A 57,671-nucleotide genomic window follows, 5' to 3' on the forward strand; every position below is an offset into this window, starting at 1 on the left:
CGCGCCCGGCAGTTCGTCCAGCCCGATCAACCTACTGCCCGCGAACCAGCGCTGCACCCACGCGTGGAAGGCGGTGCCGCGCCGCGCCAACGGATTCGGCGGGAACGGCAGCGGCCTGCGCAACCGGCGCGCCAATTTCGTCGGGTCCGCCCGCATCTCCACCAGCGCCGTCGCCGGAATCCGCCCCGGCAGTTCCACCTCACGCGCCGCCGCCCGGACCGCCTCGAACTCCGCGAGCAGCGCGTCCACATCCGACGCCCACCCATCGGGGTCGTTCGGATCGGTCGCGAACTCCGCCGGGGGGACGTGGTCGTCCGGGGGCGGGAGGAAATCCTCCGGCAGGGGGGCGTGGGTGTCATCGAGCAGGTACGGGTCCTCCTCCGCGAACGCCACCAGGCCGGGAGCGGAATCGTCGGCGGACGGTTCGACGTCCGGGAGGGGGACGACCGTCTCCGGCCGCGCGGAGTCCACGGGTGACGGGGTGCGGAGGGCTTCGAGGGCGGCGCGGACCAGGGCGGCCCCCTCCTCGACGGGGGCGCGGCGGGGGCCGAGGGGGTCGCGGGGCCAGGGGGCGGAGGCGGGGTTGTCGGTGAAGGGGTTGACGGCTTCGGGGTCGGGGGCGGGGTCCCAGCGGACGACGTCGACGGCGGCGTGGACAGGACTGTCCGTGGATTCGGCGGCAGCTTTCAGGTCGAGCAGGAAATCGGAGGGGCCCTTGGGTTTCGCGCCGGTCTCGGCCCAGTGGTGCGCCGAGAGCAGCAGGGCGTGTTCGGTGCGGGTGACGGCGACGTAGAACAGGCGGCGCTCCTCGTCGACGCGGCGGTCCTCGAGGGCTTGTTTGTGGGCTTTGATGGCGCGATCGAGGTCGGCGCGGTCGGACAGGTCGCTCAGGTCCAGGACGGGGACGCCTTCGGCGGAGTCGGCGCGCACACGGTCGCCGCGCAGCGTGGTGGGGAGTTCGGCCAGCGCGCCGAGCCAGGTGCCCGAGGCGGCGCCGGAAGGGAATACGCCGTCGACCACGTGCGGGACCGCGACCACTTCCCATTCGAGACCCTTCGCCGCGTGCACGGTGAGCACCTGGACGCGGTCGCGCGCCACCTCCACCTCGCCCGGTTCCAATCCGTTCTCGACGGATTCCGCGGCGGCGAGGAAGGCGAGCAGCCCGCTCAGCGACGCGCCGGTGTCGGCGGCGTAGCCCGCGACGACCTCGGCGAAGGCGTCGAGGTGTTCGCGGCCCGCGCCCGTCCCCGCCATCGCCCGGCGCGCCTGGGTCTCGACGCCGACACCGATGGTGCGCTCGACGTCGGCGACCAGTTCGGCCAGCGGTTGGCCGCCGCGTTCCCGCAGCGCGGCGAGTTCGGCCGCGAGGTTCTCGATGCGCTCGTAGCCCGACTCCGAATAGCGCTGCGACGGCCCGGGATCGGCGATGGCGTCGGCGAGGCCGGCCTGCTCGGCGGGTTCGGGAGCCACCTCGCGCAGGGCGGCGGCGAGGGCGGCGGGGTCGGTGATCTCGGCGGTCCCCTCCCGCGCGAGGCGGCTGATGGACAGTTCCCTGGCCCGGTCGGCCAGCGCCGCGATATCGGTCAGCCCGATGCGCCAGCGCGCTCCCGTCAGGATGCGCATGGCCGCGCTGCCCGCCGCGGGTTCGGCGATCAAGCGCAGGGTGGCGACGATGTCCGCGACCTCGGGTGTCGCCAGCAGACCCCCGAGACCGACGATCTCGACCGGCAGTCCCCGGTCGCGCAGCGCTTCGGCCAACGGCGCGGCGTCGGCGTTGCGGCGCACCAGCACCGCGGAGGTCGGCGGCGGCTTCCCTTCGGCGCGATGCTCGGCCCAGTGCGCGGCGATCCGCTCGGCGACCCAGTCGCGTTCCTGGGCGACGGTCTCGAGCAGCGCGAAGGTGACCGGACCGGATTCGGCGTGCGGCGCGGCGCGCAGGGCGTCCACGGTGACGCCGCCGCGGTCGGCGGCCTGGCGGCGCAGCGGATCGGCGACCAGATTCGCCAACGCGAGCGCTTCGGGCGGGTTGCGCCAACTGGTCAACAGCGGCAGCGTCGGCGCGGGAACCCCCGGGGCACAGGGGAAGTCGGCGGCGAAACGCGGCAGGTTGGCGGCCGACGCGCCACGCCAACCGTAGATGGACTGCATCGGATCGCCCACCGCCGTCACCGCCAGACCTTCCTCGCGCGCGGTCGCGTCGCCGCCGAACAGGGCGGCCAGCAGGATGCGCTGGGCGTGACCGGTGTCCTGGTACTCGTCGAGCAGGACCAGACGGAAACGGTCGCGTTCGGCGAGGCCGACCTCGGGATGTTCGGCGGCCAACCGCGCGGCCAACGACATCTGCGCGCCGAAATCCAACGCGCCGCGTCGACGCAACGCCGCGTGCAGTTCCCGGACCAGCGGCAGCAACGCGACCCGCTCCCGCTGGACCTGCACCGGGGCGAGCAGCGTCCGACTGGGGCCGCCGCGCTGCCGCGGCCCCGGCGGCAGGGTGTGGACCAGCTTCTCCAGTTCGGTGTGCGCCTCGGCCAACTGTTCCGGCTCCACCAGATGTTCGGCGAGCTGCCCCGACAGCGCCAGCACCGCCTCGGTCACCGAGACCGGCGTGCGATCGGTCTCGAGGTCGCCGTCCCAGTTCCGCACGACCTGGTGGGCCAACTGCCACAGCTGGGTCTGGGTGAGCAGCACCGACGACGGCTCCACCGGCAGCAGCAACCCGTGCTGGGTCAGCAGCCTGCCCGCGTAGGAGTGATAGGTGCTGATCTCCGGTTCGGCCCCGGCCAATCGCGTGCGCAACTCCCCCGTCGGGTCGAGTCTGCGCAGCAGCGGCGCACCGGCCAACCGCGCCAGTCGCGTGCGGATCCGGGAAGTCAACTGCTGGGCGGCCTTGCGGGTGAAGGTCAGCCCGAGCACCTGATCCGGCGCGACCAACCGATTGGCGACCATCCACACCACGCGGGCGGCCATCGTCTCGGTCTTGCCCGCGCCCGCACCCGCGACCACCAGCGTCGGCTCCGACGGCGCCGCGATCACCGCGGCCTGTTCCTCGGTCGGCGGCGGCAACCCGAGCGCCTCCGCCAACCGGTGCGGCGTCACGCGCGCCATCGCCGCTCCCGGAACCGCCCCACCCCCGATGCGCCGCGCGCGGCAGACCAGCGAAGCGAGCGCCACGCGGGGGTAGCCGGGGCCGGCAGCGCTCGATTCATCACCACACTCTCCCAGATGTCCGGTCGGCGGTGACCGTGACCTGGGGTCGAGTGGCGGCGGTCATTCGTCGGTGACTTGTCGTCCGGTGTCCTGGACGGGGCAACTGCCCGAGACGGGGCAATGGCGGCAGCCGTCGTTGCGCATGGCCAGATAGCTGGGACCGCGGGTCGAGGCGGCCGCGTCGTGGATGGTGTCGCGCCAAGCGTCGAGCGCTTCGGCGTCGAGCGGGTCCTGGGTGCGCTCCGTCGCGCCGTCACGGCTGGGCTTGGCGACATAGACCAGGCGCGCGCCACCCGGTTCGCCCGGGGTGGGCGCGGTGTCGGGGGTCTCCTCGCCGGGTTCGTCGAGCGCGCCGAACGCCGCCGCGACCTGATAGGTGGCGAGCTGGGCGTGTTCGGCGGCGGCCTGTTTGGTGACCGGGGTCTTGCCGGTCTTGACGTCCACGATGACGAAACGCCCCTCGGCATCGCGTTCGAGGCGGTCGACGCGGCCCTTGATCCGCACGGGCGGTTCGCCTTCGCCGCGGGCGGGCAGTTCGCAGTCGACCGGCACCTCCACCCCCGCCTGCGTCAATTCACCCCTGGTGTTGCGGACCCAGGCGAGGAAGGTCTCCAACATCGCCTCGGTGCGGCGCAGTTCCTGCCGCGAATGCCACCCGGTGCCCGGGTCGACCGCCCGCCACGCCCGGTCCAGCGCGGCACGCACCTCCGACTCCGGCACCCGGCCCGCCAGGGCCTGCACGAGCGTGTGCACGAGATTGCCCTTGACCGCGTGCGGGTTGTCGCCGTCGGAGCCGCCGTTGCGTTCCAGCGCCCAGCGCAACGGACAGGTGCGCAACTGCTCGACCGTCGAGGGCGACAGCGAGACCGGCGCGCCGTCGTCCTCCCACAGCGGACGCTCCGAACTGAGCTCCCCGGTGCCGTACCAGTCCTCGGGATGGGTGCCGGGAACGCCCGCGTCGGCGAGCCGGGCGAGTTGGTGGGCGGCGCGCCGACGGCGGTCGGGATCGGCCGCGCTGTCGCACACCACCCCGCGCAACTCCGCCACCAGGGCGTGCATCACCAAGGCCCGGCCCGGATCGACCACGGGCAGCGCGCCCGGTTCCCGCTCGTCGTCGTGGCCGAGCAGTTCGCCGAGGAAGCGCGACGGGACCAGATCGCGGTCACCCGTGACCGATTCGACGGCGGTGACCAGCAGCGAGCGCCGCGCCCGACCGCACGCGACCAGCAGCAGCCTGCGCTCCTCGGCCAGGATCGGCGCGGCCCGGCCGACCTGCTCGTCCACGAGGTCGATACCGGCGGTGAGGTCGACCAGGTCCTCGGTGTGCAGCAGGGTGCCGCGCGGGCGCGGATTCGGCCAGATGCCCTCCTGGACCGCCGCCACCGCCACCACCTCCCACTCCCGGCCCGCGGCGGCGTGCGCGCTGAGCAGGGCCACCGCCTCGCCGGGCGCGGTCAGCGGCGCGGTGTCCTGCGGAATCTCCTGCTGGACCAGGTATTCCACGAACCCCTCGACACTCGCGCGCGGAAGCCGGTCGACATAGGCCGCCGCGGCGTCGAACAACCCGACGGCGGCGTCGAGATCGCGATCGGCCTGCATCCCCACCGCGCCGCCGCGTTCGGACTGCGCGACCCAGCGGCGCTCCAACCGCGACGCCGTCCACAGCGCCCACAGCACGTCCTCGAGCCCCGCCCCGGACCGCCTGGCCTTGCGGGCGCGCTCGAGCGCGGTCAGGACGCGGCGCAACGGGGCCGCCTCCACCTCGGTCAGCCCGTCGAGCAAGGTGCGCTCCCCCGTGCCGACCAGCAGGTCGCGCAGGATGCGCGCGGACGGCTGATCGATCAGGTCCGGCGCCGCGTCGTCCGGCGGGGTCGGCGTCGCCGGGCGGTCGGCTTCGGTTCGGGCACGCGTGGTTTCGGTATCGGCGGGGTTCACGACCTCCAGGCCCCAGTCCGCCTCGTCGTCGTGCCACTGCGCCTCGGTCGGCTCGAAGGCCGACCATTCCTCCGGCGCGGGCAGGTCCTCCGGATCGATATCCCAGGGCTCCTCCGGACCGGGCTCCGTATCGACGGGTGGCGGCGGGGGCGCGCTTGCGTCGGCTTCGGCGGTATCCGGATCGGCGGTTCCGATTTCCTTCGACGCACCCCACTCGTCGTAATCGCCTTGTCCTCGAACGTTCTTCCCTTGTGCGCGGGCCAGTTCGACCACGCTGCGGCGGATTCCGCGACGCAGGCGGCGCAGGGTGATCTGATCCGCGCCGCCGAGTGGGCCGCCGAGCAGGTCGAGGGCGTCCTCGGCCGAGAAGAGGTCCTCGTCGGGGGCGCGTTCGCCGGCGAGCAGGGCGCGCAGGGCCGAGAGCATCCAGGACGCGCCGCGGCGGCGGGCCAACGGGACGTCGAGGGCCGGTTGCTGGACGGGGACGCCCGCCGCGAGCAGGGCGCGGCGCAGGGGGGCGAGCGAGAGCGGGACCGAGCGGACGACGACCGCCATCTCCGACCACGGGACGCCCGCGGTGAGATGGGCGCGACGCAGGTGGTCGGCGATGAGGGCGGCTTCCTTGGCGGGCGTGGCCAGGACGCGCACCCGCACGGCGGCGCGATGGTCGGTGGGCTCGGCTTCGCGGTCGGGCGGAGTGAAACGGTGCGGCGCGCTGCCGGGGAGACGGGCGGCGATGCGGGCCAGCGTGGCGTGGATCGGCGGACTCGCGCGATGACTCTCGCGCAGCACGATGCGCTGCCCGTCGGGGACCTCGAGGTCGGTCAGGAAGCGCGAATCCGCGCCGCGGAAGGTGAACACGGCCTGATCGGGATCGCCCGCGACGACCGTGACGTGCGAGGCGGCGCCGATGACCCGCACCAGCAACGCCGCCTGGGGGTCGAGGTGCTGCGCGTCGTCCACCAGCAGATAGCGGATGCGGGCGCGTTCGGCGGCGAGCAGGTCGGCGTCGCTCGCGAGCGCGTCCAGGGCCGCGCCGACCAGTTCGGCGGCGTCGAGCGCGGGCGCGCTGGCCTCGGGCGCTTCCACGCCGACCGACCAGCGCAGCAGCATGGCCTGTTCGTAGCGCATGGCGAAGCGGCCCGCGGCCACCCATTCCTCGCGGTCGTGGGCGCGACCCCAGCGCATCAGGTCCTCGGGGCCGAGGCCGCGTTCGGTGGCGCGCAGCATGAGATCGCGCAACTGCTCGGCGAATCCGGCCAGGGTGAGGGCGGGTTGCAGCCGTTGCGGCCAGAGGTATTCGCCGCCCGCGGCGATGTCGAGCAGGTCGCCGCGCAGCATCTCGCGCAGCACCGCGTCCTGTTCCGCGCCGGTCAGCAGTCGCGGCGGCGGGTTGCCGTGGGCCGTGGCGTGGCGGCGCAGGACCGCGAAGGCGTAGGAGTGCACGGTGCGCACCAGCGGTTCGGTGGTGGCGCCCGGTACGCCGCCTTCGGCCCCGTCGATCCCCGCCAGACGTACGGTGATCGCGTCGCGCACGGCTGCCGCCGCCTGTTTCGAATGGGTCAGGACCAGCACCGATTCCGGGTCGGCTCCCTCGGCGATCCGGGCGGCGGCCACGTCGACGAGCAGCGCCGTCTTCCCCGTGCCCGGCCCGCCGAGCACCTGCCAGGGGCGGAACCCGGGGCGCACCGGCCCCATCTGCCGATGGGCCTCGAACAGCGCGCGCACCTCGGCGCCCCAGAGCCGCGCTCCGGGCGTCCGCGCGTGCCTGCGAACAAGTCGCACCGCCCCATCCGATCGCACCACGCGCGCTATTCCAGCAGACACCCCCGACAAGATCAGGTCCTCCCCCGGCCGGAGTGACGCACATCGGTGCGGCGCTGCAGAGGCGCACCCGGTGACGGCGAGCACATTCGCGGCATCGCCCCCGCCGCCCACCGACACAGCACCACCCCCGACAGCCGCGGACACAGCGCCACCCGTCGGCCGGATCGACGCGATGCTCGTATTCGGGCGCTGCGGCACAATGTCCACCGTGTCGCCGCTTCATGTGCATCGTTTCGGTCCCGCCGACGGCCCGCTCCTGCTCGCCCTGCACGGTCTGACCGGTCACGGCGGCCGGTGGGCGGCCCTGTCTCGCGACCACCTGCCGCAGATGCGGATCGTCGCGCCGGATCTGCGCGGTCACGGGCGCTCCACCGGGCTGCCGCCGTGGGATTTCGAGCGGGTGGTGGCCGATCTGGTGGAGCTGCTGGCCGAGGAGACCGACGGGCCGGTGCCGGTGGTGGGGCATTCCTTCGGCGGCGCGGCGGCGCTGCATCTGGCGGCGACGCACCCGGAACTGGTCTCCTCGCTGATCCTGCTCGACCCGGCGATCGGCATCGATCCGGCCCGTCTGGCCGAGATCGCCGCGCAGACCCTCGCGAACCCCGATTACGCCGATGTCGAGCACGCGCGCTCCGACAAGCTCGCCAGTTCCTGGGACGAGGTCGACCCGGCGGTGCTGGAGGCCGAACTGGCCGAACATCTGGTGCCCACCGCGAACGGCAGGGTCGGGTGGCGGATGAGCCTGCCCGCGATCACCTCCTACTGGGGTCAGCTGGCCCGCGACGCGGTGTTCCCGCCCGCCGACCTGCCGACGGTGCTGGTGCGCGCGGAGAAGGTGCGACCGCCGTTCACCACCGACGAGTTCCGCGCGGAGTTGGCGCGACGACTGGGTTCGAACCTGGACTCGCGCGTCTTCGACTGCGACCACATGGTCGCCCAGGCCCGGCCCGCGGAGGTGGCCGAGCTGATCCGGGCCGCGTCACGGTGACGACCTCCGAGGAGCAGATCGAACACGTCCGGGACTTGGTCGCGCGCATTCCGGCGGGCGCGGTGGTCACCTACGGCGACATCGCCGCGGCGGCCGGGCTGTCCACCCCGCGCACGGTGGGTTGGATCATGCGCACCGATTCCGCCGACCTGCCCTGGCACCGGGTGATCGGCGCGGCGGGCAGACCCGCGGCGCATCTGGCGCAGCGCCAACTGCGTCTGCTGGCCGAGGAGGGTGTGCCGATCCGCGACGGACGGGTGGATCTGCGCGCGGCGCGTTTCCGGTTTCCCGAACTTCCGTAGCCGCGCCCCGGAGGCGGGTTACCGTTAGGTATGTCCACCCGCTTGGCGTGTGTCGTTTTCGACGCGGACCGGCCGCGGTCGGTGGCGGGATTCTGGGCCGAACTGCTCGGCTGGACGGTGACCTTGGATCGACCCGACGAGGTCGACGTGGCCGCCCACGACCCCGACGGCCTGGAGATCGCGCTGATGTTCCTGCCCTCCGACGACGGCAAGCGCGGCAAGAATCGCATCCATCTGGATCTGGCCAGTCGTTCGCTGGATCATCAACGGGTGCAGGTCGATCGCGCGATGGCGTTGGGCGCGCGGCCGGTCGACATCGGGCAGGGCGCGGTGCCGTGGGTGGTGCTGGCCGATCCGGAGGGCAACGAGTTCTGCGTGCTGGAGCCGCGTGAGCAGTACGTGGACACGGGGGCGATCGCGGCGATCGTGATCGACACCCACGATCCGATGCGCCTGGCGGCGTTCTGGTCGGCCGCCTCGGGCTGGCCGGTGGGCTACGACGCCGCCGATGTGACGGGTCTGCGCTCGGCCACCGGGCTGGGGTGCTGGCTGGAATTCGTGCGCACCGCCGAGGCGAAGTCCGGGCGCAATCGCCTGCACCTGGATCTGACCTCCTTCCCGGCCGACGATCAGGTGCGCGAGGTGGCCCGGTTGCGGGCCGCCGGGGCGACGCCGCTGGCCGAGGGCAGTCTGGGGCCCGCGCCCGGTCTGCCGCTGGCCGACCCCGAGACCAACGAGTTCTGCCTGCTGCGTCCGGCCACGGACCTGTCGACGGTCTGAGACGGTGTTCCGCGGCTCGGAACCGACGAATTAGCATGTGGCCCATGCCGCACCTACCGCACGGACTACCGTCGTGACGCGCGCCGACGCCATCGTGTTGGCGGGTGGCCGGGCCAGCCGGATGGGCGGGATCGACAAGCCGGGGCTGGTCATCGGGGGTCGGTCACTGCTCGCGACGGCGCTCGAGGCGGTCACGGTCTGCGCGCGCACGGTGGTCGTCGGTCCGCACCGTCCCGAAGTGGACGTCGCGGTGCGGCAGGTTCGGGAGGAGCCGGCGGGGTCGGGTCCGGTCGCGGCGATCGAGGCGGGTCTGCGCGGTCTGGCCGACGACCCCGCGCCGCTGGTGGTGGTGCTGGCCGCCGACATGCCGTTCCTGACGGGGGCGGCGGTCGACGAACTGCTGCGGGTGCAGGCCGAGTCGGGGGCCGACGCGGTCTTCGCCGCCGACGACGTGGGCCGTCCGCAGTATCTGGTGGGTCTATGGCGACGCGCGGCGCTGACGGCCGCGCTGACCGAACTGGACACGGTGGTCAACCAGCCGATGAAGGCCCTGGTACCCGCCGACACGGTGATCGTGGAGATCGCGGGCGTGGCCGATGTGGACACCGACGAGCAGGTGCGCGGGGCCAGGGCGGCGGCGGGTGAGTCGATCGCGGCGCAACCGCTGGACCCGGAGCAGGCGCGGCGGGTCCTGCGCGCCCGTCTGGCGCGCTTGGTCCCGCGTCGCGCGGAGTTGCGCCGGGCGCGGGGGGCGACGCTGGCCGAGACGGTGGTCGCGGCGGAACCGCTGCCGCGCTTCGACGTGTCCGCGATGGACGGGTACGCGGTCGCGGGTCCGGGGCCGTGGCAGGTGCGCGCCGATATCGGTTTCGCGGGCGGTTCGCGACCGGCGGGGCTGCTGCCGGGCGAGGCGGTGCGGATCGCGACCGGCGCGCACGTACCCGACGGGGCGAGCGGCGTGCTGCGCGACGAGTTCGTGATCCTCGAGCCGGCCGGCACGCTGTCCCGCAGGCCCGACACCCCGGATCGCGTCGACATCCGCGAGCGTGGCGAGGAACGCGAGCGCGGTGAGGAGGTTGCGGCGGCGGGCCGTCCGGTGACGCCGGTGCTGATCTCGGCGGCGGCCAGCGTGGAGGTCACCGAGGCATTGGTGCGCGGGCCTGTCCGGGCGCGAATCGTGATGACCGGCGACGAGATCCGCGCCGAGGGACCGCTGCTCAGCGGTCAGACCCGCGACTCGATCGGGCCGATCCTGCCGGATGTGCTGGCGCACCACCGCATTCACACCGTCGACCGGGTGCATCTGCGCGACACCGCGAGCGGGTTCGACGAGATCCTCTCCGCCGCGGCGGATGTGGATCTGCTGGTGGTGGTCGGCGCGACGGGCGGCGGCGCGGCCGATCAGTTGCGCGGCGCGGTGGCGCGGGCGGGCGCGGGCGTACTGGTGCACCGATTGCGCATGCGGCCGGGCGGCTCCACACTGATCGCCGAACTGTCCTCCGGAACAACCCTTCTGGGGTTGCCCGGGAACCCGTTCGCGGCCTTGGCGACGCTCGCGGTGCTGGCCGACTCGGTGGTGGCGGGCCGCACCGACGGTGTGCTCGCGCGCCCCCTGACCGGGCCGCTGCACAACGCGGCGGAGGTCTCGGCGGCGGTGCCGCGCATCGCGCCCGCGCGGGCGGTCCCGACGGGCGGTTGGGTGGCCGACGCCCGGATTCACACCTCTCACCTGGGCGGATTGGTCGATCGCGACGGCGTGGTGCTGGTTCCGGCCGACGCGGGCGACGGCGCGATCGTGGAATTCCTGCCCCTACCGGCCGCGATGACGACACTCGCGGAATATCGCTAATTCTGCTTCCGATCGCCGTGCGGGATCGCTATCGTATGGGGTGTTAGGCGAAAACTCACATCACTTCGGAAAGGACCGAGTGGAGATGGCTGAAAAGTCGAAGAAAACGCCTAAGAAAATGCCCAAGCAGATGCCGAGGCAGCAGCAACAGCAGCGCCAGGAGCAGGGCATGGGCCGCGAGGGCGCGCGCGAGAACCAGGATATGGACGGCCGTTCGTCCATGCAGCGCGATGCGGAGCGCCGCGGCCACAACTGAGTGAGCGATATATCGCGACCGCCGGTTTCGGTGCCGGCGGTCGCGGTATGTCTCGCCATTCTTTTCGAACTCTTCCACGAATTCCGAATACTCGCGACGTCGCAATTCGGTCTCGCTGCGGCGTAATTCCGTATGCCTGTTCTCGAATTCACGCGCCGCACTGGGAACGACATGATTCGGGACCGGATACGACCATGCGGGCACGGCGGTTTCGCACAGCGGGCATTACCCGCGAGGTAATCGACGCGCCGCACGGGCGCGCCTACGGTCGGGTGACCGCCATCGCGGCGGACCAGCACCGGAGGAGATCCCATGCCCGCCTACGGCTTCGCCCATCTGCACACCCGCCGCCACCACCAGGACGTGCTCGACTACCTCGCGCGCATCCAGGACACCCTGACCCCCTTCGACGGCCGATTCCTCGTCCACGGACAGCCGACGGAGGTGATGGAAGGCCGGTGGCCCGGCAGCATGGTGCTGATCGAGTTCCCCGACCTCGACCGGGCGCGCGCCTGGTACCGCAGCCCCGCCTACCAGGAGATCCTGCCGCTGCGCACCGACCACATCGACGGTGACGTCGTCCTGGCCGACGGGGTGGGGCCGGACTACGACCCGCTGCAGCGGGCGCAGGCCCTGATCGCGGACGCGCTGCGCGCCGCGGGCGAACCGACGCACTGACCGCGCGGGCGTTGTCCGCCGACTTTCGGGCAATACGCCCGGTCGGATACCGTTCACCAGGCACAACGCCCTCGAACCGCGGTAAGGATGCACCTGATGGACGACAGTTCCCTGATCTGGGACGACGGTGCGCTGCTCACCATCGACCAGCGCGGACTGCCCCACGAGGTGCGGGAACTGCGCCTGAGCACGGTCGAGCAGATCATCGACGCGATCACCACGCTGGCCATCCGCGGCGCGCCCGCCATCGGGATCGCGGGCGCTTTCGGCGTGGTGATCGCCGCCAACCGGCACACCGTCGACGGGGTGCTCGATCTCGCGGCCGTCGAGGCCGAGGCCGACCGGATCGTCGCCGCGCGTCCCACCGCCGTCAACCTGGCGTGGGCGGTGCGCAGGGTGACCGCCGTCGCGTCACGTGGCGCCGCGGCGGTGCTGGCCGAAACCCTCGACATGCTCGCCGAGGACGGCCGGGTCAACCGGGCCGCCGCCACCAACGCCGCCGATCTGGTGCAGGAACTGCTCGGCGAACGTCGCCTGCGGGTGCTGACGCACTGCAATACCGGCAGGCTCGCGACCAGCGCGTTCGGCACGGCCATCGGCACACTGCGGGTGCTGGCCGACCGCGGGGCGATCGAGGAAGTGCTCGTCGACGAGACCCGCCCGCTGTTGCAGGGCGCGCGCCTGACCACCTGGGAGTTGGCCGAGGCGGGCATCCCGCACCGGCTGACCGTCGATTCCGCCGCGGCCTGGGCCATGGCGTGCGGACAGGTCGACTGCGTGCTGGTCGGCGCGGACCGCGTCACCGCCAACGGCGACGTCGCCAACAAGATCGGCACCTACATGCTGGCGTTGGCGGCGCGGCACCACGGCATCCCGTTCATCGTGGTGGCCCCGGAGTCCTCGCGCGATCCGGCGATGGCCACCGGCGGGGAGATCGTGGTCGAGCAGCGTCGCGCCGAGGAGGTCACCGGGTTCGGCGGCGTCGCGACGGCCCCCGAAGGGACCGAGGTGTTCAACCCGGCCTTCGATGTCACGCCCGCGGCGCTGGTGACGGCGGTGGTCACCGAATCGGGCGCGGTGTACCGCGAGGGGAGCGACGCGCCGGGCGAGCCGATCGCGCGGATCGCACGGGAACTGTACGGGCGCGGGTGGATGCCGGGCACGGCCGGGAACATCTCGGTGCGCGTGCGGGATTCGGCGGTGATCACCGGAAGCGGCCTGTCCAAGGGCGAACTCACCGCCGCCGACATGGTGACGGTGCGGGTCGAGGATTCGACCCCGGTGGGCGGGTGGCGGCGGAAACCCTCGGCGGAGACCACCATTCACACCGCCGTGTACCGGCGCACCGACGCGGCGGCGGTCGTGCACGTCCATCCGCCGTTCGCGACCACGCTGTCCACCCGCGCGGGCGACCCCGAACGGATCACCACCGTCCGGATCACCGATTTCGAGTTGCTCAAGGGGTTCGGCCTGGCCGATCCGAGCGCGCTGGACCTGCCGCTGTTCCCGAACTGGCGCGAGGTCGCGCGCATCGGCGACGACGTCGACCGATACCTGCGCGAGAATCCGGACGCGCCACCGGTTTTCGGTATCGTCGGGCACGGGATCACCACCTGGGGCGACACTGTTTCCCAAGCGCGCGACCGCGCCGAATGCCTCGAGGCGCTGTGCGAACTGGTGCTGCGCACCGGCAGCGCGCGGGCCCACGAACCCGATCCGATCCAGGGAGGACAGCGATGACACTGCTGCAAGTGATGGCCGCCGACGACGCGAGTCAGGTCCGGGTGCGCACCACCGACGACGCGGTGATCACCGCGGAGTTGGCCCGCTACGACATCGTTTTCGACCGGTGGCCGGTGGTGGACAACGCCGCGGCCGTCGATTCGGCGGACCTGCTCGCGCGCTACACCGAGCAGGTGGCCGCGCTCAACGAGTCGGGCCGCTACCGGCACATCGACATCGCGCGCATCCATCCCGACGACGCCGATCCGAACTGGCCCGAGACGGCGAAGGGCGCGCGGGAGAAGTTCCTCGACGAGCACCGCCACGCCGAGGACGAGGTGCGCTACTTCGCGGCCGGTCGCGGCTGCTTCTACCTGCACCTGGGCACCGAGGTGTTGGCCGTGGTGTGCGAGGGCGGCGATCTGCTGTCGGTGCCCGCGGGCACGCTGCACTGGTTCGACATGGGCGAGCGCCCGGACTTCATCGCGATCCGCTTCTTCGAGGAGGCCGACGGCTGGGTCGGCGATTTCACCGGCGACACCATCAGCCGCGGCTTCCCCTCGCTGGACGAGTTGCTGACCGCCTCGTGATCACCGCCGTCGTCCTCGACATCGAGGGCACCACGAGTCCGACCAGCGCCGTACGCGAGGACCTGTACGGCTACACGCGCGAACGACTGCCGCGGTGGTTGGCCGAGGGGGGCGATGCGGCGGATGAGGTGCTGGCCGACACCCGGCGGTTGGCCGGTCGTCCCGACGCCGATCCCGCCGAGGTGGCCGAGATCCTGCGCGGGTGGCTGGGTTCGGACGTCAAGGCCGCGCCGTTGAAGGCGGCCCAGGGCGTCATCTGCGCGCAGGGGTTCCGCAGCGGCGCGTTGCACGGCGAGTTCTTCCCGGATGTCGAACCCGCGCTGCGGGCGTGGCACGCGGCGGGGCTGCGACTCTACGTGTACTCGTCGGGGTCCGAACGCAATCAGCGGGATTGGTTCGAGTTCGCGCGCGGCGGCGAGTTGGGGTCGCTGATCCGCGGCTATTTCGATCTCGCGTCGGCGGGTCCGAAGCGCGAGCGCGGCTCCTACGAGGTGATCGCGAAGGCGATCGACGTGCCCGGCCCGCAGATCCTGTTCCTGTCCGACCACGCCGACGAACTCGACGCGGCGGTGGCGGCGGGCTGGTCGGCGGTGGGTGTGCGGCGCGAAGGCGAGCCGAATCCGGCGCGGCCGCCGCACCGGTGGGTGGAGTCGTTCGCGGCGGTCGCGCCGCGTTAGGTCAGCGCGGCGTCGCGCCGACCCGGCCGCGGCGGACGCCGGCGAAGATGTGCCGGGCGTGCAGCGCGCCGGGGCTGGTGGACCAAGGGGCCAGCGCGGTGGTGAACATCAATTCGCACCACGACAGCGCGGGCACGTCGCCCGCGGCCAGGGTCGCGATGAGCGACATCTCGGTGTCGTGACCGCCCCAGGCGGCCAGCAGCCAGGCGGCGTCGAGGCGGCCGAGGAATTCCTCGGCGTCCTCGGGCGGCCCGTGGGGGGTGTCCACGGCCAGGTGCACGGCGGCCGCGATGGCGTGCCGCATGCGGGCGTCGAGTCCGATCGCGTCGTGCAACAGCAGCGCCTCCAGCGCCGCGCGTAGCTCGTCGTCCGGGTCCACCTGGGATAGCGGCCCGTTCGGGCCTGCGTTGCGGGTCATCAGGATCTTCTCCTTCATCTCGTGGAACGAGGCCACCGAGCGCGGGTGACGACGCGGTGCGGGCTCGGACGCCTCAGCGTCGAGCAGACTGATCAGCGAGCCCGGATTCCAGTCGAGCCTGCCGAAGACGTGGCACCACTCGAGGGCCGGATTGTCGTCGGAGACCTCGAGATCGAGGGCGAGCCCGGACAGCGAGGCGGTGCACGCGAGGGTGACCGGGTCGACGTCGGGTTCGGTGACGGTGAGGTGCAGGGTGGCCTCGGGCAGTCCCGAATCGGCTCTGGCCCGGCCCGCCAGCCAGACGGCCCTGGCCGCCGCGGCCATCGCGCCGGCGAAGCGGTCGCCGTGCGGGTGGTCGCCGTCGTTGTCGAGGAACGGGCCGTACCAGAGAGCGCGTCCTTCGTCGCCGCACACGGCGAACGTGCCGTTGCCGTGGTCGGCCGCGGCCGCCAAGGTGATGTGCGGTACCACCGATTCGAGCTCATCGATCATGCGCATTCACTCCCCGCAATGTCTCCGCAATCCGAGTGTGTCCGGTTCGATCGATCACCGTGATTTCGTTCGACGCCGAACCTGTGATAAATGGATCAAATACCGTCGCCGGATGGTTGTCCACACAATCCGGACGCCGGTCCGCGCCCTGTGAAGTACGTACACCGGTCAGGGCACCCCCTTGTCCGCCGTGTCCGCGCCGCTCACCAGGACATTCGCGGCAAAATGCGGTGCGGCCACGGCACCGTCCGGTACCGTGGCCGCAGGCACTCCCCCGGATCGTCCACCGCGACAGCGTTTCCGCACTTCCGCCCCGAGTTCGACCCCTCGCGGGATACGGACATCGGCATCGCGCGCGCTACTCCGGAAATTCCGCCACGACACGGAATCGTCAGCTAATCATTAGCTATCAACTAGGGCGACGCATTCGCGTGGAGATGCGGCCGCCCACCGCCCGGGCGTCCACTCAGCAAACCGACCGGTGTCTCAGTGAATGATCGGCCAATAGTTCGGGTGTGCGGAGACGGCGACCGCGGTCATGCGCGACAGTGTTCGCGGGACCCGCGCGAAGGCCGGAAACGACCCTACCGGTGTGTAAACAAATATTAAGCGCCCGAGAAGCGGCCGTTTCCAAGAGATCACCGCCAAGGGGGCTCGACCCCGCCTCGGAGACGCATCCGGGCCGGTCAGAGCGTATACAGCCTGGTCGTGGGCTCCGAATCGGCGCGACGCCGCCGAGCGGCGGTGACCACTACGTTGCACCCGCCTCACAACTCACCGGGGGCCCGAGCGCGGTGTGAGCGAATCGTTTTGACCGCCGCCGAGCCCTCCTTAGAGTCGGGGACGACAGCTCGAATCAACTGTTCCTAGGGGGCGTCGTGGTTAACTCACGTACTCGGAATTCGACACCCCGGGAAACGGCGGGCACACCGTCGCCGGACGCCGCCGACGCGTTGCTGCGCTGGGGCAAGTACTTCCAGCGCGGCGAGGTCTCCGCCGACCACCGCAGCCTGCACAAGGTCGGCGGACGCTCGGCCGACGAGTTCTACCGCGACCGCTGGGCCCACGACAAGGTGGTGCGCTCGACGCACGGCGTGAACTGCACCGGTTCGTGCTCGTGGAAGATCTACGTCAAGGACGGCGTGATCACCTGGGAGTCCCAGCAGACCGACTACCCCTCCGTCGGCGCGGACAAGCCGGAATACGAACCGCGCGGTTGCCCTCGCGGCGCCTCGTTCTCCTGGTACACCTACTCTCCCGCCCGGGTCCGCTACCCGTACGTGCGCGGCACGCTGCTCGAGATGTACCGCGAAGCCAAAGAACAGCACAAGGATCCGGTGCTGGCCTGGGCCGCCGTCGTCGAGGACCCGGAGCGGGCGGCGCGCTACAAATCCGCGCGCGGCAAGGGCGGATTCGTGCGGGCGGAGTGGTGGGAGGCCGCCGAGATCGCCGCCGCCGCGCACGTCCACACGATCAAGCGTTACGGCCCCGACCGGGTCGCGGGCTTCTCCCCGATCCCGGCCATGTCGATGGTCAGCCACGCCGCGGGCGCGCGCTTCATCTCCCTGCTCGGCGGTTCGATGCTGTCGTTCTACGACTGGTACGCCGATCTGCCGGTGGCCTCGCCGCAGGTCTTCGGCGACCAGACCGACGTCCCGGAGTCCGCCGACTGGTTCGACGCCGGATACCTGATCATGTGGGGCTCCAACGTCCCGGTCACCCGGACGCCCGACGCGCACTACATGACCGAGGCGCGCTACCGGGGCCAGAAGGTCGTCGTGGTCTCGCCCGACTACGCCGACAACACGAAATTCGCCGACGAATGGGTCGCGGCCCGGCCGGGAACCGATGCGGCGCTGGCCATGTCGATGGGCCACGTGATCCTCAAGGAATTCTTCGTCGAGCGCACCACCTCGCGGTTCCTGGACTACGTGCGCCGCTACACCGACCTGCCCTACCTGGTGTGCCTGGACGATCCGACGGGCTGGGACGCCGAGGGGAACTACCACCACGACGGCGCACTGGCCGGGAAGTTCCTCACCGCCGCCGACCTGGGCCGCACCGTCGAGGGCGCGGCGCACATGCCGGTCCTGCTGGACGAGGCGGGCAACCCGGTGGCGCCCAACGGCTCGCTCGGTCACCGGTTCACCGAATCGGGGACCGGCAAGTGGAATCTCGACCTCGAGGGCGTCACCCCGCTGCTCAGCGTGTACGACGCGCCGGGCAGGGAGACCCTCGCGGTCCGATTGCCGCGCTTCGACACCGACACCGCGGGCGTGGTGGTGCGCGGGGTGCCGACGATCACGGTGGCGGGCAAGCGCGTCACCACCGTCTACGACCTGCTGCTGGCCCAGTACGGGGTGGCCCGCGACGGCCTGCCCGGTGAATGGGCCACCGGCTACGACGACGCGAGCCAGCCCTACACCCCGGCCTGGCAGGAGGCGATCACCAACGTCCCGGCCGCCCAGGCGATCCGCGTCGCGCGCGAATTCGCCGACAACGCCGAACGTTCCGGCGGCCGGTCGATGATCCTGATGGGCGCGGGCACCAACCACTGGTTCCACTCCGACCAGATCTACCGCGCCTTCTTCACCCTGACCCTGCTGACCGGCTGTCAGGGCGTCAACGGCGGCGGCTGGGCCCACTACGTCGGGCAGGAGAAATGCAGGCCCGTGACCGGCTGGGCGACACTGGCTTTCGGCCTGGACTGGCAGCGCCCGCCCCGGCAGATGCAGGGCACGGTGTTCTGGTACCTGACCAACGACCAGTGGCGCTACGACCCCTTCACCTCGCAGTCCTTCGCCTCTCCGCTGGGCAAGGGCGCGTTCCGGGGGCGCACGGCCGCCGACAACATCGCCTTGGCCACCCGCCTGGGCTGGATGCCCAGCTACCCGACCTTCGACCGCAATCCGCTGGATCTGGCCGACGAGGCCGAGGCGGCCGGTGTGCCCGCGGCCGACTACGTGGTCGACAAGCTCAAAGCCGAGGATCTGCGTTTCGCCTGCGAGGACCCCGACGCCCCGGAGAACTTCCCGCGCTGTCTGACGGTGTGGCGGGCCAACCTGCTCGGGTCCTCCGGCAAGGGCAACGAGTACTTCCACAAGCACCTGCTGGGCGCGGACTCCAACGTGCAGACCACCGACGCCACCGGCGTGCGACCGCAGGAACTGGTGTGGCGCGACCAGGCGGCCACCGGAAAGCTGGATCTGCTGCTGTCGCTGGACTTCCGGATGACCAGCACCACCCTGTTCTCCGATATCGTGCTGCCCGCCGCCACCTGGTACGAGAAGCACGACCTGTCCTCGACGGATATGCACCCGTTCGTGCACGCCTTCTCCCCCGCGATCTCCCCGCCGTGGGAGGCCCGCACCGACTTCGAGGCGTTCCACCGGATCGCGCGCGGCGTGGCGTGGATGTCGGAGAAGCATCTGGGCGTGCGCAAGGACATCGTCGCCGTTCCGCTGCAACACGATTCGCCGGACGCGTTGGCCCAGGCGGGCGGGCGCGTGCTGGACTGGAAGGCGGGCGAATGCGAACCCGTCCCCGGCAAGACCATGCCGAAGATCGTCGTGGTGGAACGGGACTACCCGAAGATCGCCGAGAAGATGGCCGCGCTCGGCCCGCTGATCGACACCCTCGGGGTGACCACCAAGGGCGTCACCACCCATCCCGACGCCGAGGTCGAGTACTTGGCGGGCGTCAACGGAACGGTGGTCTCCGGCATCGCGAAGGGCAGACCGTCGCTGGCCCGCGACACCCACGCCGCCGAGGCGATCCTGGCGCTGTCGGGCACCACCAACGGCAGGCTGGCCGTGGAGGGGTTCGAGGCGCTCGAACGGCGCACCGGCACGAAACTGGCCGACCTGGCCGCCGAACACGAAGGTAAACGCATCACCTTCGCCGACACCCAGGCGCGGCCGGTGCCGGTCATCACCTCGCCGGAATGGTCGGGCAGTGAGACCGGCGGCCGCCGGTACTCGCCGTTCACCATCAACACCGAGCGGCTCAAGCCCTGGCACACGCTGACCGGTCGTCAGCACTTCTACCTCGATCACGACTGGATGGCCGAACTCGGCGAACAACTGCCTATCTTCCGCCCGCCGTTGGACATGACCGCGCTGTTCAGCGAACCCGGGATCGGCGAGGTCTCCGACAGCGGCGTCACCGTGCGGTATCTGACCCCGCACTCCAAATGGTCGATCCACTCCGCCTACCAGGACAACCTGCACATGCTGACGCTCTCGCGCGGCGGTCAGTCGATCTGGATGTCGGACAAGGACGCCGCCAAGATCGGTGTGGCCGACAACGACTGGATCGAGGCGATCAACCGCAACGGCATCGTGGTCGCGCGCGCCATCGTCTCGCACCGGATGCCCGAGGGCACGGTGTTCATGTACCACGCCCAGGACCGGGCCGTGGACGTCCCGCGCATCGAGGGCACCGACAAGGTGAACGGCGCGCGCGGCAAACGCGGCGGCATCCACAACGCGCTGACCCGCATCATGATCAAACCCTCCCACCTGATCGGCGGTTACGCGCAGCAGTCCTTCGCGCTGAACTATCACGGGCCGACGGGAAACCAGCGTGACGAGGTCACCACCATTCGTCGCCGCTCGCAGAAAGTCGAGTACTGATATGCGTGTCATGGCACAGCTGGCCATGGTGATGAACCTGGACAAATGCATCGGCTGCCACACCTGCAGCGTCACCTGCAAGCAGGCGTGGACCAACCGCGGCGGCACCGAATACGTCTGGTTCAACAACGTGGAAACCCGCCCGGGACAGGGGTATCCGCGCCAGTACCAGGATCAGGAGAAGTGGAAGGGTGGCTGGACGCTGACCAAGCGCGGCAAGCTGACCCTGAAATCCGGTTCCCGGATGAAGCGGCTGCTGAACATCTTCGCCAACCCGGACCTGCCCACGGTCGAGGACTACTACGAGCCGTGGAGCTACGACTACGACAACCTGCTGTCCGCCCCGCCCTCGGACACCACGCCGGTCGCCCGCCCCAAATCGCTGATCACCGGCGAGGACACGCAGGTCACCTGGGGCGCGAACTGGGACGACGACCTCGGCTCGGGGCCCGAGCAGGTCGGGCGCGACCCGCTGCTGTCGCGGCTGTCCGACCAGGTCAAGCTCGAATTCGAGCAGACCTTCATGTTCTACCTGCCGCGCATCTGCGAGCACTGCCTCAACCCGTCGTGCGCGGCCTCGTGCCCGTCCGGTGCGATCTACAAGCGCGCCGAGGACGGGATCGTGCTGGTCGACCAGGACAAGTGCCGCGGGTGGCGGCAGTGCGTGACCGGGTGCCCGTACAAGAAGATCTACTTCAACCACAAGACGGGCAAAGCGGAGAAGTGCACCTTCTGCTATCCGCGCGTGGAGGTGGGCATCCCGACGGTGTGCTCGGAGACCTGTGTGGGCAGGCTGCGCTACATCGGCGTCATGCTCTACGACGCCGACAAAGTGCAGGAAGCCGCGTCGGTGACCGCACCCGAGGATCTGTACCCGAGCCAACTCGGCGTCTTCCTGAACCCGCACGACCCGAGGGTGATCACCGAGGCCGAGCGGGCCGGCATCTCGCCGGAATGGATTCAGGCGGCGCAGGATTCGCCGGTCTACAAGCTGATCGTGGACTACCAGATCGCGTTGCCGCTGCATCCGGAATACCGGACGATGCCGATGGTCTGGTACGTGCCGCCGCTCTCGCCGGTCGTGGACGTGCTCTCCGAGACCGGGCACGACGGGGAGAACGCGAACAACCTGTTCGGCGCGATCGACGCGCTGCGCATCCCGGTGGAGTATCTGGCCGAACTGTTCACCGCCGGTGACGTGGGGCCCGTGCGCGCCGCGTTGCAGCGGTTGGCGGGAATGCGGTCGTTCATGCGCTCGGTCAACCTCGGCGAGGAACCCGACGCGGCGATCGCGCCGTCGGTGCGGCTCGAGCCCGAGGAGATCGAGGCGATGTACCGGCTGCTCGCGATCGCCAAATACGAACACCGGTATGTGATTCCGACCGGTGCGGGCTCCCAGGCCCACCAACTCGACGCACTGGCCACCGGATGCAGTCTCGACACCGACGGCGGGCCGGGGATGACCGCCTTCGACCAGATGGTCGAGAAGTTCCACTTGACCGACACCAACGAGGCCGCGCCGCAGAAGAAGTCGGGTCGGATCAACCTGCTGAACTGGGACGGCAAGGACACCTCCGGCCTGGTGCCGACCTCGAACGGCAACGGGGCCAACGGGAACAGGGCCAACGGGAACGAGGCCAACGGGAACGGGCACGTCCCCGCGAGCAACGGCAGCAACGGCGCTGTCGCGAACGGCTCGGCGGACCATGCGGGCAACGGCGCCGCGCATGGTCCGTCGACCGAATTCAGCGGCGCGACCGCCAACGGCGCGGGAGGTCGGTCGTGAGCCTGCTGAAGATCCGGCGGCGGCCCGAACCCGAAGTGCGCGTGACCGAACGCGACCGCCGGTTGGTGTGGCGACTGGCCGCCGTCCTGCTGGACTATCCCGGACGCGACACCCTGGCGATGCTCGACCGGCTGACCGAGGCCGCCGCGTCGCTGCCCGAACACCTGCGTCCGGGCCTCGAGACGCTGCTGGCCCACCTGCGCGACACCCCGCCGATCGATCTCGCCGCCGGATACGTGGAGACTTTCGACCTGCGTCGCCGGGCCAGCCTGCACCTGACCTTCTACGCCTACGGCGACACCCGCAAGCGCGGCATGGCGTTGCTGCGCTTCAAACACGCCTACCGGCACGCGGGCGTGGAACTGGGCGACTCCGAATTGCCCGACCACCTCCCGGTGCTGCTGGAATTCGCCGCGACGGTGGACCCGGTCGGCGGCGAGCGACTGCTCGGCGAGCACCTGCCGGTCATCGAGTTGCTGCGATTGTCGTTGAGCGACAGCGGTTCCCCGTACGCGGGGGTGCTCGGCGCGGTGGTCGCCACCATGCCCGCGCTCACCACCGCCGACCGCCGTCGCATCGCCGAACTCGCCGCGCAGGGGCCGCCCGAGGAGGAAGTCGGGCTCGAACCGTTCGCGATGGACCCCACGATGTTCGCCCAGTCGGAAGGCCGACGATGAACTACGCACCGCATCTGCCCACCGAACTGTGGCTGATCCTGCCCTACGTGGCGTTCACCTCGTTCGTGCTCGGCCACGTCTGGCGCTACCGCAACGACCAGTTCGGCTGGACGACGCGGTCCTCGCAGATCTACGAGAGCCGACTGCTGCGCCTGGGCTCACCCCTGTTCCACTTCGGGATGCTCGGCGTCTTCGGCGGGCACGTCCTCGGCGTGCTGATCCCCAGTTCCTGGACGGCGGCCCTCGGCATCTCCGAACACGCCTACCACGTGATCGCGGTCGGCGCGGGGTCGGTGGCCGGTCTCGCGGTGCTGGCGGGCGTCGGCATCCTGCTCTACCGCCGGATCACCGTGCCCGCGGTGCGCAAGGCGACCACCGGCAACGACAAACTCATGTACACGCTGCTGGCGGCCGCGCTGGTCACCGGCCTGCTCAACACCTGGGGCAGCAACCTGCTGTGGGGCACCTACGACTACCGCGAATCGGTCTCGCCGTGGTTCCGCAGCCTGTTCTCGCTGAATCCGGAGCCGGAGTTGATGGTCGACACCCCGTGGACCTTCCAACTGCACGGCCTGGTGGTGCTGACACTGATCGGGCTGTGGCCCTACACCCGCCTGGTACACATGTTCAGCGCGCCGATCGGCTACCTGACCCGGCCCTACATCGTCTACCGGCACAAGCAGTCCGACGCCCCCGACACCCGCCGCTACGCGCGGGCCTGGGATTCCCCGGTGACGCCCGAACGCTGGGGCTGACGCGGTGATCCGTCGCGGGTCGGGGACGGATCACCGCGCGCGGATCACGCGCTCTCGCCCGCCGCCCGCAGCGCGGCGATGTCGAGTTTGCCCATCGACCGCAGCGCCGCGCCCACCGCGCCCGCGCGGGCCGGATCACCCAGGAGTTCGGGCAGCGCCGAGGGGACGACCTGCCAGGACAGGCCCCACGGGTCGGTGAGCCAACCGCATTCGCCGGGCTTGCCGCCGCCTTCGATCAATCCGTCCCAGAGGCGGTCGATCTGCTCCTGGGTGTCGACGCCGACCTGGAGCGAGGCGGCCTCGGTGTGCGGGCGACCGGGGCCGCCGTTCATCAGCGTGACCGAGTGGCCGTCGAGATCGAGGGTGAGGACGAAGGCCGAACCGTCGGGCCCTCGGACGGTGTCGACGATGCGCGAATTCGGGACGAGTTCGACATAGCGTTCGGCGGCCTGCTCGGCCTCGGTGTCGAACCACAGGAAAGTCGTGACGGACATGATCTGCTCCCTCGGAGTCGGTGTGCTGTCCTGGTCGGTCGGAACCGCACACCGGTTCTCGACACATCTCCCGAACTATTCTCAACCCGCGCTGTCGCAGGCGGGCGCGGGAGCGTCGCGGAACAGGGGGTCGCCCAGCGGCGGCGCGTAGATCACGTCCAGGACCAGCGGTTCGGTCCCGAGATTGCGGCCGATGTGGACGTTCCACGCGCCCGCCGGTTCGTAGAGGAATTCCCCGGCCTGATACACCTCGGCCGCGCAGTCCGGGCCGGGGTGGGTCAGCACGCCCGAGCGGACGAACCCGATGACCGGTCCGTCGTGGTAGTGCCAGCCCGTCGAACCGCCCGGGGCGACGGTGATCTCGCGCGCCACGAAATCGGTGCCGCGCAGGAACGGCACCAGCCGGTCGGGAACGCTCACCTGCCCCAGCGTGACGGCGGTGATGTCGGTTCCCGGCGTGGCCTGCGCGGGCCACGCCGCGCACGACAGCGCGACAACCGCGCAGGCGACCAGCGTGCGCGCGCGCACGCTCACACGCCCAGCGCCGCGGCGAACACCGGCCAGGAGCGGTGCACGTCGTCCTGCCAGTACGGCCAAGCGTGCGTCCCGGCGGCGCGCAGGTCGAGCGCGGCCGGGATGCCGAGGGCGGCCAACCGGTCCACCAGCGGACGGGTGCAGCCGCCGACCACCGTCTCCATCAGGCCGCCGACCGCGACCCGGTCCAGCAGCGCGCCGGGATTCCCGCCGATGCCGGGAGCGCCCAACGTGTCGTAGGGGCCGGGCAGGCCGTTGCCCGCCGAGATGTAGAGCGCGACACCGCGCAGGCGCTCGGCCTGCACCACCGGGTCGTTGGCCACCCACGCCGGATTGTTCGGCGCGCCCCACATGTTCGCCGCGTTCGCGCCGAACACCGCGAGTTGGGAGTGCACCAGCAGTTGCGCCATCGGGTCGCTGGTGCGCGCGCACCCGCTGTAGGCGCCCGCCGCCCGGTACAGCCCGGGGGCGGCGATCGCCAGGTTCAGCGCGGAGGTCGCCGACATCGACAGTCCCGCCACGGCGTTGGCGCCGGTCATGGCGAAACGCTCGTCCAGCAGCGGCGGCAGTTCGCGGGTGAGGAAGGTGGTCCACTTGTTGCGGCCCAACACCGGGTCGTCGGCGAGCCAGTCGGTGTAGAAGCTGGCGCGCCCGCCCATCGGCACGACGACGTTCACCGGTTTGTCGGCGAAGAACTCCTCGACGTCGGTGCGCCGCGGCCACGGACCGCCGGTCTCGCCGCCGTCGACCGCGTTGAGCAGATACAGCGCGGGCGCGCCGGGACCGGCGTGCGACATCCACAGGGTGATGGTGCGGTTCATCGCCGCCGAGAACACGTCGACCTCGAGTTGGCGACCCCCCAGCGACCGCACGTCGAGGATCGCCGAGCCCGGATCGGCGCTCGCGCGCGGAGCGCCGGACAGCGCGGCGAGTACGGAGACGACGGCGACGAGACAGCTCACGAGCCGGTGCATGGGTCAAGTCTGCCCCAGCGCCCGCTCGGAGCCGCCGTTACGCCGTGTTTCGGGTATTCACCCGGCGTGTTCTGACCCGGTCACCGCACCCGATCGGCAACCGAGGCGCGTGCGGCGGCCCGGTAGCGGTCGGCCAGCAGTCGGACCACCGCCGGATGCACGCCGATCGGTTCGGCGACGCCGTCGGCGCCCGCCTTGTGCAACCGCTGCTGGAACAGACCGTGCGCGAGCAGATAGGAGGCGACGAAGACCCGACGCGCACCCGCGGCCCGCAGGTCGGCGACGACCTCCGGCACACGGGGCGCGCCCGTGGCGACGTAGCCGATGCGCACCGGCGCGCCGAGGTGGTCGGCGAGCAGGCCCGCGGCCCGCCGCACGTCCGCGCGCGCCCTGGCGTCCGAGGACCCCGCGGCGGCGAAGACGATCGCGTCACCGGGACGCCATCCGGCCGCCCGCAGGCGCATGCCCATGATCCGCGCCAACGCGGGATCGGGCCCCATGGCGGGGGTGACGGCGACGGCCGGGTGGCCGCTCTCGCCGACCTCGCGCGGCACGTCCTGGTAGACGTGGTAGCCCGAGGCGAGGAAGGCCGGAACGACCACGGCGGGAACGGTGTCCGCCGGATCGTCGGCCGCCAGATCGCGCAGGACCTCGGCGGGCGAGGGCCCCAGGACGTCGACGAAGGCCGTGCGCACCGCGGGCGGCGCGCAATCGGCTGCCCTGGTACGCGATTCGCTCGCGACGGCGTCGGCGAGGGCGGCGATCATCTCGACCCCCTTGGTGCTCCTGGTTCCGTGCGCGACGAGCACCAGGGCGGGCGTGGTCGTGGTCATCTCACCAACTCCCCATCGGTTGGGCGTAGCGCGGAGCCCGCACGGGCGCGCCGATACCGGGCAGCGGCGGCCGCGGCACGTCCGGCGCCGGGAAATCGTCGGCGCAGTCGACGGCGTCCAGGGCCAGCCGGTAGCCGCGCTTGACGACGGTCTGGATCGCCTTGGGCGTGCCGAGACCCGCGCGCAGTCGCGCGATGGCCGTCTCCACGGCGTGGGTGTCCTCGCCGCCGCCGGGCAGCGCCGCCAGCAGGTCCTCGCGGGAGACCACCCGTCCGGGCTGACGCGCCAGCGACCGCATCAACGCCATCGGCGCGGGGGCGAGTTGGCGGACGACGCCGTCCACCACCACGCATCCACCGCGCACGCTGATCTGATGTCCGGCCGCCTGGATCCGGTTGGCGCGCCGGGGCAGTTCCTCGGCGACGTGGCGGGCCAGCGCGCCCAGCCGGGCCCGGCCCGGCATGGAGGTCGGCACGCCCAGCTCCTCGAGCGGCGCGGCGGTGATGGGGCCGACGCAGGCGGGCAGCACCCGACCGCGCAGCGCGTGCAGGACGCCTTCGAGCAGTCCGGTCTCCTTGGCGCGCATCAACATCGAAGCCACCGCGGGTGCGCTGGTGAAGGTCACGCAGTCCAGACTCGCGGTGACGATCGCTTCGATCATCTGGTCCATCGGTCCCTGATCGGCGGGCGGGATCCACCGGTAGACCGGTACCGCGACCACGTCGGCGCCCGCGCAGCGCAGCACCTCGCAGAAGTCCGGCACAGGCTCCCATTCGGTTGTCGCGCCGTGCAATTGGACCGCGATGCGGACACCTTCGACGCCTTCGGCGAGCAGGTGGTCGAGCACCTCCGCGGAGGATTCGGAGGCGGGCGACCACTCCTCGCGCAGTTCGGCGGCGCGGATGGCGCCCTTGGCCTTGGGGCCGCGGGCCAGCATCCGGTTGGCCGCCAAGGTGTCGCGCAGGTCTTCGGCCAGGCCCCAGCCCTCGGCGGCCTCCATCCAGCCGCGGAAGCCGATCCCGGTGGTGGCGACCGTGATCTGGGGCGGTTCGGCGACCAGCGTGCGGGTCACCCGTTCCAGTTCGTTGTCGTCGGCCAGCGGGATGATGCGGATGGCCGGGGCCGAGACCACGCTCGCACCCCGGCGGGTCAGCAGGGTCGCGAATTCATCGGCGCGCCGGGCGGCGGTGATGCCGACCGTGAAGCCCGCGAGAGAGGCGCTCGCGTCGATTGTCGTCATGGGGTTCATCCATCCGAGGAGTCGAGCCCGGACTGCGTCGGCTCGTTGGATACCGAAACGATGCCGTCGTCCACACGCACCGCGTACACCGGCAGCGCTGCCGACTCATCGTCCAGGCAACGCCCGTCCAGCAACGAGAACGCCTGCTTCAGCAGCGGCGACTGGACGACGGGGACGCCGCCGCGGTCACCGATGATCCCGCGCGACATCACTGCCGCGCGTCCGAAAGGATCGATGTTACCGACAGCGGCGACGGTGCCGTCGGCGAGCAGGAACAGGGCGGCCTGACGGCCACCTTTCAGCAACACCGCGACGCCGCGGCCGGGGATCAGATAGTCGAGACGGCACGCCTGGGTCCAACCGGTGGCCGTGCCTCGTGAAATGCCGGGTGTATCGATAACGGTCATCGGGGTTCCTCCTCCGAACGCCACACCTATTGGTACCGGCGTCCTGTTTCCACGCTGTTAAGCGGTCATTTCCCGTGCGTGGCCGTGACGGAACCCACGCTGATCGGCACTTCGGGCAGACCCAGCAGCACCGGCACCTTGCGCTCGCCGCTGTCGTCGAACGAGATGGTCGGATCGCTCTGGTCGGGAGCGTTGACGAAGGAGACGAACCGCGAGAGCTTCTCCTCGTCGTCGAGCACCGCGGCCCACTCGTCGCGGTAGCCCTCGACGTGCTTGGCCATCGCCGACTCGAGTTCCTCGGCGATGCCGAGGCTGTCCTCGCACACGACCGCCTTGAGGTAGTCCATGCCGCCCTCGAGGGCCTCCTGCCACGGCGCGGTGCGCTGCAACCGGTCCGCGGTGCGGATGTAGAACATCAGGTAGCGGTCGATGTACTTGATCAGCGTCTCGTCGTCGAGCTCACCGGCCAGCAGCACCGCGTGCTTGGGAACCAGACCGCCGTTGCCGCCGACGTAGAGGTTCCAGCCGTTCTCGGTCGCGATGACGCCGACGTCCTTGCCCCTGGCCTCGGCGCATTCGCGGGCGCACCCCGACACCGCCAGCTTCAGCTTGTGCGGGGACCGCAGGCCGCGGTAGCGCTTCTCCAGCAGCACGGCCATGCCGACCGAGTCCTGCTGGCCGTAGCGGCACCAAGTGGACCCGACGCAGCTCTTGACCGTGCGCAGCGACTTGCCGTACGCGTGCCCGGACTCCATGCCCGCGTCGACCAGCCGCTTCCAGATCAGCGGCAACTGTTCCACCCGCGCCCCGAACAGGTCGATGCGCTGACCGCCGGTCACCTTGACGTAGAGGCCGAACTCCTTGGCGACCTCGCCGATGGTGATCAGCTGCTCGGCGGTGACCTCGCCGCCGGGCATCCGCGGCACCACCGAGTAGGTGCCGTTCTTCTGCAGGTTGGCCAGGAAGTGGTCGTTGGTGTCCTGCAACGCGGCCTGTTCGCCGTCGAGGATGTGCTCGCTCGAGGTGGAGGCCAGGATGGAGGCGACCGTCGGCTTGCAGATGTCGCAGCCGCTGCCCTTGCCGTGCTTGGCGATCAGCCCCGAGAAGGTGCGGATGCCGGTGACCTGGACGATCTGGAACAGCTCCGCGCGCGACTGCTCGAAGTGCTCGCACAGCGCCTTGGACATCTCCACGCCGGACTGCTCGAGCAGTTTCTTGAGCATCGGCACGCAGCCGCCGCAGGAGGTGCCCGCGGTGGTGCAGCCCTTGATCGCGGCCACATCGCAGGCGCCCTCGGCGATCGCGCCGCAGATCGAGCCCTTGCTGACGTTGTTGCACGAGCAGATCTGCGCGTCGTCGGGCAGGGCGTCGGCGCCCAGTTCGGCGCCCGCGGGCGAGATCAGCGCGGCCGGTTCGGCGGGCAGCGGACGCCCGACCAGCGGGCGCAGCGCCGAATAGGCGGTGGCGTCGCCGACCAGGATGCCGCCGAGCAGGATCTTCGCGTCGTCGGAGACGACCAGCTTGGCGTAGGTGCCCTTGGCCGCGTCGTGCAGCACCACCGACAGCGCGCCCTCGGTGGTGGCGTGCGCGTCACCGAAGCTGGCGACGTCGACGCCGAGCAGCTTGAGCTTGGTGGACATGTCCGCGCCGGGGAATTCGCCGGAGCCGCCGAGCAGGCGGTCCGCGACGATCTCGGCGGTGCTGTAGCCCGGGGCGACCAGGCCGTAGCAGACGCCCTCGACGGCGGCGCATTCGCCGATCGCCCAGATGTCCGGGTCGGAGGTCTGCAACCCCAGGTCGGTGATGATGCCGCCGCGCGGCCCGACCTCGAGACCCGAGGTCCTGGCGATCTCGTCGCGCGGACGGACGCCCGCCGAGAACACCACCAGCGACGCGTCGATCTGCGACTCGTCGGACAGGGTCAGTTTCAGCCCGCCCTCGACCTGCTCGATCGAGGTGGTGCCGACCCCGGTGTGCACGTTCAGTCCCAGATCGGTGACCAGACGTTCCAGGATCGCGCCGCCGCCCGCGTCGACCTGGGCGGGCATCAGCCGGTCGTTGTACTCGACCACGTGCGGGGTCATCCCGAGCAGACGCAGCGCGTTGGCCGCCTCCAGACCGAGCAGACCGCCGCCGATCACCACACCGTGCGCGCCGGGTCCGGCGGCCTCGGCCGTGGCACGGATGCCGTCCAGATCGTCGATCGTGCGGTAGACGAAACATTCGGGCAGGTCGTGACCGGGCACCGGCGGCACGAACGCGTAGGAGCCGGTGGCCAGCACCAACGCGTCGTAGCCGATGGTGTCGCCTTCGGAGGTGGTGACCTTGCGCGCCTGGCGGTCGATGGCCAGACCGCTCTGGCCCAGGCGCAGCTCCACCAGGTCGTCGCCGGCGTATTCGTTGCCGGGCAGCGCCAGCGCGGCGGCGTCCCAGGCGCCGACGTAGGCCGACAGGCCGACGCGGTCGTAGGCGGGCCGCCGCTCCTCGCTGAGCACGACGATCTGCCACTGGCCCGCCTCGTCGCGCGAACGCAGCGCTTCGACGAAGCGGTGACCGACCATGCCGTGTCCGATGACCACCACGGTCTTGCGAGCGGTCGTGTCGAGGGTCGTCGGGTCGACGGTGGGGTTCATGGATGACCTCCGGAGATGGCGAGTGTCAGGCGTGCGCCGACGAGGTGGTGGACGTTGCGCGACTCCGGCCGGAGTGCGCGAGACCTTCGGCCGCGCGGACGAACGTCTCGGCCTCGACCACGACATCGGAGTCGGAGGGCGCCGCCGCGGTGGGACGACGCAGGAACACCGCCCAGGTCACCGCGACGCACACGACGTAGAAGGCCATGAAGACCCAGAACGCGGTGGTGGCGGAGCTGGTGTTGGCGTAGGAGGAGCGCAGGACCAGGTTGATCCCGACGCCGCCGAGCGCGCCGATCGCGCCGACGAAGCCGATGAGCGCGCCGGAGGTGTTCTGCGACCAGGCGGCCCGCTCGGCCGCAGAGCCGTCCAGGCTCTTGGACTTGGCGTCGAACACCGACGGGATGATCTTGGTGACCGAGCCGTTGCCGATGCCGGAGAGCACGAACAGCGCGATGAAACCGATCACCAGCGCGGTCATCGCGCCGCCGCTGGGCACGCCGCCGTTGCTGTCGCCCAGGGTGCTGGCCACCGCCACGAGCACGGCCGCCGCGGTCATCGCCCCGAACACGTACATGCTGACCCGGCTGCCGCCGATGCGGTCGGCCCACTTGCCGCCGTAGGGGCGGGCCAGCGACCCGAGCAGCGGGCCGATGAAGGCGATCTGCGCGGCGTGCAGCGCGGCCTGCGCGGCGGTGTCGCCACCGGCCTTGAAGCTGATCTGCAGCACCTGGCCGAAGGCGAAGCTGTAGCCGATGAACGAACCGAAGGTGCCGATGTAGAGGAACGCGATCGCCCAGGACTGCGGCACCTCGAGCGCGGTGATCATGTAGGACAGGTCGGCCTTCTGGTTGCGCAGGTTGTCCATGTAGAGCGCCGCGCCGACACCGGCCAACGCGATCAGCACCAGGTAGACCGCGCAGATCAGCGAGGCGTAGTCGTTGCCCAGGGTCGCGATGACCAGCAGGCCGATCAACTGGATGACCGGGACGCCGATGTTGCCGCCGCCCGCGTTCAGGCCCAGCGCCCATCCCTTGAGCCGCTGCGGGTAGAAGGCGTTGATATTGGTCATCGAGGAGGCGAAGTTGCCGCCGCCGAGACCCGCGAACGCGGCCACGACCAGGAACGTCGTGTACGAGGTGCCGGGCTGGTTGATGAAGTACAGCGTCAGCAGCGTCGGGACCAGCAGCATCAGCGCGCTGAAGATGGTCCAGTTGCGGCCGCCGAAACGGGCGGTGGCCACGGTGTACGGGATTCGCAGGATCGCACCGACCAGCGTCGGCACGGCCACGAGGAAGAACTTGCCCGCGGGGTCGATCCCGAACTCGTCGGTGGGCATGAACAGCACCATGACCGACCAGATGGACCAGACGGAGAATCCGACGTGCTCGGCGAAGACCGACCAGATCAGGTTGCGCCGGGCGACGTTCTTGCCACCGGCCTCCCATGCCTGGACATCCTCGGCATCCCAGTGCTCGATGTTGCGGTTACGCGTCAGCGTGCTCAACAAGGGCCTCCCAAAATCGGTTGGCCCCAACGGTAGGTAACGGGTATTGCCGTAATGCTGCGCGAAATGTCGCTTGAATCAACGGTTGCTCACGTACACCGTCAAGTGGAGGTGAGTTCGCGACGAATGTTTCAGCGGTGTGACACAACGGTTTCCGCCGGTGACGAACAACCCGCTCAAGCGCAGGTCAGCGCGTGAGGTGTGACGCGCGCAACCTCATTCGACAACAATGGACGGTCGCGCACCGGCCCGCAACTCGGGCGGTGAGGTCTCGGACGCTCAGACCCAGCTGTCCTCGAGCAGGCGCGGCTTGCACGCCTGCCACGCGCCCGCCAACAGCACCAGCACCGCGACCGAGAGCATCGCGAACGGCGCGACCCACCCGTGGGTCGCGGTGTGCAGCGTGCCGAAGAGCAGCGGCCCGAGGCAGGCGACCGCGTAGCCGACGCCTTGGGTGAAGCCCGACAGCGACGCCGACCCGCGGGCGGTGCGGGTGCGCAGATTGATCAACGTCAGCGCCATCGGGAAGGTGCTCGGACCCAGGCCCAGCACGATCACCCACAGCACCGGCGCGCTCATCGGCGCGACCAGCAGTCCCGCGAACCCGGTGAAGAAGCAGGCCGCGAAGACCAGCACCACCGGGAAGGGGTTGCGCAGCCGGGCCACGATGGTCGGCGCGCTGAGCGCCGAGACCAGCCCGACCAGCGCGAACAGGCCCACCATGGTGCCGCCGAAGGCATCGCTCGCACCGGCTTCGGCCAGGATCGCGGGCAGCCAGGCGAAGATCGCGTAGGTGATCAGCGAGGTCATGCCGAACATGGCCGCCATCCCCCAGGCCACCGGGGAACGCCACACCTTCCCGACGGCCGGACCGGAGGTCGCGGGCAGTTCGGTGGTGTCGAGCACGTCGCGACCGCGGCGGGCGCGCAGCACGCCCAGCCAGGGAAGCGCGGCGGCGAAGCCGAGCAGCGCCCACAGGCCGATCGAGATCCGCCACCCGTGCGCCTGCGCCACCGGCACGGCGGTCAGCGCGGGCACGACCGTGCCCAGTTGAACCATGGTGATGTAGAGCGAGCTGATGACCGCGACCCGATCCGGGAAATAGCGCTTGACCAGCGGCGGGATCACCACGTTGCCGATGCCCATCCCGGCCAGCGCCAGCGCGGAGAACACCAGCAACCCCGCGGTGCCACCCGCCACGGCGCGGGTGAGCATGCCCGCGCCCGCCATCAACATGGCCACGAACACGGTGCGTTCCAGACCGAAGCGGCCCACCAGCAGCGGTGTCAGCAGCCCCGAAACCGCGAACATCGCGGTGGGGATCATGCCGAAGACGCCGACGATCGCCGTCGAATAGCCGATGTCGGCGCCGATCCGCTCGGCCAGCGGGCTGAACGCCGTCACCGCGACGCGCAACGTCAGCGCCGACATCACGATGGCCAGCAGTACCAGCAACCGACCCTCGCCGAGGGCGCGCGGGAAGCGCGCGGGAGTGGTCGTGGTCTGCCGGGCCGTGGTGTCGGAGAGGGTTGCTGTCACCGAGAAATCATAGGATGACCGGATGTTATGAGGCAAGGTGATGTGATGGGCGGTACTCTGTTCCGGTGCAACCAGTCCGGCGTACCAGTCTCATCGCTCAGGTCACCGAGCAGTTGCGTGCCGAAATCCGTTCCGGCCGTTGGGTCATCGGCTCACGCATCCCCACCGAACCCGAGCTCACCGAACTCACCGGCACCGGCCGCAACACCGTGCGCGAAGCCGTCCAGGCCCTCGTCCACGCCGGCATGTTGGAACGACGCCAGGGCTCGGGCACCTATGTGATCGCCGCCTCCGAAGTCGGCGGCACCCTCGCCAAGTACTTCGCCGACGCCGAGGAACGCGACGTCCTCGAACTGCGCCAAGCCCTCGACACCACCGCCGCCGCCCTGGCCGCGCGCCGCCGCGACGACACCGACATCGCCACCCTGCACCGCCTGCTCGCCGAACGCGGCGAACACAGCTGGGGCGAACACAACTCCGCGGCCATCGCCGCCGACGTCGCCCTGCACCGCGCGATCGTCGTCGCCAGCCACAACGCGATCTACCTCGAGTTCTACGATTCGCTGCTGCCCACCATCGAACAGGTCATCCGCTCGCGCACCGCCCGCTCCGACGACTCCTACGACATCGAACACAGCGACCTCGTCCGAGCCGTCGTCGACGGCGACCCCGACCGCGCCGCCCAAGCAGCGCGCTGCTTCCTCGGCTCACTCATCGCCGAATATCCTGAACCGCGGTAACGACATTCGGCCCGCGCGTCGGGCGGGTAACCAAGACGTCACCACGCGCCGCAGGCCGATGTGAGTCGGATTTGCCGGCGACGCAACGAAACGCCATCGGGGTGCAACACCGGGCTTCTACCTTTGTTCCCGAACCGCAGTGAGGCAATCGAGAGGAAGCCGATGACTGCCACAGCACCCCCCGTGGACGCACAGCCAGGGGCGAACGAATTCACCCACCACAGCCGCGGCCGCTGGCTCGAGAAATGGGAACCCGACAACACCGAATTCTGGGAATCCGGCGGCAAACTCACCGCACGCAAGAATCTGATTTTCTCGGTGTTCGCCGAGAATCTCGGATTCAGCGTGTGGGTCATCTGGGGCACCGTCGTCACCAGCATGGGACTGGCAGGCTTCGAATTCCTCGAAGGACTCGGCAAGGGAAATCCGACCGCCGTCAGCAACGCACTGCTGCTCACCTCGACCCCCACCCTGGTCGGCGCCGCGCTGCGCATTCCCTACACATTCGCCATCCCCAAATTCGGCGGCCGCGCCTTCACCGCGTTCAGCGCCGCCATGCTGCTCATCCCCACCCTCGGACTGGCCTACTTCGTCAACCAGCCCGGCACCCCCATGTGGGTGTTCATGGCGCTGGCCGCGCTCGCGGGCTTCGGCGGCGGCAACTTCTCCTCCTCGATGGCCAACATCTCCTTCTTCTTCCCCGAAGGCAAGAAGGGCGCGGCCCTGGGCATCAACGCCGCGGGCGGCAACCTCGGCGTCGCCCAGACCCAGTTGGTCCTGCCGCTGCTGATCACCCTCGGCACCCACCTCACCGCCAAGGACCCCGCGGGCTACCGCTTCGGCATCACCCTGTCGGTCCTGGTCTGGGTACCGTTCATCCTGGTCGCCGCCTTCGGCGCGCTGCGCTACATGGACAGCATCGCCACCGCGAAATCCGACGGCAAATCCTACAAACGGGCGCTCACCAACCGCCACACCTGGATCATGTCGTTCCTCTACATCGGCACCTTCGGGTCGTTCATCGGCTTCTCCTTCGCCTTCCCGACCCTGATCAAGGCCAACTTCCCGAACCTGGCGAGCATCGGCTGGATCACCACCCTGGGCAACCTCGCCTTCCTCGGCGCGCTCGTCGGCTCCTTCAGCCGTCCCTTCGGCGGGTGGGTCTCCGACCGGGTCGGCGGCGCCAAGATCACCGTCTTCGTCTTCGGCGGCATGTCCGTCGCGGTCGCGCTGATCATGGCCGGTCTCGAGACCAAGAGCTTCCCGCTGTACCTGGCCGCCTTCCTGGTGCTGTTCGTGCTGACCGGCATCGGCAACGGTTCCACCTACCGGATGATCCCCTCGATCTTCAACGCCGAAGCCAAGAAATACGCCTCCGAACACGGCATGGACCTCACCGAGGCCGCCGCCTCGGCGCGCAGGCAAGCCGGCGCCGCGATCGGCGTCATCGGCGCGATCGGCGCCTCCGGCGGCTACCTGCTCCAACAGGCACTGCGCCTGTCCAACATCAATTTCGGCAGCATGACTCCCGCCTTCTGGGCCTACGCCGCCGCCTTCCTCGTCATGGCAGGCGTCACCTGGTTCTTCTATCTGCGTTCGAGTTTCGCCGTCGGACGCATCGCCTCCCTCGCCCACGCGAAGGTCTGACAATTCCCCTTTACGGTGCACAGGCCGTCTCGGATTCATCCGGGGCGGCCTGTCCCGTCGGCGCCCCCAATTGTGCGATGTCACCATCGTCGTCCTCGAATATTCACCGTGACCGCGCATTTCCGAATCCCGCGGGCAGTGTCGTTCGGACGGACGACAATTCGATCCGATCGGCCCGTCCTGCCTCTACGCTGGAATGGACGCACGACAGCGGCGGGGGGACGACATGTATCGACCGGTTCGACAAGATGACCTCGACAGTATCGCGGCTCTGGAAGAGGAACTGTTCGCCGAACTGGCCTATTCCTACATGGCCCTGCGCCAACTGTACGACCTGCACGGCAAGCACTGGATTCTCGCCGCCGCCGAGGACACGGTCCGCGGCTACGCCCTCGTCGGCCTCGGCAGCGAACAGTGCGGGTGGGTCATGGGACTCGGCGTCGCCGAGAACTATCAACGTCGCGGCGTCGGCCGCACCCTGCTCGAGCGGGCCGTCGCGCACTGCCGCGCCGCGGAGGCGCGCCGCGTCCGCCTGACCGTGCGCCCCGGCCACCACACGGCGGGCAACCTCTACAAATCCGTCGGATTCGTCAGCGTCTCCAGCGAAGACCGCTACTTCGGCATCGGCGAACCCCGCGAAGTCCTGGAACTCGACTTCGACGACACGCCGCGCCGCTGGGGCGGACCCGAACACGAGGACCCCGAGCGCTGGATCAAGCGTCCGCCGGGACCCCGCCCGTGAGCCGAACCCGTTGGTATCGTGGATTCCACGTCATACGCGGTGCGTTCGGCCGCGACGGGGGGAGCGTCGATGACCGAAGGCCAGGATCGGATTCCCCACGAGGTCGTCTCGCTCACCACTCTCATCGAACGGCACGCCGACGAATACACCGACCGGATCACGGTCTTCCAGCGCACGCCGCGCTCGGACCCGACGCGGCCCACCGAACGTCGACTGCTCGCCGAATTCCACCGCAGCGTCGAACATCTGGTGATCGAATACGCGCGCGCCCAGGTGCCGCCGCGCGGCGACGAACTGGTCTTCGCCCACCTCTACGACACGGTCGACAGCCCGCACCCCGGCATCGACGAACCGTTGCGCGAACTCACCGCCCTGCTCGCGGTGGAAACCGAGTTCCGGGGGCCGCGCCGCCTCAGCGGCACCCAGAGCATGCGGTTGGCCGAACTCTACGAGGGGCGCGGCGAGGCGCTGATCGAGGTCGGTCTGCCCGCCCACGCCGCGCTCGCGTTCAAACGCGCGACCTGGCTGTTCGGCCAGCACGAGGATTTCGACGCCCAGGACCGCTGCCGCCTGGCCCGCGCCCGGGCCAAACGCCGCGCCACCTACCCGGTGTGGCGGCGCACCCCCGGCTACATCTCGGACCTGACGTGCGGCTACGGATTCCGGCCCTTCCTGCTGCTGATCTGGATCGCCGCGCAGATCACTTTGTTCGCCGCGGTCCTGCTGCTCATCGACCACCAACCGTTGGGCACCGCGCTGCACCTGTGCCTGACCAACTACCTCAACCCGCTGGGCATCAGCGATCTCCAAGACCTCGGCGTCGGGCCCGCCGGACGGGCGGTGCTCGTCGTCGAAGCCTGGACCGGCATCGTGTTCACCTCGGTGTTCTTCGCGCTGCTGGTGCGGCGCTGGTTCCGCTTCTGAGCGCGTCCGACTCAGCCGTCGGTACTGCCGACCCGGTTGGGCCGCATGGCATTCCAGGTCGCCACGAGCATCCGATTACGCAGATGGTCGACCGAACGTCGCCAGTCCGCGGTGAAATCGGGATCGCGCTGCAACTGCTCCCACGGACCGCGCAGTTCCGGCGGGGTGTGCGCGCCGGGCACCCACAGGTGCGCCAGATGATGCAGGACCGGCGCGAGGATCTCCGCCGCCGCGGAATTGCCCGGCCCCGCCAGATCGGCGCGCTCGATCGCCCCGGCGACGGCGGTCAGCAGCCAGTCGTGCACCGCGAGATCCTCGCAGAAGCGCTGCGCGGCGGCGAGATCGGCTTCGGCGGGCACCGAGACCAGCACCGTGCGCTGCCGGTCGTCCAGCAACCGGAACGCCACCCGCGCCGCACCGGGAGCCACCCGCGCCGCCCACCGCAGCCGTGTGGTGCCGCCGCGCAACGGCACATCGTGATCGAGCCCCTCGTGCAGGCTGACCTGCCCGAGCAGACGGTCGGTGACCGACGTGAGGTCGAGTCCGGTCGCCCCCACCCGCGCCGCGAGGAATCCCTCGACCAGGCGGTCGCCCGTCTCCCCGGTGACTTTGGTGATGACCTCGAGCACCCCGACCCGGCTCAGATAGTGCGACCACGGCTGCCGCTTGTCCGAGAGCGCGCGCGTCACCGTGCCTTGCGCCGAACTCTGCAACACCCGGCCGCCGACCACCAGCGCGCGCGTCGCGACGGTGCCGATCGCCCGGACGGCAGGATGATCGGGCGCGGCCAGCGTGCAATCGATACCCTCCGCGCCCGGAGCCGAGATCCCCAGCGAGATGGGACGTTCCCGCCAGTGCGCGCGCTGACCGGGGAACAGTCCGAGCAGATCCTCGACCTCGCCGCGTTGCAGCGCCGCCGAGGTCGGCAGCAAGGTCGTGGCGACCTCGCCGAACACCGCCAGCGTCGTCGGCAACGGCTCCGGGGTCCGCGGTTGGGCCCGCGCGCTGCGACTCAGCAGCCGCGTCGCCCGGGCACGCCGGTGCGCACCGCCCGCGAACCCGGAACGCCCCCTCGGCATCCCGCTCCCCCGCGAGAAGTTGGGATCGGGCATCAGGACCCGGCCAACAGCATGTGACCGAGTCGCTCGGTGACCTTGCGCGGCACCGTCAGCCCCTCGTCACGCCCGCGACCCACGATCTGATCGACCACCTCATCGTCGAGTTGGACGTGATCCAGGATGACCCGCACGGCATGCTCGATCCCCACGTAACGCTGCGGCAGGATCGACAACGACTGGTAGGCGGCGAACGGTTTGGCCCTCGGCTCGAGTTGCAGCACCGTCGGCATCTCCCACCAATTGTCCGGCCAGCGAGACCCCAGCACCCACGGTTGCGGCTCGGCGATCGGACGACCTTCGTACCGCAACATGCCCAGCCGCAACAACTGCCAGATCGAGGCCAGATACGGGCACGACCATTTGGTGCCCACCTCGGTCCGCCGATTCTTCAGCACCGTCGCCCACATCTCGACATCGAGGAATATCGAATGCTCGCGGCGACCGAACTCCTCCGGCGGCTCGTAGGGCTCGTCGGGATGCATCGCCTGACCCGGCCGACTGTCGTTGGCCCGCTTACCGTTGCACAACCACCCCGATTCCGCGGTCGGCGGCCGACGGCCGTTGGTCCCCTCCTCCGGTTCGGCGACGATCCGCCCGCGGACGAGTTCGGCCAACTTGATCTCGGGGCTCTTCAACACCCCGGCCTGGACGACCGCGGGCACCTCCCAGCAACCGGCCTCGCGCGCCAGATAATCGATGCGCAATCCGGTTTCGGCCGCGGCGTCCAGGAGCCTTCCGAGAATTTCGGCGGGCTTGGTGTCGGTGCGGAAGTAATCATCGATGAGAAAACAGGTGCTCACCCGCGGATTCGGCCCGTACTCGGCCTTCGCGGATTCGGTGAAAGCCGCCACCAGCGGAACGATTCGACGAAACTGCGCCTTGATGCGGTCGACCCCGTTGGTAAGATCGTGCATATAGAAGTGACCGACCTCGATCGACACGTGCGACAACGGCACGGCGCTGGTTCGCACATGCTCGGTCGCCTCGCTGTAGCCGGGCGCGTTCTCCACGGTTGACGGTTGCCTTTCCCAGATCGATGGTGCGCGGATCAGGAGATCGTCAGGGGTTGTCCCACGACGTTTGCTGCAAAGGACGCCAGGTGCGCTCGTCCACCAACCGCTCGGCGAGGCCGTCGAAGGCCTCGTAGGTCGCGTGATTGGCGATCTCTTTGTCCACGTCGACCTTGAGAATCAATTGTTCTCGCCACTGGAGCATAGGCTCGACCGGCACGGTTCCCAACAAGGCGCTCGCACCGACTTTCGACGCGCCCGCCAATTCGTTGAGAATGCGGTCCTGACGGTGCAGCCACGCCGCCTGCGGCCCCGAGCCGCCGCGCACCCGATCCAATTGCGGAACGGCGGTGCGGACGAAACGGATATTGTCGAGCAGGCGCTGGCGGTCGTGTCCGGAGCGGGTGCCGCTGTCCAGCAATCCGTGCTCGCCGTGCACGAGCCCACGCGCCGCGAGAATGTGCTGACGGGTCCACCGATGGAAGACCAACCAGCGCACGGTGCGCGATTTCAACGCGTCCGCGCCGGTCGCCCGCAAGGCGACGTCCATCGCGACCGAGCGGCCCGCGCTCAGGTCGACCAGGCACACGTCGAAATCGCGCTCCACCATCAGCAACAGTTCCACGCACCGGTCGACGATCGCGCCGTCGGTGCGATGGTCGAATTCCGCGCCGCCCTCGTCACCGGGAAACAGCACCAATTGCCCGCCGCGGGCGCGGAGTTTGCGCAGATCCTCCCGGTCCGTGGTCGTTCGCACGTTGACGCGGGTGGGGGTGCCCACCTTGTTGAGCAGATACGAATGCAGTCCCAGCCCCTGTGACGGGCCGTTGCGCTGCCGTTCCGGCGGAACGCCGCGCTCGTACCCGCCGAGTTCGAACAGGGCTCCCGCGGTGGGTGACCCGAAATCGAAGTCGAGGTAGGCGACACTGCGGCCCTTGGCCGACAGGTGATAGCCCAGGTTGCAGGAGGTCACCGACCTGCCGGTGCCGCCCTTGTCCGAAGTCGCGAAAACGATCATGCGTTCAGACGTTCCTGGACGCGTCGTCGCGTCCGTCCACCAGACCCTGCAACTCCCGCAGCGCGTTGAGCGTGTGCACGAACGTGGTGGCGGCGTCCTCACGGATCATGCGCCGGGCGTCATCGATGTGGCGCTCCACGCGATCGAGGGCATCGCGGTTGTCCGAACTGTCCTCGATGGTGGCGCCGAGCAGTTCCTGATCGAAGCGGTGCTCGGCGGTGTTGAGCATCACCCGCGCCACTGTCTGCAATTCCGGCCAGTTGGGCGGTGGCTCGCGGTAGGTGCGATAGGCGTCGACCAGACACTCGATCAGGCGCTCGGTCATGTACCAGGACGGTTCGGTCTCGCTGTGGTCGGCCTCGCCGACGAAGACGCCGCTGGGATCGTCCCAGAGTCCGACCGCGCCCATCCTCAACCGCCGCTGGTCCAAGTGGTCCATGGCCGACTTGGACAACTCCATGAGCTTGTCCCTGGCCGCGACGTTGTTGGACAGGCGCGCGGCCTGCAACATTCGCTTGAGCAGTACGGCGGAGAAGTCGGAGACCTCCCATTGCAGCGCCGGGCCGTCGTCGGCCGACTCGGTACCGCGCAGGTTCAACCGGACGCCGGGCGTGTGCAGGGCGACGGCCGGATCGTCCTTCATCGGCCGTCGGATGATGCGCCCCCGGCCGGCGAGTTCGTCGAAGATCGCCACGGCCCTGGTCAAGTCGTCGTCCGAGGCCGCGCGCTGGACGAGGTCCTGGATGAGCACGGCGGAGACGATGAGACTGTAGTAGTCGGACTGTTCGCCGTCGGAGGTCCGCCACGGGATGTCCTCGAGCGGCCACGCGCCGCCGCCGAACCGCGCGACGGTGGACCAGTAGGACTGGGTCAACTCCCAGCGGGTGCGCAAGGCTTGGGCGAGCCGGTGCTGCTTCTCGTCGAGCAGACCGAGTTCGCCGACTCGCGGGGAGACGAGGTCGTTGATGCCGTCCAGCGCCACCATCGTGAAGTACAGGTACGGCCGCGATTCGGCGATACCGGACGCCGAGGCGATGGGCGCGTCGATCCAATCGATGTGGCTGGCGTCCTCGGCGATCCCCCAACTCCAGCCGCACTCGAACAGCAGTTCCCAGTCCTCGAGTTCCTGGACCGCTTTCTCCTGCCCCAGCACGACGTCGCTGCGCAGGCGCGCCCTGACCCGTTCCAGACTGGACTTGATCCCACTGATCACCGTCTGCTCGGTGCGCGAACGCGTGTTGAGCATCTGGATGATCGCCTGCCCCTCGGGCGTCTTGGGATGCATCGGGTTCACCACGAAGCTGCGGACCAGCCCGGTCATCGCCGCCGTCAGCCGGGCGCTGAGGTGTTCCGACAGCACCGCGAGCACCTCGCTCGGCCGTCCCTGCCACATCGCGCCCTGGTAGTCGCGCAGGAAGCGCAGACCGGCCATGCAGACGGTCAGTGACATGGAGTACGCGTCCACGACTTCGAGCCGCCGCTGCGCGTCGGAGGGCGACCGGGCCGGATCCGCCGACTTCAGGTAGTGGCCTGCGGCGAACTTCGGCTGTCCGTCGGCGTCGGTGTTCTTGGCGATGTATTCCTCGAGCAGACGGACGACGAAGCCGCCGATGCGGGTCGGACCACCGATGCGGGACAGCACGTTTCGAACGTCGGTCTCGATCCGATCCGGGTTGTGCAGAGCGAAGATCTCGATCTCCGTGGCGGGGTACAGCAGACAGAGCAGTTGCTCGGAGTCGGAGATCGCGTTACTGCCGCCCTGACCGCCCCAATGCCATTCCTCGCTGTCCCAGCACGCGTCGATCATGGACTCCCAGATCGACAGAATCTGTTCTCTCGGTTGGATTCTCACCTGCCGCCGTCCTCACGGATACCCCTCGTAGCGGCCGCGCTGGTCTCCAGCTCGTAGATCACGACCCGGCGGCATTTCGGCAATATTTAACCACGGCCGCGGCGCGCCACGTACCCACTCCGGAGGGATCTTCACTTGAACGCAACTGTGTCCAAAATGCCTGAGTCATAATGGAATACACGTAAACTGTTCAACGACCGACCAGTCCGTTTCCAGCACTCTCAGAGCATCAACCGAACCATGTCCGCCGTCCGCGCGAGACCCGGAAACGCCTGCGGCGTGGAGCGCGGGTGCAGCGCGTGCACCGCGAGCCGGAACATGACCGCCCGCAACAACATCTGCGGCCACTCGGGCAGATCGGACCACCGGTCCAGCAAACCGTCGTCGGCCCCGCCCCAGGCGAGCGCGTCGACCACCACGACGCCCGCCGCCCACGGCGCGGGACGCCAGTAGGGCGTGATGTCGGACAGGCCGGGGGTGTCGGGTCCGGTGAACAGGACGGTGCCGAACAGGTCGCCGTGGACCAACTGGGCGGGGGTGCGCACGGGTTTGCGCAAGGTCGCGAGCTGGCCGATGAGTTCCATGCTGTGGCGGCCATCGGGGCTCGCGGGCGGCGGGGAACCGCCGCCGCGCAGACTGCGCAGCGGGACCGCTTCCCAGGCGGCGCGGTCCGCGGCGACGAACACATCGACGTCGACCCAGGGGGCAACCGGTGGCTGCACCAGGAAGCGCGGGCGTTCGAGTCCGGCGGTCGCCTGGTGCAGGCGCAGCGACACCGAGACCACTTCGTCGTGACGGGGTTCGGGACTGCCGTCGAGGTAGGTGTCGGCACGCCACCCGGAGACGACGTAGCGTCCGTCGGTGGCGCGCACGGGGCGCGCCAGACGCAGTCCGTCGACGTCGAGAGTTTCGCGGACCTTGGCCGACCACGCCGCGCGGGCGTGGTCGGCGACCGGGCTGAGCACCACCTCGCCCAGCCGCCAGCCACCGTCCCAGTCGCCCAGCGACACCGGCTCCACCTCGCGCAGACCGAACGTCGCGCGCACGTGCTCGGGGGGCTCGACAGTGATCACGGCGGTACCGTACCGCCGGCGCGTGGCGCCCCGAAGACGCCACACCGGGTCCGTTGCGGGCTCGAGACCCGCCCGGAATCAGTAGACCGGCAGCGAGGTGTCGACCTGATTCGCCCAGGCCACGATGCCGCCCTGGACGTGCGTGGCGTCGGAGAAGCCCGCCTTCTTCAGCGCCGCGAGCACCTCGGCCGAACGGATGCCGGTCTTGCAGTGCAGCACGATCGGCCGGTTCTGCGGCAGGTCGGCGAGCACCTCACCGGACAGTATGCGGTCCTTGGGGATCAGTTTCGCGCCCTCGATGTGCACGATGTCCCACTCGACCGGTTCGCGGACGTCGATGAGTTCGATGTCCTTGCCGCTGTCGAGCAGTTCCTTCAGTTCGCGCGCGGTGATGGTCGAACCCGCCGCCGCGGCCACGCCTTCGTCGGACACCACGCCGCAGAACGCCTCGTAGTCGATCAGTTCGGTGATCGGCTGACGTTCGGGATCGCGGCGCAGCTTGATGGTGCGGTAGGTCATGTCGAGTGCGTCGTAGACCATCAGACGGCCCAGCAGCGGGTCGCCGATGCCCGTGAGCAGCTTGATCGCCTCGGTGACCATGATCGAGCCGATCGAGGCGCACAGCACGCCCAGCACGCCGCCCTCGGCGCAGGAGGGGACCATGCCCGGCGGCGGGGCCTCCGGGTAGAGGTCGCGGTAGTTGATGCCGCGGCCGTCGGGGGCGTCCTCCCAGAACACCGAGACCTGACCCTCGAAGCGGTAGATCGACCCCCACACGTAGGGCTTGCCCGCCAGCACGGCGGCGTCGTTGACCAGGTAGCGGGTGGCGAAGTTGTCGGTGCCGTCGACGATGAGGTCGTACTGCTCGAACAGTTCCACCGCGTTCTCGGGTTCGAGCCGGATCTTGTGCAGGTGCACCGTGACCCCGGAGTTGATCTCCCGGATCGAGTCCTGCGCGCTGTCGGCCTTGGAGCGGCCGATATCGGATTCGCCGTGGATGATCTGGCGTTGCAGGTTGGAGGCGTCGACCTCGTCGAACTCCACGATGCCGAGGGTGCCCACGCCCGCCGCGGCCAGATACAGCAGCGCGGGAGAACCCAGACCGCCCGCGCCGATCACCAGGACCTTGGCGTTCTTCAGGCGCTTCTGCCCGTCCACGCCGACATCGGGAATGATCAGGTGACGGCTGTAGCGGGCGATCTCGTCGGTGGTCAGCTCCGCGGCCGGCTCGACCAGTGGCGGCAGGGACTTCGGTGATGACACGTCCGGGACTCCTCGAATCGATGTGGCCGGGAACGGCGCTGCGGGGACTATGGATGCAACACCGGCGCGGGGGCCGTTCTTCCCGCCCATCGTCGCGCATCGCCGCCCGAACGCCGCAGCCGACCCACCGTCACCCGCGCGGGTAGGGCCACGGATTGAACCGGCACCGTTTGCCGTCCATCGGGACCACTCCGTCGGGGTCGAGGGCCGCGATGACGTTGTTCTCGGTGCCGAAGGTCTGCTGCATCATCACCGGGGCCAGACCGCCGTCGGTCTCGCACGCCTGGTGCTGGTGGTAGCCGATGGCATGCCCGATCTCGTGGTTGACCAGGTACTGCCGATACGAGCCGATATCCCCTTCGAAGGCCAGGGCGCCGCGCACCCAGCGCGCCTCGGAGAGCACCACCCGGCGCAGGTCGGCGTTGAAACAGGACGAGTCGATGGGGATGTCGAAGCCGCAGGCCTTGCGGGTCGATTCGCGCGAGGTCAGCGAGACGCGGAAGTCGGGTTCGCCGCGGTCGACGCGACGGAACGCGAACTTCTTGTCGTGGGTCCAGCTCTTGGGATTGCCCAAGGTGCTGTCCACCATCGCGGCCACGGCGGCGTCACCGCCGAATCCGGAGGTGTCCACGCCGTCCTCGATCTCGACGGTGTAGCTGAAGTGCAGTTCCGCGCCCGCGCCGATCTCGGGGCTCGTACCCGGCACCACGTGCCAACTGCCGCGTCCGGTCTCGGCGAAGGGGCCGCCTTCGGGCAGCGCGCCGGTCGGCAGATCGGTGGGGAATTCGCCGTCGCCGGGCGGTGCGCCGATGATGCCCGCGGAGGCCGCGGGCGGGCTGAGTCGGCCGAATCCGGGAGCGCCCGCGGCCCCGATGGCCTCGGGCCCGCCGTTGACGGCGTCCACGACCACGAGCACGGTCACCACGAACAGCACGGGCAGGGCGTAGGCGCGCCACCCGTAGGTGGAGATGAAGCGGCCCAGCGCGCTCTGTTTCTTCACATCGCGTTCTGGGCGCGGAGCGCGGGTCCGGCCCTCATCGGGGGCGGTGGGGTCCCATTTGGCGCGCAGCGGCTGATGGGACCGGTCGGGCGGGGCGTAGAGGGCGATGGCACCCGAGTCGTCCGCCGCATCGGGGGTCTCGTCGTCACCGAACCGGTCGTCACGGAATTCGTCGTCAGCGAACTCCGGGTCACGGAATTCGTCGTCGCGGGGCTCGGGATCTGGGCGGTCGGGTTCGGGCCGCTCGGTGTCGCGATCGTCGTGACCTGCGAATTCCGGGCCGTCCCGCGTCGGCCACGCCCCCATTGGCAGCCGGGTCGAGCCGTTGCCCGTCAAGCCGTTGCCCGGTGCGCGGGCCTTTCCCCCACGATCGGAACGTCCCTTGCCTCTGCCCGCCCCAGACTTCGCCACGGATTCCGACATCACGGACCGGGCGGTGCGGGAGCGAACGAAGCCTGCGGCAGCGCGCACGCCGTCGGACACCGCGGGGCCGAGCTGATCGAGGGCTGCGGAGCCGACCGGCCGGGACAATAGACACGGAGGGTCACGCACCCAGGTTCTCACAGTCCGCGATACCCGACATCACGGCTTCGCCATCCATGACACAGTTGTGGTTGACACATCCGACAACGCATCGCGATATACCCCACGGGTCGCGCACCGATGCGCCCCCGATCCGCACGTACGCCTTCACCGGGTATCGTTCATGGGATACCCGGTGCACACACCCCTTTTGCCGGGGAATCGACTGGGAGAGCCGAAATGACCGACCTCGTGGACAGGATGACGTCCCGTAGAACGTCGTCCGAGGCCATGGCACCGACCAAACGCGGAACCCGCCTACCGCGCGACGAGCGGCGCCAACAGCTACTCCATGCGGCAAGCGAGGTCTTCGTCCTACGCGGCTACCACGCCGCGGGTATGGACGAGATCTCCCAGTGCGCCGGAGTGAGCAAGCCCGTGCTCTACCAGCACTTCACCAGCAAACTCGAACTGTACCTCGCGGTACTCCAGAATTACGTCGACATGCTGGTGTCGAGCGTGCGGCAGGCGCTGCGCTCCACCACCGACAACCGGCAGCGCGTGCGCGCCGCGGTGGCGGCGTACTTCGATTTCGTCGACAACGAGATGCAGGGATTCCGCCTGGTCTTCGAGTCGGATCTGACCAGCGAGCCGCAGGTCCAGCGTCGGGTCGAGCAGGCCACCGAGGCGTGCGTCGACGCGGTCTTCGACCTGGTCGCCCACGATTCCGGCCTCGATCCCTACCGGGCGCGCATCCTCGCGGTCGGCCTGGTCGGCGCGAGCCAGTTCACCGCCCGCTACTGGCTGGAGGCGGATCGCCCGATCCCCAAGGACGAAGCGGTCGACACCACCGTCGCCCTCGCCTGGGGCGGTCTGTCGCATGTGCCGCTGCACCCGATCGACGGCGTTCCGCGCACGCTGGGCTCCTAGAAACCCGCTGGAAACCCGGAGCCCCGAGCACGACAAGAGCCCCTGGACCCGACCGTGAGGTCGAGCACAGGGGCTCTCGTGTGTCGCCGCGAGATCGGACCCGGTTCAGAGGGCGGCGAAGCCCACACGGCCCGCCGCCGAGGAGCCGATCTCCACGTAGGCGACCTTGGCGGCCTGGATCAGGAACTTGCGTCCCTTGTCATCGATCAGCGAGACCACGCCGCCCTCGCCGGTCAGCGCACCGGACACCAGCGCCTCGACCTCTTCCGGGGTCTGCGAGCTGTTGATGACGAGCTCGCGCGGGCTATCCGAAATACCGATCTTGACCTCCACGGCCAACCTCCGAACCTAGAGTCCTGTGCTGTCGGCTCAAGGCTAATGCAGGGCGGGGCCGCCCCGGCAGACGGCACCTGCGCTGTCAGCGAACAAGGCGCGGAGTCATTTCGGCTCGATCAACTGGATCTCCAATTCGATCCGTACCGCATCGGAGAGCATGCCGGGCATCGCGGCGCCGACCCCGAAATCGGTCCGCTTGATGGTGCCGGTGGCCGAGAACCCCGCGTGCCGCTCGCCGACGCCGGGCAATTCCTGAACCCCGCCCCATTCGACCTCGAGGGTCACCGGCCGGGTGATCGTCCCGAGGGTCGCTTCACCCTCGACGGTGAAGCTCTCCGCGACCCGCACCGGTCCGCTCCCACGAAAGGTGAGAGTGGGCCGATTCGCGACGTCGAGGAAGTCGGCGGTACGAATATGGTTGTCGCGGTCGACGTTCCCGGTCTCGAAAGAGTCCAGATGAATGGTCGCGCCGAGGGTCGCCGCACCCGAGGCGTCGACGACGAAGTCGGTCTCGAAGCGGGTGAACCCCCCGCGGACCTTGGCGATGCCGAGGTGGCGGACGGTGAAGGCCACGCTGGAGTGCAGCGGATCGAGGGTCCACACTCCGGGAGCGAGAGTGGATGCGGCGGTATCGGTTTCGAGTGCGGTCGTTTCCAGTGCATCGGTCATGACAACAACGATCGTCGCCTTCGCGCGCGCCAACCAGACCGCCGTTGTCCTGGACCCGGCAGGGCGCGGATAAAGGTCCGGAGACCGGGCAGGGTGGACGCATGGACCACCTCGACAGCGGTGCGCTGCTCGTCGCCGGCTGTAGAGCCGAGCAGCTTGCGCCGCAGAACTGCGGTTTCGGCGATGAGGTGGTCGTGAAGTGTCGGGCCGCGCCGTCAGAAGCGCAGTTCTCCGATGCTGTTGAGGTCGATTCCGTGATCGGCGTAGATCTTGATCGTGTTCTCACCGGTCAGGTCGGCTTCGGTGTAGCCGAGCAGTTCCGCCACCCGGATCACATCGGCCTTCGTCGCGGCCTCGATCTCGAGGTAGGGCGGGATGCGGGGCCAGGTGTCGAGTTCGAGTTCCGCGCCGTCGAGGGTGAAACTGACTCGCTTGTTTTCTTGGTAGGACTTGGCCGCGAACCCGAGCGTCTCGAGCAGGGCGTTGGTGGCGGCGAAGTCATCGACAGCAACCTCTATCTCGTGGGTGCCGTCGATGGCGTCGCTGGTGATCTCTTTGACTGCGAGGGTGGTTCGGTGTCCGTCGTCGCGAAGCCTGATCCATTTGCCATCGACACCGGGAGTGATGTCGTAGACGTAGCGGCGCATGAACCGTTCGCCGAACTTGCGGCCGCCCTTGTCCAGGATGCGGCGTTGGATGCCTTCAGGGTCGACATCGAGTACCTTCGCTTCGTGCTCGATCGGCACAGGCGTCTCCTTCAGGGGTCTCGGTGAAGTGAGGTTATCCCCTCGGCAACTGACGGACCGCGAGTATTCGACCTCGCAGAAGGCCAGGGTTGTCCTGGACCTGGTAGGGCGCGGATAAAAGTCCGGGGACGGGGCACGATGGAACGTATGGAACACAACGGCGGCCCCGGGAGGCGCAACGGCTTCGCGGAATTTCTGGTGGCCCGGCGGGCCGAGCTGCGGCCCGCTGACGTCGGGCTGCCGGGCGGTGGACGCAGGCGTACGCCGGGGCTGCGGCGGGAGGAAGTCGCCATCTTGGCAGGGGTCAGCGCCGACTATTTGGCGCGGTTGGAACAAGGCCGTGACACCAATCCGTCGGTGGCTGTGGTGGACGCGCTGGCCGACGCGTTGCTGCTGCGCGGCGCACCCCGCCATCACCTGACCATGTTGGCCCTGACCTCGGGGAACGAGTACAAGTGCCCCGGGGCGGAGTCCCCGCAGGAAGAGGTGGCCGATTCGCTGCTGACGGTCCTGCGCGCGCTGCATCCGATGCCGGCGTTCGTCACCGGCCGCTACCTCAACGTTCTGGACTGGAATCCGGCGTGGGCCGATTTCGTGGCGCCGCTCGGCCTGCTCGACGGGAATTCGCGGCCGAATCTGGCCTGGTACGTGTTCATGAATCCGACCGCGCGCCGGGTGCTGCCGGATTGGGGTGCGGCGGCCGACGGTTTCGCCGCCGCGCTCAACCGGGCCAAGATCCGCTGGCCCGCCGACGAGTCGTTGCGCGATCTGATCGAGGGCCTGCGCGCCGAACCCGAGTTCGAGGATCGCTGGAAATCGCACCACATCGGGGCCGAGGGCGCGGGTGTGCTGACTTTCGAACACCCCGACCACGGGTTGGTGCGGGTTCCCTACGAGACGTTGGACACCGACCGCGACCAGAGCGTGGTCATCTGGATGACCGATCGCACCGCCGCTCAGGCGCCCGGTCTGCGCCTGGTCACCAGGCCCGCCGCCAACGAGTAGCGGATTCTCAGAGGCCGAGCACGGCCATGCGTTCGGCGTGGCTGGCCTGCATGCGCTCGAACAGCGTGGCGATGCCGTTCAGGTCGCCGGTGGCGGTGAGGACCAAGTCGGTGAGTTCGTCGCGTTGGGCCATGACGTACTGGGCCTGGGTGATGGCCTCGCCGAGGAGTCTGCGGCCCCACAGGGTGAGTCGGTCGCGTTCGGAGCGGCTCGCGGCCACCGCGGTGCGCACCTCCTCGACCACGAATTCGGAGTGGCTGGTCTCGGCGAGCACGTCGTGCACGACGGCGGCCACCTCGGGGGACAGCGCGCCGGTGATCTCGGTGTAGAAGTCGGCGGCGATGCCGTCGCCGACGTAGAACTTCACCATCGACTCCAACCAGGTGGAGGGGTCGGTGGAGGCGTGGTAGTCGTCCAGCGGGCGGACGAACGGGGCCATCGCGTCGAAGATGTCGGCTCCCGCGGTGGCCAGCGCCGCCTCCAAGGTCTGGAAGTGGGCCATCTCGGCGGCGGCCATCTTCGCGACCGCGACCTTGCCGCGCAGGGTGGGAGACAGTTTGGCTTCCTCGGTCAACCGGTAGAAGGCGGAGATCTCGCCGTAGGCGAGCACCGCGAACAGGTCGGTCACCCCGGAGTGGTCCGCGGCCAGCGCGGTCGAATCGATCGGCGATGCGCCCAGCGCGGAGGATGACTGTGTTCCCATGTCACCCAAGACTAGTCCCGGATCGCGGGGACGGCCGCTCCAACCCGCACGCGGTCGGACGCGAATGCGCCGATCACGCCCCTTCGGTCAGGAACTCGTCGAGATGGGCCCAGGTGGTCTCGCGCGCGGAGGCGCCGGTGAGGATCCCGAGATGGCTGCCGGGCACCGCCTCGTAGCGCACCTTCGCCGCGCCCGTCAGCAGGCGCGTGCCCGCTTTCACCGCGGCGGCGCGGGTGATGACGTCCTCCGGGCCGCCGATCAGCAGCACCGGCGCGGTCACCTCGGCCAGGGCGATATCGCGCTCGCCCAGGCGCAGCACGCCGCGGCCGATGTCGTTGGCCAGGATCAACCTGCCCCACAACTGACCGTAGAAGCGGCCCGGATAGCCGGGCATCTCGGCCATGAACCGGTCGACGGATTCCATCCGGGCCAGCATCTCGGTGCGCGCGAGGTTCTCGGCGATGAACCACGGACGCTTGACCTCCCGGTCCCAGGCGGTCACCCGGTAGGCCAGCCGGGTCAGCGGCGCGGGCACTCCGCCCGCGGCCCGGATGGCGGTGGAGGTGGCCAGGCCGCCGGTGAGCGAGGCGACGGCGCGCACCTGCGGAATGCCGGTCATCTCGTCGTAGTCCAGTGGTGAGCCGATGGCGGTGACGGAACGGATCGGCAGGTGGGCGTTGGCGGCGGCGGTCAGCAGGGCCAGGGTGCCGCCCAGCGACCACCCGACCAGGTCGACGGGCGCGCCGCCACGATCGGCGGAGACCCGCAGCACGGATTCGAGCAGGATGTCGTCGATCCAGTCCTCCATGCCCATCCGACGGTCGGCGAAGGTGATCTCGCCGTAGTCGACCAGGTAGGGGCGACGGCCGGTCTCCAGCAGGAAACGCACCACGCTGTGTTCGGGGCGCAGGTCGAAGCAGGAGGCGGGCGCGGCCAACGGCGGGACCAGCAGGACCGCGGCGTCCTCGGACGCGGCGGGGTGGACGCCTTCGTAGCGGCGCAGCAGTCGGTGCGGTTCGTCCCACAGCACCGTCGAGGGCGCGGGATCGGGGCTGCTCACGCCCGGTCCGAAGGTCAGGGCCCAGGCGTTGCGGGCCGCGGTGACGACAGTGTCGGTGAGACTCACCCCACGAATCTCTCACACCATCCGGTACCGACGGTAACGGGCACTTGTCGATCGGGGGTCAGCGCCCGGTCCCCACCGGATTGTCCGGCGGCACGATCGAACCCCGCACGGCCTCGACCAGCGGCGCGAGCGAGACGACCACCTCCTCGACGGCTTCGGGCGTCAGCGCCGACAGCGCGCCGCCCCACGCCGCGACATCGGTGACCGATTCCACACTCGTGAGCAGATCCGCACCCTGACCGGTCAGGATCGGAGCGTGCGGCTCACCGGTCAGCAGACCGGCCGCGCGCGACTCCTCGACCAGGGCGGCCCACTCCGGCACCGACCATCCCCGCGCGTTCCGCAGCACCGGTTCGGTCACCTTGCCCGCGGCCACCTGGAGCACCAGCGCGCGCGGGCCGGACACCCCGGCCGCGACCAGCGCCGCGACGTGACCGTCACCGCGATGCTCGCGCAGCGCCGTCGCGACCTGCCACAGCGCGGCCACGGGATCGTCGCCCAAGGGCAGGTCGGCGTTGGCGGCGAACAGGGGCCTGCCCGTGGGATCGGCCCGGCGCAGGGCGGGCAGCAACAGGTCCACCGCCCGCGCCGCGACGGGATCGGCGGCCCCCGCCGACCGCAGCAGACCCGTCGCCAGCGCGGACCTGGCCGCGAGGCAGTCCGACACCGAAGCCCGCGACCAGGCGTCCGGCAGCGCCTTGCCGACCATCTCGGGGTGGAATCCGGCGAAGACGGCGGTCACCGCACCAGGGCCGACCGGCCCCAGCGGGGCGGCGCGGAAAGCGAAGTAGGTCTGCCAATAGCCGCGCAGTCCGACCGCCACCCCGGCCTCCTTGACGCCCGCGCCGAAATACACGACATCGTGGATCGGTTCCAGGGTCGTCCAGATTCGTCGGGCCGGATGAATTGCCATGTCCCGCAGCGTACGTCGCGGAACGTGTCGGGGGAAAGCACGGATTTGTCCGGAATTGCGGAGGAGGCCATTTCGGGCCGCGCACAATATCACGCTACAATCACCAGGGACAACGGAAAAATTCGCTCGACCGGAGATACCGGATCGCGCCTCGACCGCCGTCGACGGATGGTTCGGCGAAGGCCCTGGATCAGGATCCAGAGCGGATTTCCCGGAGTCAGGAAATGTGCGCGCACCAGATCCGCATCACCGTTGCGCCGCGCCGATATCCCGGGTCGCTGCCGTCCACACGGCGCACCCGGAGGTCTCCGGCGATGGGCCCGGGTGAGTATCACAGGCGGATACGTGGTTGTCGTGGACCGACCGGTCCGCCCCACGCCTCGTGCGCGCGTGACGCGATGACGAGGAAGGCACGAACCTGAGCAAGATCACCGTCGAACAGGAACCAGGTCTGACCGACACCCTGTTGACCGCCGAACTGGATGACACGCATACCGCCCCGAGTTTCGCCGAATTGGGCGTCCGCGACGAAATCGTCCGCGCGCTCGGCGAGATCGGCATCGAACGCACTTTCGCGATTCAGGAACTGACCCTGCCCCTGGCACTGGCCGGTGAGGATCTGATCGGTCAGGCCCGCACCGGTATGGGCAAGACATTCGGATTCGGCGTTCCGCTGTTGCATCGGATCGCCACCGCCGACACCGGCACCACGCCGCTGGACGGCACACCGCGGGCACTGGTCATCGTGCCGACCCGCGAACTGTGCATCCAGGTCACCGAGGACCTGGAGAACGCGAGCAAATACCTCACCAACCACCAGGGGCCGTTGAAGGTCGCCGCCATCTACGGCGGGCGCCCCTACGAGAGCCAGATCGCCGCGCTGCGCACCGGCGTCGACGTGGTCGTCGGCACCCCCGGCCGCCTGCTCGACCTGGCCAACCAGAACCACCTGATCCTCGGCAAGATCGGCGTGCTGGTCCTGGACGAGGCCGACGAAATGCTCGATCTGGGCTTCCTGCCCGATATCGAACGCATCCTCACCATGGTCCCGGACAAGCGCCAGACCATGCTGTTCTCGGCCACCATGCCGGGCCCGATCATCACCCTGGCCCGCACCTTCCTCACCCGGCCCACCCACATCCGGGCCGAGGAACCGCACGACTCGGCCGTGCACGACCGCACCGCCCAGTTCGTCTACCGCGCGCACGCGCTGGACAAGAGCGAACTGATCGCGAAGGTGCTCCAAGCCGAGAGCCGCGGCGCGACGATGATTTTCACCCGCACCAAGCGCACCGCGCAGAAGGTCGCCGACGAACTGGCCGACCGGGGCTTCGCGGTCGGCGCGGTGCACGGCGACCTCGGGCAGATCGCCCGCGAGAAGGCGCTCACCAAATTCCGCAACGGCGTGATCGACGTCCTCGTCGCCACCGACGTCGCCGCGCGCGGCATCGATATCGACGACGTCACCCACGTCGTCAACTACCAGTGTCCGGAGGACGAGAAGACCTACGTGCACCGGATCGGCCGCACCGGCCGCGCCGGACGCACCGGTGTCGCGGTCACCCTGATCGACTGGGACGAACTCAACCGCTGGGCCGGGATCGACAAGGCACTGGGCCTCGGCATCCCCGAACCGGTCGAGACCTACTCGCGCTCCCCGCACCTGTTCTCCGATCTCGGCATCCCCGAGGGCGCGACGGGCACGGTCCGCAAGCCCAGGCCCGCCCGCGAGGACGACGACGCGCAGGTGGTCGACCGTCCCGCGCGGGCCCCGCGCAAGCGCAACCGTCGCCGGACCCGCGCGGGTCAGCCGTTGGACGCCGCCGCCACGACCGACGAGCGGACGGCCGCCCCGGAGCGGGCCACCGACACGCCCAGCTCGTACGAGGAGGGTTCGCAGCCGCGTCGTCGCCGTCGTCGGCGGCGTTCCGGCGCGGACCGGGACGGTGCGCAGACGAACGTGAGCGAGCAGTCCGACACCGGCGAACAGTCCGGCACGGCCGCGGCCGCCGGGCAGACCGATTCCGCACAGAGCAACGACGCGGGACAGGCGGGCGCGGCGAGGGTCGAGATCTCCGGGGCCGCCGACACGAAGGGTGACGGCACGGCGGCGGAAGGCGTGCTCACCGACGCCGTCCCAACGCGGGCGGGGCAGACCGACGAGCCCGCTTCTCCGGTCGAGAACCTGGAACCGGAGAAGAAGCCCGCGCGCAAGCGGACCCGCCGTCCGGCGAAGGCCGTCGACGGGGACGCTCCGACGACGGACGCCGCGAAGGTCGAGTCGAGTGACGCCGCGGTCACCTCCGAGGCGCACGACGAGTCCGCGACGAAATCGACCGTCGAAGCTGCCGCGCCGCCGGCCGAAAAGCCTGTCCGCCGTCGCACCCGCAAGACCGCGACGTCGGAGCAGTCCGACGCCCCGGTCGCCGACGCGAAATCCGGCGCTCAGGCGAGCGGTGCGACGGCCGATGCGCACGAGGGCGACGGGACGACCGACGCTCGCGCGAGCGGTGCGACAGCCGAGGACGCCACCGTCGCGGAAGCACCCGAGAAGCCGGTTCGCCGGACTCGCGCCCGCAAGACCGCGCAGGCCGCGACCGAGGACGCGGCCCCCACGGGCGACACCCCGCCCGCGGACAAGCCGGTACGCCGTCGGGCCCGCAAGACCGAGGCGAGCGCCGAGGCGCAGTCCGAAGGCACGCGGTCCGACACCGCCCAGGTCGAGGGCGCTCCGGCGGGCGGCACACGGTCCGAGGAGCAGGCTCCCCCGGCCGGCCGGACCCGGCGTTCCCCCCGGACCGAGAGCGCCGACGGCGCGGAGACCGCCGAGCCGACCCGGGCCCGGCGGACCAAGGCGGCGGCCCGCGAGGACGGTGTGGTGACGGCATCGGCGGCTTCGGCCTAGTTCGGCGGATCCGCTAGTCTCGCAATCGTGCTCGCACCCGAGCGGCGGACGCGCGCCGATATCATCTCCGCAGTCGCGATCGCTGTCGTCGTGTTGCTCGCCGCCGTGGTGGTGTGGGCCCGCGGTGACGCCGCGGGCACCGATTCGGTGACGGTGTCGCCGCCGGTGGGCGCACCGCCGACCGCCGAACGGGTGCCCACCCGGTTGCGGGAATTGTGGTTCGCCGAGGACGGCGCCACCGATCGCGCGCTGACGGCGGCGGGCGTGGTGGTCACCGCGCAGGACGGGACGGTGTCGGGCCGTCGCCCGGGGACGGGCGAGGAGCTGTGGCACTACCGGCGCGACATGCCGCTGTGCGGGGTGGAGTCGCAGTTCGCGATGGTGTTGGCGGTGTACCGGGATCACCGCGGCTGCAGTCAGACGACGCTGCTGGCCGGTGATTCCGGGGAGCGCCGCACCTCGCGCAGCAGTTATATGGATCAGGACGTGCGCCTCAGCGTCGACGGCACCTACGCGTTGGCGCAGGGGCCGCGGCGGCTGGAGATGTGGCGTTCGGATCTGGTGCGCACCCTCGAGTACGGCTTCGTGGACGCGCCGGTCAACGTGAAGACCCAGCCGCGCAAGGATTGCGCGCTGCTGTCCTCGGGCTCGAATTCGGCCCGGCTGGCGGTGTTGGAACGTTGCCCGGAGGACCCGGCCGATCGGTTGACGGTGCTCAATCCCGCGCCGAAGGAGAACACCGTCCCGGAGGAGTACGGCTCGCACGTGCTGTCGGGGGCGGGCGCGGAGTCGCCGGACGCGCGGGTGTTGGCGGTGTCCAACGATCGCATCCTGATCTATTTGCCGCCCGCGAGCGCGCAGGGCGGGTCGGAGACGACCTCTCCGCTGCTGGCGGTGTTCGACGCGACCGGCAATCCGGTGGCGACCCACCAGTTGTCCGCGCCGTTGAGTCCGTCGGCGAACGTCACCAGGCTGTCTTCGGGCTACTACCTGTTCACCGGTGACGCGTTGATGGCGTTGAACTCGAGCAGTTTCGCCCCGCTGTGGTCGGTCAGCGATGTGCTCGGCTCGCCCGCGATGATGGCGGGCCGGTTGCTGGTGCCGACTCCGGAGGCGATCGTCTCGCTCGATCCGGCCGCGCCGCGCGATACCGGCGTCACCATCCCGGTGCACCGCGCGGACTACGTCGACGCGCCGATCTCGCTGGCCGTGCTGGGTGAGGTCGTCCTGGAGAAGCGCGGCACACGTCTGTACGCGCTGGGCTGAGCCGTTCATCGGCGAGGCTGGACCACGCGCTGTCCGAGGCGGTGGGTGCGTCTCGCGGACGGCCCGCCATGATGGAGGTCATGTCAGCCATCGAGGGGGCCAGGCTCGTCCTGCTGCGCCACGGCGAGACCGCCTGGTCGAAGCAGCATCGGCACACGGGGCGCACGGATGTCGCGTTGACCGCGCTCGGCGAGGAGCAGGCGAAGGCGGCAGGCCCGCTGATCGCCGGTCTCGGGTTGCGCGATCCGCTGGTGCTGACCAGTCCGCGGCGGCGCGCGCGGCACACCGCCGAACTGGCCGGACTGGCGCCCGCGACGCCCGACGAGGACCTCGCCGAGTGGGATTACGGCGACTACGAGGGGCTGACCACGCCGCAGATCCACGACCACGATCCCGGTTGGACGGTGTTCACCGGCGCGGTGCCCGGCG

General features: G+C 69.9%; 46 protein-coding genes and 1 pseudogene (1 of these 47 running past the window's edge). 22 read left to right on the forward strand and 25 right to left on the reverse strand.

Annotated elements, in window-relative coordinates:
* A partial coding sequence (locus ON30_RS20800; protein WP_051029682.1) for a UvrD-helicase domain-containing protein occupies positions 1-3,105 on the reverse strand: 3,105 nt, incomplete at its 3' end.
* 162 nt (positions 3,106-3,267) lie between these two features.
* A complete protein-coding gene (locus ON30_RS20805; RefSeq protein WP_040709427.1) occupies positions 3,268-6,945 on the reverse strand; it encodes an ATP-dependent helicase in 3,678 nt (1,225 codons plus the stop codon).
* Positions 6,946-7,168: 223 nt separating this feature from the next.
* Here ON30_RS20805 and ON30_RS20810 point away from each other — a divergent pair, with 223 nt between their 5' ends.
* The 9 genes from ON30_RS20810 (at position 7,169) to mtnC (ending at position 14,811) form a co-directional block, all read left to right on the forward strand.
* Complete coding sequence (locus ON30_RS20810; RefSeq protein ID WP_040709371.1) at positions 7,169-7,957, forward strand: alpha/beta fold hydrolase; 789 nt, start codon at positions 7,169-7,171, stop codon at positions 7,955-7,957.
* Positions 7,954-8,259 carry an MGMT family protein gene (locus ON30_RS20815; protein ID WP_040709373.1) on the forward strand — a complete coding sequence of 102 codons (306 nt, stop codon included), beginning with the start codon at positions 7,954-7,956 and terminating at the stop codon, positions 8,257-8,259. Before ON30_RS20810 ends, ON30_RS20815 begins: the two co-directional genes overlap by 4 nt.
* A 30-nt stretch (positions 8,260-8,289) precedes the next feature.
* Positions 8,290-9,039, forward strand: coding sequence for a VOC family protein (locus ON30_RS20820; RefSeq protein WP_040709375.1), 750 nt, complete (start codon positions 8,290-8,292; stop codon positions 9,037-9,039).
* Between the two features lie 73 nt (positions 9,040-9,112).
* Positions 9,113-10,888 carry an NTP transferase domain-containing protein gene (locus ON30_RS20825; RefSeq protein ID WP_040709376.1) on the forward strand — a complete coding sequence of 592 codons (1,776 nt, stop codon included), beginning with the start codon at positions 9,113-9,115 and terminating at the stop codon, positions 10,886-10,888.
* Positions 10,889-10,973: 85 nt separating this feature from the next.
* Positions 10,974-11,144: a hypothetical protein gene (locus tag ON30_RS39305; RefSeq protein ID WP_157183795.1), complete on the forward strand. Its 171-nt coding sequence runs from the start codon at positions 10,974-10,976 to the stop codon at positions 11,142-11,144.
* Between the two features lie 312 nt (positions 11,145-11,456).
* Positions 11,457-11,822 carry a DUF1330 domain-containing protein gene (locus ON30_RS20830; protein WP_040709378.1) on the forward strand — a complete coding sequence of 122 codons (366 nt, stop codon included), beginning with the start codon at positions 11,457-11,459 and terminating at the stop codon, positions 11,820-11,822.
* A 96-nt stretch (positions 11,823-11,918) separates the two neighbouring features.
* Positions 11,919-13,562 carry a bifunctional S-methyl-5-thioribose-1-phosphate isomerase/methylthioribulose 1-phosphate dehydratase gene (locus ON30_RS20835; RefSeq protein ID WP_051029687.1) on the forward strand — a complete coding sequence of 548 codons (1,644 nt, stop codon included), beginning with the start codon at positions 11,919-11,921 and terminating at the stop codon, positions 13,560-13,562.
* Positions 13,559-14,134, forward strand: coding sequence for a 1,2-dihydroxy-3-keto-5-methylthiopentene dioxygenase (locus tag ON30_RS20840; protein WP_040709381.1), 576 nt, complete (start codon positions 13,559-13,561; stop codon positions 14,132-14,134). The genes ON30_RS20835 and ON30_RS20840 overlap by 4 nt, the downstream gene beginning before the upstream one ends.
* Positions 14,131-14,811, forward strand: coding sequence for an acireductone synthase (gene mtnC / locus ON30_RS20845; RefSeq protein ID WP_040709382.1), 681 nt, complete (start codon positions 14,131-14,133; stop codon positions 14,809-14,811). The genes ON30_RS20840 and mtnC overlap by 4 nt, the downstream gene beginning before the upstream one ends.
* Before the next feature lies 1 nt (position 14,812).
* Here the strand turns inward: mtnC and ON30_RS20850 are convergent, their stop codons facing one another.
* Positions 14,813-15,721, reverse strand: a complete 909-nt coding sequence (locus tag ON30_RS20850; RefSeq protein WP_040709428.1) for a hypothetical protein — start codon at positions 15,719-15,721, stop codon at positions 14,813-14,815.
* A gap of 878 nt (positions 15,722-16,599) precedes the next feature.
* Here ON30_RS20850 and ON30_RS20855 point away from each other — a divergent pair.
* From ON30_RS20855 to narI, 4 genes are read left to right on the forward strand one after another with little or no spacing between them, the layout of a single operon-like run.
* The gene (locus ON30_RS20855; RefSeq protein ID WP_040709383.1) at positions 16,600-20,355 is read left to right on the forward strand and encodes a nitrate reductase subunit alpha; all 3,756 of its coding nucleotides are present in this window, start codon (positions 16,600-16,602) and stop codon (positions 20,353-20,355) included.
* A gap of 1 nt (position 20,356) precedes the next feature.
* Positions 20,357-22,141: a nitrate reductase subunit beta gene (narH, locus tag ON30_RS20860; protein ID WP_051029661.1), complete on the forward strand. Its 1,785-nt coding sequence runs from the start codon at positions 20,357-20,359 to the stop codon at positions 22,139-22,141.
* Complete coding sequence (narJ, locus tag ON30_RS20865; protein ID WP_040709384.1) at positions 22,138-22,818, forward strand: nitrate reductase molybdenum cofactor assembly chaperone; 681 nt, start codon at positions 22,138-22,140, stop codon at positions 22,816-22,818. The genes narH and narJ overlap by 4 nt, the downstream gene beginning before the upstream one ends.
* Positions 22,815-23,573: a respiratory nitrate reductase subunit gamma gene (narI, locus tag ON30_RS20870; RefSeq protein WP_040709385.1), complete on the forward strand. Its 759-nt coding sequence runs from the start codon at positions 22,815-22,817 to the stop codon at positions 23,571-23,573. The genes narJ and narI overlap by 4 nt, the downstream gene beginning before the upstream one ends.
* A gap of 44 nt (positions 23,574-23,617) precedes the next feature.
* Here the strand turns inward: narI and ON30_RS20875 are convergent, their stop codons facing one another.
* From ON30_RS20875 to ON30_RS20915, 9 genes are all read right to left on the reverse strand, one after another.
* Positions 23,618-24,067 (reverse strand): VOC family protein, encoded by a 450-nt coding sequence (locus ON30_RS20875; protein WP_040709386.1) that lies wholly within the window; start codon positions 24,065-24,067, stop codon positions 23,618-23,620.
* An 81-nt stretch (positions 24,068-24,148) separates the two neighbouring features.
* Positions 24,149-24,601 carry a cupin domain-containing protein gene (locus tag ON30_RS20880; protein WP_040709387.1) on the reverse strand — a complete coding sequence of 151 codons (453 nt, stop codon included), beginning with the start codon at positions 24,599-24,601 and terminating at the stop codon, positions 24,149-24,151.
* On the reverse strand, positions 24,598-25,575 hold the full coding sequence (locus ON30_RS20885; RefSeq protein WP_040709388.1) for an alpha/beta hydrolase: 978 nt from the start codon (positions 25,573-25,575) through the stop codon (positions 24,598-24,600). Before ON30_RS20885 ends, ON30_RS20880 begins: the two co-directional genes overlap by 4 nt.
* 80 nt (positions 25,576-25,655) lie before the next feature.
* A complete protein-coding gene (locus ON30_RS20890) occupies positions 25,656-26,408 on the reverse strand; it encodes a sirohydrochlorin chelatase (RefSeq protein WP_040709389.1) in 753 nt (250 codons plus the stop codon).
* Position 26,409: 1 nt separating this feature from the next.
* The gene (locus ON30_RS20895; RefSeq protein ID WP_040709391.1) at positions 26,410-27,648 is read right to left on the reverse strand and encodes a uroporphyrinogen-III synthase; all 1,239 of its coding nucleotides are present in this window, start codon (positions 27,646-27,648) and stop codon (positions 26,410-26,412) included.
* Positions 27,649-27,653: 5 nt separating this feature from the next.
* The gene (gene nirD / locus ON30_RS20900) at positions 27,654-28,055 is read right to left on the reverse strand and encodes a nitrite reductase small subunit NirD (protein ID WP_040709392.1); all 402 of its coding nucleotides are present in this window, start codon (positions 28,053-28,055) and stop codon (positions 27,654-27,656) included.
* Between the two features lie 65 nt (positions 28,056-28,120).
* Positions 28,121-30,688, reverse strand: coding sequence for a nitrite reductase large subunit NirB (gene nirB / locus ON30_RS20905; protein ID WP_051029666.1), 2,568 nt, complete (start codon positions 30,686-30,688; stop codon positions 28,121-28,123).
* Between the two features lie 25 nt (positions 30,689-30,713).
* Positions 30,714-32,198 carry a nitrate/nitrite transporter gene (locus ON30_RS20910; RefSeq protein ID WP_040709393.1) on the reverse strand — a complete coding sequence of 495 codons (1,485 nt, stop codon included), beginning with the start codon at positions 32,196-32,198 and terminating at the stop codon, positions 30,714-30,716.
* 276 nt (positions 32,199-32,474) lie between these two features.
* Positions 32,475-33,734 (reverse strand): CynX/NimT family MFS transporter, encoded by a 1,260-nt coding sequence (locus ON30_RS20915; protein WP_373282597.1) that lies wholly within the window; start codon positions 33,732-33,734, stop codon positions 32,475-32,477.
* A gap of 65 nt (positions 33,735-33,799) precedes the next feature.
* Here ON30_RS20915 and ON30_RS20920 point away from each other — a divergent pair, with 65 nt between their 5' ends.
* From ON30_RS20920 to ON30_RS20935, 4 genes are all read left to right on the forward strand, one after another.
* A complete protein-coding gene (locus ON30_RS20920) occupies positions 33,800-34,474 on the forward strand; it encodes a FadR/GntR family transcriptional regulator (protein WP_040709394.1) in 675 nt (224 codons plus the stop codon).
* Positions 34,475-34,636: 162 nt separating this feature from the next.
* Positions 34,637-36,121, forward strand: coding sequence for an MFS transporter (locus ON30_RS20925; RefSeq protein WP_040709397.1), 1,485 nt, complete (start codon positions 34,637-34,639; stop codon positions 36,119-36,121).
* Positions 36,122-36,347: 226 nt separating this feature from the next.
* A complete protein-coding gene (locus tag ON30_RS20930; protein WP_157183796.1) occupies positions 36,348-36,863 on the forward strand; it encodes a GNAT family N-acetyltransferase in 516 nt (171 codons plus the stop codon).
* 69 nt (positions 36,864-36,932) lie between these two features.
* Positions 36,933-37,787 carry a hypothetical protein gene (locus ON30_RS20935; protein ID WP_040709399.1) on the forward strand — a complete coding sequence of 285 codons (855 nt, stop codon included), beginning with the start codon at positions 36,933-36,935 and terminating at the stop codon, positions 37,785-37,787.
* An 11-nt stretch (positions 37,788-37,798) separates the two neighbouring features.
* Here the strand turns inward: ON30_RS20935 and ON30_RS20940 are convergent, their stop codons facing one another.
* From ON30_RS20940 to ON30_RS20970, 7 genes are all read right to left on the reverse strand, one after another.
* Positions 37,799-38,866 carry an SCO2521 family protein gene (locus ON30_RS20940; RefSeq protein WP_157183797.1) on the reverse strand — a complete coding sequence of 356 codons (1,068 nt, stop codon included), beginning with the start codon at positions 38,864-38,866 and terminating at the stop codon, positions 37,799-37,801.
* A gap of 32 nt (positions 38,867-38,898) precedes the next feature.
* Positions 38,899-39,915, reverse strand: a complete 1,017-nt coding sequence (locus ON30_RS20945; RefSeq protein ID WP_051029676.1) for an SCO2522 family protein — start codon at positions 39,913-39,915, stop codon at positions 38,899-38,901.
* A gap of 49 nt (positions 39,916-39,964) precedes the next feature.
* On the reverse strand, positions 39,965-40,933 hold the full coding sequence (locus ON30_RS20950; protein WP_051029678.1) for an SCO2523 family variant P-loop protein: 969 nt from the start codon (positions 40,931-40,933) through the stop codon (positions 39,965-39,967).
* 4 nt (positions 40,934-40,937) lie between these two features.
* Positions 40,938-42,785 carry an SCO2524 family protein gene (locus ON30_RS20955; RefSeq protein ID WP_040709400.1) on the reverse strand — a complete coding sequence of 616 codons (1,848 nt, stop codon included), beginning with the start codon at positions 42,783-42,785 and terminating at the stop codon, positions 40,938-40,940.
* 221 nt (positions 42,786-43,006) lie between these two features.
* Positions 43,007-43,858, reverse strand: a complete 852-nt coding sequence (locus tag ON30_RS20960; RefSeq protein ID WP_040709402.1) for a TIGR02569 family protein — start codon at positions 43,856-43,858, stop codon at positions 43,007-43,009.
* Positions 43,859-43,936: 78 nt separating this feature from the next.
* Positions 43,937-45,121, reverse strand: a complete 1,185-nt coding sequence (moeZ, locus tag ON30_RS20965) for an adenylyltransferase/sulfurtransferase MoeZ (RefSeq protein ID WP_040709404.1) — start codon at positions 45,119-45,121, stop codon at positions 43,937-43,939.
* Positions 45,122-45,251: 130 nt separating this feature from the next.
* The gene (locus tag ON30_RS20970; protein WP_245554147.1) at positions 45,252-46,427 is read right to left on the reverse strand and encodes a DUF3152 domain-containing protein; all 1,176 of its coding nucleotides are present in this window, start codon (positions 46,425-46,427) and stop codon (positions 45,252-45,254) included.
* Between the two features lie 456 nt (positions 46,428-46,883).
* On the opposite strand from ON30_RS20970, the gene fasR reads away from it, so the two are divergent.
* On the forward strand, positions 46,884-47,573 hold the full coding sequence (gene fasR / locus ON30_RS20975; RefSeq protein ID WP_040709406.1) for an HTH-type transcriptional activator FasR: 690 nt from the start codon (positions 46,884-46,886) through the stop codon (positions 47,571-47,573).
* 105 nt (positions 47,574-47,678) lie between these two features.
* Here the strand turns inward: fasR and ON30_RS20980 are convergent, their stop codons facing one another.
* The 3 genes from ON30_RS20980 to ON30_RS20990 form a co-directional block, all read right to left on the reverse strand.
* A complete protein-coding gene (locus ON30_RS20980) occupies positions 47,679-47,906 on the reverse strand; it encodes a DUF3107 domain-containing protein (RefSeq protein ID WP_040709408.1) in 228 nt (75 codons plus the stop codon).
* A 105-nt stretch (positions 47,907-48,011) separates the two neighbouring features.
* The gene (locus ON30_RS20985; protein WP_040709410.1) at positions 48,012-48,578 is read right to left on the reverse strand and encodes a YceI family protein; all 567 of its coding nucleotides are present in this window, start codon (positions 48,576-48,578) and stop codon (positions 48,012-48,014) included.
* A 215-nt stretch (positions 48,579-48,793) separates the two neighbouring features.
* A complete protein-coding gene (locus ON30_RS20990; protein WP_040709411.1) occupies positions 48,794-49,324 on the reverse strand; it encodes a class IV adenylate cyclase in 531 nt (176 codons plus the stop codon).
* A 138-nt stretch (positions 49,325-49,462) separates the two neighbouring features.
* Here ON30_RS20990 and ON30_RS20995 point away from each other — a divergent pair, with 138 nt between their 5' ends.
* Entirely contained in the window at positions 49,463-50,329 is an 867-nt protein-coding gene (locus ON30_RS20995; protein WP_245554148.1) for a helix-turn-helix transcriptional regulator, read from the forward strand.
* Positions 50,330-50,336: 7 nt separating this feature from the next.
* Here ON30_RS20995 and ON30_RS21000 read toward each other — a convergent pair whose 3' ends face one another.
* The 3 genes from ON30_RS21000 to ON30_RS21010 all read right to left on the reverse strand — a co-directional run bounded on the left by ON30_RS21000 (position 50,337) and on the right by ON30_RS21010 (position 53,071).
* On the reverse strand, positions 50,337-51,032 hold the full coding sequence (locus tag ON30_RS21000) for a ferritin-like fold-containing protein (protein WP_083911564.1): 696 nt from the start codon (positions 51,030-51,032) through the stop codon (positions 50,337-50,339).
* A gap of 73 nt (positions 51,033-51,105) precedes the next feature.
* The gene (locus ON30_RS21005) at positions 51,106-52,158 is read right to left on the reverse strand and encodes an alpha/beta fold hydrolase (RefSeq protein WP_040709413.1); all 1,053 of its coding nucleotides are present in this window, start codon (positions 52,156-52,158) and stop codon (positions 51,106-51,108) included.
* A gap of 58 nt (positions 52,159-52,216) precedes the next feature.
* Positions 52,217-53,071: an SCO6745 family protein gene (locus ON30_RS21010; RefSeq protein ID WP_040709415.1), complete on the reverse strand. Its 855-nt coding sequence runs from the start codon at positions 53,069-53,071 to the stop codon at positions 52,217-52,219.
* A 398-nt stretch (positions 53,072-53,469) separates the two neighbouring features.
* Here ON30_RS21010 and ON30_RS21015 point away from each other — a divergent pair.
* From ON30_RS21015 to ON30_RS21025, 3 genes and pseudogenes are all read left to right on the forward strand, one after another.
* A pseudogene (locus ON30_RS21015) lies at positions 53,470-55,052 on the forward strand (DEAD/DEAH box helicase); the annotation flags it as partial.
* Positions 55,053-56,003: 951 nt separating this feature from the next.
* Positions 56,004-57,242 (forward strand): Rv3212 family protein, encoded by a 1,239-nt coding sequence (locus tag ON30_RS21020; RefSeq protein WP_040709417.1) that lies wholly within the window; start codon positions 56,004-56,006, stop codon positions 57,240-57,242.
* 80 nt (positions 57,243-57,322) lie between these two features.
* Positions 57,323-57,671 carry the 5' portion of an acid phosphatase gene (locus ON30_RS21025; protein ID WP_040709441.1) on the forward strand. The gene runs 263 nt beyond the window's last position, so 349 of the gene's 612 nt are visible here — the first part of the coding sequence; it begins with the start codon at positions 57,323-57,325; its stop codon lies beyond the right edge, outside the window.

Source organism: Nocardia takedensis NBRC 100417, from assembly GCF_000308695.1.
GTDB lineage: Bacteria > Actinomycetota > Actinomycetes > Mycobacteriales > Mycobacteriaceae > Nocardia > Nocardia takedensis.

Bases quoted from the DNA above. Each gene is read 5' to 3' on its own strand.
- ON30_RS20810 (WP_040709371.1), top strand. From the start codon at position 7,169: ATGTCCACCGTGTCGCCGCTTCATGTGCATCGTTTCGGTCCCGCCGAC.
- ON30_RS20820 (WP_040709375.1), top strand. From the start codon at position 8,290: ATGTCCACCCGCTTGGCGTGTGTCGTTTTCGACGCGGACCGGCCGCGG.
- ON30_RS39305 (WP_157183795.1), top strand. From the start codon at position 10,974: ATGGCTGAAAAGTCGAAGAAAACGCCTAAGAAAATGCCCAAGCAGATG.
- ON30_RS20830 (WP_040709378.1), top strand. From the start codon at position 11,457: ATGCCCGCCTACGGCTTCGCCCATCTGCACACCCGCCGCCACCACCAG.
- ON30_RS20835 (WP_051029687.1), top strand. From the start codon at position 11,919: ATGGACGACAGTTCCCTGATCTGGGACGACGGTGCGCTGCTCACCATC.
- ON30_RS20840 (WP_040709381.1), top strand. From the start codon at position 13,559: ATGACACTGCTGCAAGTGATGGCCGCCGACGACGCGAGTCAGGTCCGG.
- ON30_RS20850 (WP_040709428.1), bottom strand. From the start codon at position 15,721: ATGATCGATGAGCTCGAATCGGTGGTACCGCACATCACCTTGGCGGCC.
- narH (WP_051029661.1), top strand. From the start codon at position 20,357: ATGCGTGTCATGGCACAGCTGGCCATGGTGATGAACCTGGACAAATGC.
- narI (WP_040709385.1), top strand. From the start codon at position 22,815: ATGAACTACGCACCGCATCTGCCCACCGAACTGTGGCTGATCCTGCCC.
- ON30_RS20875 (WP_040709386.1), bottom strand. From the start codon at position 24,067: ATGTCCGTCACGACTTTCCTGTGGTTCGACACCGAGGCCGAGCAGGCC.
- ON30_RS20885 (WP_040709388.1), bottom strand. From the start codon at position 25,575: ATGCACCGGCTCGTGAGCTGTCTCGTCGCCGTCGTCTCCGTACTCGCC.
- ON30_RS20890 (WP_040709389.1), bottom strand. From the start codon at position 26,408: ATGACCACGACCACGCCCGCCCTGGTGCTCGTCGCGCACGGAACCAGG.
- ON30_RS20895 (WP_040709391.1), bottom strand. From the start codon at position 27,648: ATGACGACAATCGACGCGAGCGCCTCTCTCGCGGGCTTCACGGTCGGC.
- nirD (WP_040709392.1), bottom strand. From the start codon at position 28,055: ATGACCGTTATCGATACACCCGGCATTTCACGAGGCACGGCCACCGGT.
- nirB (WP_051029666.1), bottom strand. From the start codon at position 30,688: ATGAACCCCACCGTCGACCCGACGACCCTCGACACGACCGCTCGCAAG.
- ON30_RS20925 (WP_040709397.1), top strand. From the start codon at position 34,637: ATGACTGCCACAGCACCCCCCGTGGACGCACAGCCAGGGGCGAACGAA.
- ON30_RS20930 (WP_157183796.1), top strand. From the start codon at position 36,348: ATGTATCGACCGGTTCGACAAGATGACCTCGACAGTATCGCGGCTCTG.
- ON30_RS20935 (WP_040709399.1), top strand. From the start codon at position 36,933: ATGACCGAAGGCCAGGATCGGATTCCCCACGAGGTCGTCTCGCTCACC.
- ON30_RS20940 (WP_157183797.1), bottom strand. From the start codon at position 38,866: ATGCCGAGGGGGCGTTCCGGGTTCGCGGGCGGTGCGCACCGGCGTGCC.
- ON30_RS20950 (WP_051029678.1), bottom strand. From the start codon at position 40,933: ATGATCGTTTTCGCGACTTCGGACAAGGGCGGCACCGGCAGGTCGGTG.
- ON30_RS20970 (WP_245554147.1), bottom strand. From the start codon at position 46,427: ATGGGGGCGTGGCCGACGCGGGACGGCCCGGAATTCGCAGGTCACGAC.
- fasR (WP_040709406.1), top strand. From the start codon at position 46,884: ATGACCGACCTCGTGGACAGGATGACGTCCCGTAGAACGTCGTCCGAG.
- ON30_RS20985 (WP_040709410.1), bottom strand. From the start codon at position 48,578: ATGACCGATGCACTGGAAACGACCGCACTCGAAACCGATACCGCCGCA.
- ON30_RS20995 (WP_245554148.1), top strand. From the start codon at position 49,463: ATGGAACGTATGGAACACAACGGCGGCCCCGGGAGGCGCAACGGCTTC.
- ON30_RS21000 (WP_083911564.1), bottom strand. From the start codon at position 51,032: ATGGGAACACAGTCATCCTCCGCGCTGGGCGCATCGCCGATCGATTCG.
- ON30_RS21010 (WP_040709415.1), bottom strand. From the start codon at position 53,071: ATGGCAATTCATCCGGCCCGACGAATCTGGACGACCCTGGAACCGATC.